Consider the following 56519-nt stretch of genomic DNA (forward strand, 5'->3'; position numbering starts at 1 on the left):
CCGCCCCGACCCCCGGCCCCGGCCGCCAGGCGGTCACCGCCTACGCCCCGGGCGCGCTGCTGGCCCTGTACACCGACGGCCTGGTGGAACGGCGGCGCGAGGACATCGACACCGGCCTCGCCCGCCTCGCCGACTCCCTCACCCGGCACCGGGAGGCGGACCCTGAGGACCTCGCGGACGCCGTCCTGCTGGAGCTGCTGCCGTCCGGGGGCGCGACCGACGACACCGCCCTGGTCATCGTGCGGCTGTGAGAACCGACGGGCTGCGGCGCGGTTCGCGACGTCGCCGCGCGCGGGTTCCGGCCGAACCGGGCCCCGCCTAGACTTGCGTCCCAGACACGCCGGTTGACCTGCTGGAACACGGCGGTTGAGCCGATCCGCCGGATTGAGGAGCCACCCGTTGTTCTACTACCTCCTGAAATACGTGGTGCTGGGACCGCTGCTGCGCATGGTGTTCCGGCCCCGCATCGAGGGACTCGAACATGTGCCGGCGGCCGGAGCCGCGATCATCGCGGGCAACCACCTGTCGTTCTCCGACCACTTCCTGATGCCGGCGATCCTCAAGCGGCGCATCACGTTCCTCGCCAAGGCCGAGTACTTCACGGGCCCCGGCCTCAAGGGCCGGCTGACGGCGGCCTTCTTCCGCAGCGCGGGGCAGATCCCGGTCGACCGCTCCGGCAAGGACGCGGGCCAGGCCGCCATCCGTGAGGGTCTCGGCGTCCTGAGCAAGGACGAGCTGCTCGGCATCTACCCGGAGGGCACCCGCTCGCACGACGGCCGCCTCTACAAGGGCAAGGTCGGTGTCGCGGTGATGGCCCTGCGGGCCGAGGTGCCCGTCGTGCCCTGCGCGATGATCGGCACCTTCGAGGCCCAGCCGCCCGGCAAGAAGATCCCGAAGATCCACCCCGTGACGATCCGCTTCGGCGAGCCCCTCGACTTCTCCCGCTACGCCGGCATGGAGGGTGAGAAGGCGATCCTGCGCGCGATCACCGACGAGATCATGTACGCGATCCTGGCGCTGTCGGGGCAGGAGTACGTCGACCGGTACGCGGCCGAGGTCAAGGCGGAGGAAGCGGCGGCTGCGAAGGAGAGGGCACGCAGGTTCCCCCGGTTGCCGAGGCGTTGACGCCGGACGGACGAGGGGCAGGACGGTACGACAGCGCAGTGGTACGGGTGAGGGGCGGCCGGGTCGATCCGGCCGCCCCTCACCGTCGTGTCAGCCGCTGCTCACGGCTTGGGCGTGGCGTGCGGGGCGCAGGTCACGTCCGCGGTGTCCAGCCCGCCCGTGAGGAGGTAGGTGTCCACGCGGGTGTTGACGCAGGAGTTGGCCAGGCCGGTGACGCCGTGGGAGCCCGCGTCCTTCTCGGTGATCAGGCGTGAGCCCTTGAAGCGCTCGTGGAGTTCGACGGCGCCCCCGTAGGGCGTGGCGGCGTCCCGCTCGGCCTGCACGATGAGCACGGGAGGCAGGTTCTTGTGGCTCTTGACGTTCACCGGGGTCTGCTGCTTGACCGGCCAGGTGGCGCACGGCAGGTTCATCCAGGCGTTGGCCCAGGTCATGAACGGGTGGTCCTTGTGCAGACGCGTGTTGTCGCGGTCCCACTTGGTCCAGCTGGTGGGCCACTTGGCGTCGGCGCACTCGACGGCCGTGTAGACGGCGTTGCCGTTCTCGGCGCTGGCGTTGCCCGCCGTGTCCGACAGGTCGGGGGCGGCGGCGTCGACGAGGGCCTGGGTGTCCCCGGCGACGTACTTGCTGAAGACGGTGGCGACCGGGACCCACGAGGAGTCGTAGTAGGGGGCGCTCTGGAAGAAGGAGACCAGCTCGGCGGGGCCGACGACGCCGCCGAGGGGGCTCTTCTTGGCGGTGGCGCGCAGGTCGAGCCACTTGGCCTGGACGGCGGCGCGGGTGGTGCCGAGGTGGAAGGTCGCGTCGTTGGCGGCGACCCAGTCCTGCCAGTCCTTCCAACGGCCCTCGAAGGCGACGTCCTGGTCGAGGTTGGCCTGGTACCAGATCTTCTCGCGCGAGGGGTTCACCACGCTGTCGACGACCATGCGGCGCACGTGCCCCGGGAACAGGGTGCCGTAGACGGCGCCGAGGTAGGTGCCGTAGGAGACGCCGAGGAAGTTCAGCTTCTTCTCGCCGAGGGCGGCGCGGATGACGTCGAGGTCGCGCGCGGTGTTCGGCGTGGTCATGTACGGCAGCATGTCGCCGCTGCGCTCGTAGCAGCCCTCGGCGTACTCGCGGGCGAGCCCCCGCTGGGCGCGCTTGTCGGCCTCGCTGTCCGGGACCGGGTCTGCCTTGGGCGCCTTGACGAACTCCTGCGGGTCCACGCAGGAGATGGGCGCCGAGTGGCCGACACCGCGCGGGTCGAAGCCCACGAAGTCGTAGGCCTTGGCGATGTTGGCCCAGACGGGGGCCTTGGTGGTGACCCGGCGCGGGAAGCGCAGACCGGAGCCGCCGGGGCCGCCCGGGTTGTAGACGAGGGCGCCCTGGCGCTCCTCCTCGGTCCCCGTGTTGCCGATGCGGTCGACGGCGATCCGGATCTGCCTGCCGTCGGGCTTGGCGTAGTCGAGCGGCACGGTCACATAGCCGCACTGGATGGGCTTCTCCAGCCCCCAGTCGGCCGGACAGTCCTGCCAGTCGATGCCGGCCTTCGCGGCCCGCTCCGCGGCGATCGCGGCGCCGCGCATCTCGCGGTCCCGGCCCGACCGGTCACCGGTCGCGCTGGCGGTCGGTGCCATGACGGCGCCGGCGACCAGCGTCGCGGCGACGAGTGCGCCGGCCGAGCCGAGCGCCGCCGTCCGCCTGGTCGGTCGTATGCCCTTCAAGTGGACCCTCCCCGTATGTCGGTTCGTCAGTTCTCGGTTCCAGAACGTCGGTACGGGGATACTCGCCGCTGTGAGGTCTCTGAGGACAGGTGTCGTCGACCTTCTTTGCCAATCCGATAACCGGACAGTCACGTCCCGCTCACCGGATGAACGGTGGGCCAGGTATGGGTCAGGTCAGGGACTCGAGAGCCTCGTCCAGAACGCGCCGCAGTCGCAGACCGTCCGGTGCGACCGCGGTGACCAGGGCCGCGGGCCCGGCCAGCGGCACGAGCGTGGCGCTCTCGCCCAGCATCCGGGCGGTGACGGGTTCGGCGGCGAACTCCGGCCCTACGACGACGATCTGCCCCACGGCACGATGTCCCGCGAGGACGGCGGGCCCGTCCCAGCCGCCGGGGGCCCCGGCCCGCAGCCGAGTTCCTGGTCGAGGACCGCGCGCCCGCCGACCCGGATGACGAGCCGGCTGGTGAGGCGGCCGGGTTCCTCGCCCACCCGGCCGAGCACCTGCTCCTCGCGCAGGACCAGCCGGGCGCCGGGGGCGAGGTCGGCACGGGTGGTGACGTACAGGTCGCTGCCCCGCGCGGAGATCAACTGCTCGGGAAGCCAGTGCAGTTCGCCGCCGTCGGCGACATCGAGCCGCACGGCGTAGTGGGCCTCGTCCTTGACCTGGCCGGGCAGGGCGATGGTGGCGGCGGCCGAGCCGACGCGCAGCCGGGCGCCGCTCCCGACGTCGGCCTCGACGGCGAAGCGGTCGCCGCCGAGGGGCCCGCTCATCGCGCCGACCAGCATGACGCGGGCCTCGCCGGCGTCACCGCGGGTCCGCCGCAGCGCGAGCGGCCCGTCGCTCTCCAGCACGGGCAGGGCGGTGCCCCCGCGGCCGTCCTCGCGGGCCCGGATCCGCGCGGTGGCGTGCACACCGCTCATGTCACGCCGTCCACGCGGCGAGCTGTTCCCGCACCCACACGGCGACCTCCCGGACCCCGTCCTCACTTCTCAACGACTGGAACACGACGGGCAGTTCGGCCCGCTGTGCCTTGGCGTCGGCGGCCATCCGGGCCAGGTCGGAGCCGACGTACGGCGCGAGGTCCGTCTTGTTGACGACGAGGAGGTCGGCCGTGGTGACGCCGGGCCCGCCCTTGCGGGGGATGTCGTCCCCGCCGGCGACGTCGATGACGAAGATCTGCGCGTCCACGAGCCCTTTGGAGAAGGTGGCGGTCAGGTTGTCCCCACCGGACTCGACGAGCACGAGATCCAGCGGCCCGACCTCGTCCTCCAGGTCCTCCACCGCTTCGAGGTTGGCGGAGATGTCGTCCCGGATGGCGGTGTGCGGGCAGGCCCCCGTCTCGACGGCCGTGATCCGCTCGGGCGGCAGCACGGCCTCCCGCAACAGGAATTCGGCGTCCTCACGGGTGTAGATGTCGTTGGTGACGACGGCCAACGAGAACTCGTCGCGCAAGGCCCGGCAGAGCGCGGCGACGGTGGCGGTCTTCCCTGACCCCACGGGCCCCCCGAGCCCCACCCGAAGTGCCCGACGAGCCCCGTCGGCGCGACGAGCGTCGGCACTGACGGCGGAGGGCCCGTGAGGGGAATGGTCAAGATGCATGACGGCTCCTTCTGTAACCAGCTGGACATTTCCAGCCTGTCCGGCGTTCGGGGACGAGACCGTTCAGGCCGACGGGGCGTCCCGTACCCGGGGGCGCACCCCCCCGGGTACGGGACGGGAGGGGGCGGCGGGGGCGAGACCCTCAGGACGCGAACAACCGCACACCCCACCCCGCATGCGCCTCCGCCCCGATCTCCAACAACGGCGCGGACGCCGAAGGCAGCACACCGGCCCCCTCCCCCGGCACCCGCAGCCCGGCGACGACCGCCCGATCGACGACCCGGTCCACCTCCGGAGCGACCCGCGCCAGCACAGCGGTGGCCTCGAACGGATCAAGACTCAGCAGCCGCACCACCGCGGACGCCGACCCGCTCACACTCTCGTACGCCGCGCAGTACGCCGCGTCCGCAGCACCGAGCCCGGCCGCACGGGCCGTCAGTCCGAGCACCACCGGCTGATGCGCCCCCTTGGGGAACTCCCGTGCGAGAGAGTCCAGTTCGGCATCCGGCCAGGTTGCCCGTGCCGCCCGCATCAGCTGCCGTCCGAGCCGGCGCGGCGGCCACCCGCAGCGGCGGGGGAGGGCGTCCGGCGCGTCGGCGGCGGCGTCCGAGTTCGACGGGGTCGGCGCGGCCGCCGCGGCAGCGGCCAGCGCCGCCGCCACGAGTCCGGCCGTGTGCAGCCGGCCCCGGCAGAAGGCCTCCAGGCTCGCCGCGTCGGTGATCCGCCCCGCCTTGACGGCCTCCTCCGCCCCGCCGGAGTGTGCGTGCCCACCGGCGGGGAAGCGGCCGTCGGCCAGGACGAGAAGCGCCGCCCCGCTCATCGGAGACTCACCGGCAGGGTCGTCAAGAAGCTCGTCGGGCAGATCGTGCGGCAGCTCGTCGGAAGACTCTTCGGGCGGCTCATCAGAAGAGGAAGTAGCGCTGGGCCATGGGCAGTTCGGCCGCCGGTGTCGCCTCGACCAGCTCGCCGTCGATGCGCACGGCGAAGCTGTCGGGGTCGACCTCGACCCGCGGGCGGGCGTCGTTCTCCCGCATGTCGGCCTTGGTCACGCCCCGCGTGGAGTCGATGGCGAGGAACTTCTTGCCGAGCTGGAGGCGTTCCGGCAGCCCGTCCTCGATCGCCAGCGGTGCGACGAAGTTGAAGGAGTTGGCGGCCGGCGACCGCCCGATCGCCCCGAACATGGGACGCGGCAGGATCGGCTGCGGGGTGGGGATGGACGCGTTGGCGTCACCCATCTGCGCGTACGCGATCTGCCCGCCCTTGATGACGAGGTGCGGCTTGACGCCGAAGAACGCCGGTTCCCACAGGACGAGGTCGGCCAGCTTGCCGGTCTCGACGGAGCCGATCTCCCGCGCCAGGCCCTGCGCCAGCGCGGGGTTGATCGTGTACTTGGCGATGTAACGGCGTACCCGGTGGTTGTCGGCGTGGCCGTCGCCGGGCAGTGCGCCCCGGCGTCGCTTCATCACATGCGCCGTCTGCCAGGTCCGCAGGATCACCTCGCCGACCCGGCCCATCGCCTGGGCGTCGGAGGAGATGATCGAGATGGCGCCGAGGTCGTGGAGGATGTCCTCCGCGCCGATCGTGGAGGGCCGGATCCGGGACTCGGCGAAGGCGAGGTCCTCCGGCACCGCCGGGTTCAGGTGGTGGCACACCATCAGCATGTCGAGGTGTTCCTCGGCGGTGTTGACGGTGTACGGCCGGGTCGGGTTCGTCGAACTCGGCAGCACGTGCGGCTGGGAGACGACGGTCATGATGTCCGGCGCATGCCCGCCGCCCGCACCCTCGGTGTGGTAGGCGTGGATGCCGCGCCCGGCGATCGCCGCGAGCGTGTCGCCCACGAACCCGGCCTCGTTCAGCGTGTCCGTGTGGATGGCGACCTGGATGCCGGTGCGGTCGGCGACCGTGAGGGAGGCGTCGATGACGGCCGGGGTGGAGCCCCAGTCCTCGTGCAGTTTGAGACCCAGCGCGCCACCCCTGATCTGGGAGAGCATCGCCTCGTGGGAGACGGTGTTGCCCTTGCCGAGGAAGCCGATGTTGAGCGGGTACTGCTCCATCGACTCCAACATGCGGGCGAGGTGCCAGGGGCCCGGCGTGACGGTCGTCGCCTTCGAGCCCTCGGCCGGCCCGGTACCGCCGCCGACCAGGGTGGTCACGCCCGAGGACAGCGCCTCGTCGGCGATCTGGGGGCAGATGAAGTGGACGTGCGCGTCGACCGCGCCGGCCGTGAGGATCCGTCCGTTGCCCGCGATGACCTCGGTCTCCGGCCCGAGCACCAGGTCGGGGTGGACACCGTCCATGGTGTCCGGGTTGCCGGCCTTGCCGATACCGGTGATGCGGCCGTCGCGGATGCCGACGTCGGCCTTGACGACGCCCCAGTGGTCGATGACGACGGCACCGGTGATCACGGTGTCCGGCGTGCCCTCCGCGCGGTGGCACGGGCCTGGCCCATCGACTCGCGGATGACCTTGCCACCGCCGAACACGGCCTCGTCCCCGGCGAGACCGGGTCCGCCGCAACGGTCCTCCTCGATCTCGACGAGCAGATCGGTGTCGGCGAGCCGGATGCGGTCCCCGGTGGTCGGGCCGAACAGGTCGGCGTACGCGGCACGCGAGATCTCAGGCATCGAGGGCACCTCCGGTCTCCCCGCGCAGTCCGGGCACGATCCGGGCGCCGGCGAGCGGTACGAGTTCGACGTCGACGGGGATCCCGGGCTCGAAGCGCACGGCGGTGCCGGCGGCGACGTTCAGCCGCTTGCCACGCGCGGCGGCGCGGTCGAACTCCAGGCCGGGGTTGGCCTCGGCGAAGTGGTAGTGGGAGCCGACCTGGACGGGCCGGTCGGCGGCGTTGAGGACGGTGAGCCGGGTGACCTCACGGCCCGCGTTGTAGACGATCGGGTCCGAGGCGAACAGGAACTCTCCGGGAATCATGGAGGCCCCCTCAGACGATCGGGTCGTGGACGGTGACGAGCTTGGTGCCGTCCGGGAAGGTCGCCTCGACCTGGACGTCGTGGATCATCTCGGGGATGCCCTCCATGACGTCGTCGCGGGTGAGCAGCTTGCGGCCGGAGGCCATCAGCTCGGCGACGGTACGGCCGTCCCGCGCGCCCTCGAGGATGTGCGCCGTGACGAGGGCGACGGCCTCGGGGTGGTTGAGCTTGAGCCCACGGGCCCGGCGCTTCTCGGCGACGTCGGCCGCCACGTGGATCAGCAGCCTCTCCTGCTCGTGCGGGGTCAGTTGCACGTCCCACCTCACATCCTCGCTCCGGACCGTGCGGGGCCCGGTTGCCGCGGCCATCCGGCAAAGTGCCTGGTGGCGTGGAGGGGCAGGCTAGTTGGACCGCGTTTCGACGACGTTAACCAAGCTGTGATCCCGCAGGCGGCTCGGCCGGCACGCTCATCAGGGCGCGCAGGCCGTCGCGCAGGATGTCGACGGGGGCCGGGCCGAAGAGGGCCTGCTGGGCGATGAAGCCCGTCACGGCGGCGATCATCGTGCGGGCGACGTGGTCCGGGGCGATGTCCGCGCGCATCCGGCCGGACTTCTGGTAGCCCTCGACGATGCGCCCCCAGGCCGCGCGCACCGAGTCGTACCCCTCGCGCAGGACGGCCGCCAGTTGCGCGTTGCGGGGGATCTCCGACCACGCCTGCACGACCAGGCGGGGGAAGGCGGGCACACCGTCGACGGTCAGGGACTCCCGGGTGGCGAGGGTGCGGCCGAGGACCGAGGCCACCAGAAGGTCGGGGGGCGGCGGCGGGCTCTGCCGGGCGGCCTCGTCGAATGCCGCGCGGACCTCGCCGAGCACTTCGGAGACGATCGCGGCGATCAGTTCCTCCTTGCCGCTGAAGTAGCGGTACACCGCTCCGGCCGAGAGGTCGGCCTCCTTGAGCACGTCCTGCATGGACGTGGCGTGGAAGCCGTTGCGGGCGAAGCAGAGCGCGGCGGCGTCGAGGATCTGCCGACGGCGGGCGTCGAGGTGGGCCTGGGATACGCGTGCCATGGTCCCCAACTTAAAACGAACGTTCCTTCTTGACAAGCGGCGCTGACGCGGCGCACGGTGGTGTTCTCACCAAAACGAACGATCCTTCTTTTTGACTCTTCCCGACGGCTCCCCCGGAGGAACCCATGTCCGCCGCTTCCGCCCCCGGTCCCACCAGTCCCCCCGCCCGGCGCGTCATCGCGGTCGTCGTCCTCGTCCCGCTCCTCGCCGGGCTGGCCCTGTGGGCGTTCGCGTGGCCCGCCGCGCGCACCGCGCCCCGCGACCTGCCGCTCGGCGTGGCCGGCCCGCCCGCCGCCACGGCGGGCATCGAGGAGAGGCTGTCGCGGCAGGAGGGCGCCTTCGAGATCCACCGCTACGCCGACGCGGCCGCCGCCCGCGCCGCCGTCGAGGACCGGACCGTATACGGCGCCGTGGTCGTGACCGCCCGGGGCCCCGAACTGCTGACGGCCTCGGCCGCGAGCCCGGTCGTCGCCCAGTTGTTGCAGCAGGCGGTGACTGGGCAGGCCGCCGCCGACGAGGGTCAGGTGCGGATCGTGGACGTCGTCGCCGCACCGGCCGCGGATCCGCGCGGCGCCGCGCTCAACGCGAGCGTGCTGCCGCTGGCGATCGCCGGTATCGCGGCGGGCGCGGCGGTGACCCTGCTCGGGCTCCGCGGGGTCCGCGCCGCGCTCGCGCTCGTCGGGGCGGCGGCCCTGGTGGGCGTGGTCGCCGCGGCGCTCGCGGACAGTTGGCTCGGCGTGCTCACCGGCGACTGGTGGGCGGAGGCGGCGACCCTCGTCCTGTCGACGCTGGCGGTGGGCGCGTCCGTGGCCGGGTGCGCGGCCCTTCTCGGCCCGGCGGGCATCGGGGCGATGGCGTTCCTGGTGATGTTCCTCGGCAACCCCTTCTCCGGGGCTGCCTCGGCGCCGCAGATGCTGCCCGAGCCGGCCGGGGCGATCGGCCAGTGGCTGCCGCCGGGCGCGGGGAGCACGCTGCTGCGCTCCGTGGCCTTCTTCGACGGCGCGGCGGCGACCGGACCGGCCCTGACCCTGACCTGGTGGGCGGCGCTGGGCCTCGGGGCGGTCATGCTGGGCGACGCCCTCAAGAAGCGGCGGCAGGGAGCCGAACCGGCCTCGGATCCCCAGCCCGCGCTGGTGGGCTGACCCGCGCCCCTCCCGGCCCCAGCGCGCCAGGGGCCGACCGTGCGCCTCCACCGTGACGGACGGGGGGCGCACGGCCTTTTGGCACGGCCTTTTGGCGCGGCCTTTCGGCGCCCTGGAGAGCGGCTAGGAGGGATCGGGCCCGCGGTGTTCCGCCGCGATCCCGAACCGCTGCCGTTCGCGGGAAGCGGACGCCACCTCGCGGACGGCCGGGACGGAGCCGACCACCTGCTCCCCGGCCGAGACCTCCAGCGCGTCCAGCGCGTCGAGTCGCTCCAGGTCGGGGGCGGAGACGAGGGCCACGAGGGGCTTGCCGTGGCGCGTCACGACGACGCGCTCGCCGCCGTACACCACCCGGTTGATCAGGTCGGCGAGTTCAGCCCTGGCTTGCGTCACCGGAATCTCGTAGGCCATGACCCCATTCTAACGTCACGTACGTCCTGTACATTTTTCACAGACGCTGAAGAAGGGGCCTCCCATGACCCGACCGTCCGCCCGCCCGGGTCCGCCCGGGTCCGCCCGACGCACGAGCACGGGACACCCCACCCCGGACCCCTGCGCGAAGCTCCTGGAGGAGCGGATCGCCCTCCGGCTCAGGCACCGGGAGCACCGCGTCCCGGGCCAAGACGTCTCCCCGTACGTCACGGTCGGTGCGCCCGGCGCGGTCCCGCTCGCGGCGGACACACCGGGCAGGCGGTCCGCTCCGCCGGGCGCCCGGGCGGTGCTCCGCGGGGCCGCGCCGCCCGAGCCGGTCGAGGGCCTGACGAGCGACCTGGCCGGCCGGGCGCAGGAGCCGGCCCTGACCCGGTCCCGGTCCCGGTCCCGGTCCCGGTCCCGCCTGGAGGAGACGCTCGTACGGCGCACCGGGCGCGATCCCGGGCAGGTGAGCGCCGGCATCGCGCGGGACCTGGTCCTCGACGCAGGGGAGGCCGTGGAGTACGGCCCGGTGGACCGCGTCGTGCCTCGCGGGCGCGGGGTCACCGGCGGCGCACCGGACGCGGGGTGAGCCGGCGATGCTTCCCGACCTGCCGCCGCTGCCCGCGCTGACCCACGCCGAAGCCGAGCTGATCGACCGTTACCTGGAGGTGGTCGACCTGGTCGGCCGTATCAACCCCGCCCGGCACGGCGACACCTACGGCGGACTGCGGGCCGCCCAGGCGCTGGTGAGCCGGGCGACCGCACTGCGGGACGCGCTGACGCTGATGCATCAGCGGGGCGAGAGCGAACTGCACGCGCCGACACTCGCGCGGGCGCTGCGCGTGCTCGACGGGGAGCGCCGCACGGCGCGCGTCACGGTGCCGCCGCTCTCCGACAGTTGACCCTCGTCCGTCCGGTCCGGGCGGTCGGCGCCGCGGGCGCGACGTCCGGACCACGACTCAAACGGACCGAATGGCGTACCCCTGTTCGGAGTACGGGTGGCTGCCTTTTCCGACCCCCAGAAGTTGCGCGGAGCGGGGAGGAAATGGGCGGAATCCAGGGTTCCTGTGCTGGTCGGAGGCCTTGTGGCACCTTGACACCTGATCGAACATCAGGGTGTCCACCCGAACGGGTGAGTGGTGAGTAACCCCACAAATCCCCGGTTCCGTTGGGATTTTCGGACATCGGTGAGCCAAGATCCCTGACTGACGACAAGCCCCCGCCACAAGCGGCGGGGCGGTCCGGGCGGACGCCGAGTCCTGCCGCCGCCCGGATGCCCGAGTCGACAGAAGTGCATCGGCAGGAGTGGAGGACCCGAGCAAGACGGGTCGCCGGACCGGATCGTCCCCGAAGGGGGAGGCGCCGGGCCGAGCAGCCCTTGGGGTGAAGCCGCATCAGCGGCCGGGCAACTTCGCCAGCCCGAATCCGACAGGTCATCCTTCACAGGCGGCTGACGAAGGGTTGCGCATGACTGCGCTCAATCGTGTCCCGTCGCTCATGGCCCGGGCCGGTACGGCCTCGGCGTTCGCCATCGCCGCCGTGGGCGGCTCGATCGTGGTTCCAGGTGTCGCCTCCGACGCGGCGGCCGCCACGCCGGCGACGAAGGCACTTCAGATCGCGGCCTCCAAGAAGGGCTCCCCGTACCGGTACGGGGCCGCCGGACCGACCAGGTTCGACTGCTCCGGGCTGACGCTGTACTCGTTCAAGAAGGCGGGCAAGAAGCTGCCGCGCACCGCCGCCCAGCAGTACAACAAGACGCGCCACATCTCCGCCGGCAGCCGCAAGGCCGGGGACCTGGTGTTCTTCCACTCGGGGTCGAACGTCTACCACGTCGGGATCTACGCCGGTAAGGGCAAGATCTGGCACTCCCCGAAGACCGGGGACGTGGTGCGGCTCCAGAAGATCTGGACCAAGAGCGTCTGGTACGGCCGGGTCAAGTGACCTCCCGGGGCGGTGGCGGCGTCCTGACGCGCCGCCACCGCCCCGGGATCCACTCGTGGCCCCCTACGAGCACTCCGTGGGTCCGGTCCGCTCCTGGGGCCCCTCAGGGCTCCTGGGGCCCCTCAGGGCTCCTGGGGCCCCACCACCGTCACCGGCTCCACGCGCCCGGCGGGACCGGACGGCTCCGCGGGGAGGGTCCAGGGCAGCTCGATGAAGACGGTCTTGCCGCCCTCGCGCGTGGGGCGGACCCGGAGCCGACCGCCGCACTCGGCGGTCAGCCATCTGATGATCACCATGCCTCGGCCGTTGTCCTGCTGGACGGCGGCCGGCAGTCGTTGGGGGAAGCGCGGGTGGCTGTCGGTGACGCCGATGTGCAGCCGCTCGTCACGGTCGAGGACGAGGTCCACCGTGAAGGTGGGTGACTGCCCGAAGGTGTGCTGAACGGCGTTGGTGGCGAGTTCGGAGACGATCAGCCGGATGGTGTCGGCCAGCTCGGCGGCGGCCGGGAGGCCCCACTGCGCGAGGGTGTCGAGCACGTGGTTGCGGGCCGTGGACACCGAGGCGGGATCGCTCGGCAGAGTGACGGATGCTTCCAGGTGGTCTGCCATGGCGACGTCGTCCCCTTCCCACGGGACCGGAGCCCGACGCGGCGCGGATGGTTCGAGTACGGTCCCGGACTGGTGCTTCGTCGCCAGAGTGCCATCACCACGCCGGTCACGGGTGGCGATCCACCAAGATGTGCATATATCTGTCGCTCGATGCGGTGAACTCTGCTACGCCGGAGCGCATTTGGGCGGCCTGGAAGGAGTAGGGAGGATCCCATGCAGCACGGTCCCGCGGTGCGCCGCCGGAAACTGGGCGCCGAACTCCGGGCGTTGCGGTCCCGCGCGGGGCTCACCAGTGGCCAGGCGGCCCGGCTCGTGGGCTGGCACCAGTCGAAGGTGAGCCGGATCGAGACCGGCACCAGCAGTACGAAACCGGCCGATGTGCGGTTACTCCTCGATGCCTACGGTGTGGACGACTCCCAACTGCGCGAACTGATGCTGGCGTTGGCCGGCTCGGTCGAGGGGGACGGCCGGGAGCACTGGTGGCACGCCTATCGCGGGGTCCTGCCGCCCACCTACCGGGACTTCATCAGCCTGGAGTCGCAGGCGAGCGCGATGCGCACCCTGGAGACGACCGTCGTGCCGGGCCTGTTGCAGACCCCCGCGTACGCCCGAGCGGTGACCCGGGCCGCGGTGGAGGGCCTGGACGAGGACCGGCTGGACACGCTGGTGGAGGTGCGGCTGGCCAGGCAGGACGTGCTGCGGGCCCGGCCGCCGCTGGAGATGGACGCGGTGCTCGACGAGGCGGTGCTGCGGCGGGAGGTGGGCGGTCCCGAGGTCATGGCCCAGCAGTTGGAGCGGCTGGTGGAGGCGGCGCGGCTGCCCCAGGTCAGGCTCCAGGTACTGCCGTTCAGCGCCGGAGCCCACATCGGCGTCACCGGCCCTTTCGTAATCTTCTCATTTTCGAGCACTTCTGATCTGGATGTGGTCGTTCTCGACCACTTGACGAGTAGCCTCTATCTCGAACGGAAAGAAGACCTCCAGGCCTACACCGAGGCCTTCAACGCCCTTCGGGCACACGCTCTTTCGCCCGGGGACTCACTGGATTACCTCGCCGCGACAGGTGACGGCGCGTAAGGAGGCACCATGACCGCACTGCCTCGGAACGTTCCTTCCAGCACCGATCCGCCCGGTCTCCCTGACCCGCCGGGTCTGCGGTGGCTGCGCAGCAGCTACAGCACGGGAGCCAACAACTGCGTCGAGACGGCCCGCCCGGACCTCGGACCGTGGGCCGGTCTGCTCGCCGTACGCGACTCCAAGGACCCGGCCCGACCCGCCCTGCTCTTCTCCCCCGAGAGCTGGACGCACTTCACGGCCGCGTTCCGCTGACCCCTGCCGGACGACCAGCCACCGTCTCCGGGCGCACGGCCGTGTCACGCCGACTCATGGTCGTGTCGCGCCGATGACCCGTACAGCGCCTTCGATCTGTCCCTCGCCGAGGTCCGCGCGGGCGGTCAGCCTCAGGCGTGAGATGCCGTCGGGCACGGAAGGAGGACGGAAGCAGCCCACGGCCAGCCCTGCCGACCGGCAGTCCGCCGCCCAGCGCACGGCCCCCTCCGGGGACGGAGCCCGCACGGAGACGACCGCGGCGTCCGGACGCACCGCTTCCAGACCTGCGGCCGTCAGGCGTGCGTGCAGTTCCCCCGCGACGGCACGCGCGCGTGCCGCGCGTTCCGGCTCGCGGCGCAGCAGCGTCAGGGCCGCCAGGGCCGCGCCCGCCGCCGCCGGGGCGAGGCCCGTGTCGAAGATGAACGTCCGGGCCGCGTTGACCAGGTGGTCGATCACGCGCGCGGGGCCGAGCACGGCGCCGCCCTGGCTGCCCAGCGACTTGGACAGCGTGACCGTGACCACCACGTCCTCGGCGCCCGCCAGTCCCGCCGCGTGCGGGGCGCCGCGGCCTCCGTCGCCGAGGACGCCGAGGCCGTGGGCGTCGTCGACGACCAGCCCGGCGCCGTACTCCCGGCAGGCCCGGGCGAGGGCGGCCAGTGGGGCCGCGTCCCCGTCGACGGAGAAGACCGTGTCGGAGACCGCCACGGCCGCGCCCCCGTCCCACGTGTCCAGCGCCTTGCGCACGGCGTCCGGGTCGGCGTGCGTGACGACCTGCGTCGTCCCGCGGGCCAGCCGGCAGCCGTCGATGAGCGAGGCGTGGTTGCCCGCGTCGGAGACGATCAGGGAGCCGTGCGGGGCCAGCGCGGTGACCGCGGCGAGGTTGGCGGCGTAACCGGAGGAGAAGACCAGGGCCGCCTCGAACCCGCAGAAGTCGGCCAGCTCCCGCTCCAGCTCGGCGTGGAGTTCGGTGGTGCCGGTGACGAGCCGGGAGCCGGTGGCGCCTGCGCCCCAGGTCCGCGCGGCCCGCGCCGCGCCCTCGGTGACCTCGGGGTGCCGGGCCAGGCCCAGGTAGTCGTTGCTCGCGAGGTCCAGGAGCGGCGAGTCGGCCGGACGGGGGCGCAGGGTCCGTACGAGTCCGGCGCTCCGGCGCAGCTGCGCCTGCTCGTCGATCCAGCCGAACGCCATGGCTCGTCCTCCGGGAAATTTGTAGGCAGTGGACAGACACTAGCCGCACGGCGCGTATCCCATGGTGTGGCAATACCCACACCTCGAATGGCCTCTGTTGTACGAACTCTCCCTGGCCCGGAAACGGTCGGTAGGACAGGATCGGTTCTCATGGACCTGCTGAACACGCTGGTGGACAAGGGGCTTCGGCGCGAGCTGCCGACCCGCGAAGAGGCGTTGGCCGTCCTGGCCACGTCCGACGACGACCTGCTCGACGTGGTGGCCGCGGCCGGAAAGGTGCGCCGCCACTGGTTCGGGCGACGAGTGAAACTCAACTACCTCGTCAACCTGAAGTCGGGCCTGTGCCCGGAGGACTGCTCCTACTGCTCCCAGCGACTCGGCTCCACCGCCGGGATCCTGAAGTACACCTGGCTCAAGCCCGACGAGGCCTCGCGGGCCGCCGCCGCTGGACTGGCCGGGGGCGCCAAGCGCGTCTGTCTGGTGGCGTCCGGGCGCGGCCCGACCGACCGGGACGTCGACCGGGTCTCCGAGACCATCAAGGCGATCAAGGACCAGAACGAGAGCGTCGAGGTGTGCGCCTGCCTGGGCCTGCTCTCCGACGGCCAGGCGGAGCGGCTGCGCGAGGCGGGCGCGGACGCCTACAACCACAACCTGAACACGTCCGAGGAGACGTACGCGGACATCACGACCACCCACACGTACGCCGACCGGGTGGACACGGTACGCAAGGCGCACGCGGCGGGGCTGTCCGCGTGCTCGGGGCTGATCGCCGGCATGGGCGAGTCGGACGAGGACCTGGTCGACGTCGTCTACTCGCTGCGCCGACTGGACCCGGACTCCGTCCCGGTGAACTTCCTGATCCCGGTCGAGGGCACCCCGCTGGCCAAGGAGTGGAACCTCACCCCGCAGCGCTGCCTGCGGATCCTGGCCATGGTGCGGTTCGTCTGCCCGGACGTGGAGGTGCGCATCGCGGGCGGCCGTGAGGTCCACCTGCGCTCGATGCAGCCGCTCGCCCTGAACCTGGCCAACTCCATCTTCCTCGGCGACTACCTCACCACCGAGGGCCAGGCCGGTCAGGCCGACCTCGACATGATCGCGGACGCCGGGTTCGAGGTGGAGGGCGCGGGCGAGGTGACCCTGCCGGAGCACCGGGCGAGTGCGGGCTGCGGGTCCCACGAGGCCGCCGGTGGCTGCGGTTCCCACGACAGCGGCGGCGCCTGTGGTTCGCACGGGAGCGGCGGCGTCTGCGGGTCGGTTCCCGCCCCGCAGCCGAACGAGGCCCGTACGGACCTGGTCGCCGTCCGTCGCCGGGGCGCCGGTACGGACCTCGCTCCCAATGCCTGAGGGGGCCGTGTCCGAGCTGCTGGACCTGGACCGGCGGCACGTGTGGCACCCGTACGGTCCGATGCCGGGCCGGGTGGACCCGCTCGTCGTGGAGTCGGCGAGCGGGGTGCGGCTGCGGCTCGCGGACGGCTCGGAGCTGGTCGACGGCATGTCGTCCTGGTGGTCCGCGATCCACGGCTACAACCACCCGGTGCTCAACGAGGCGGCGCGGGCCCAGCTCGGGCGGATGAGTCATGTGATGTTCGGCGGGCTCACCCACGAGCCCGCCGTACGGCTGGCGAAGCTGCTTGTCGACATGTCGCCCGATGGACTGGAGCATGTGTTCCTCACCGACTCGGGGTCGGTGTCGGTCGAGGTCGCGGTCAAGATGTGCCTCCAGTACTGGCGCTCGCTGGGCCGCCCTCGCAAGCAGCGGCTGCTGACCTGGCGCGGTGGCTATCACGGCGACACCTGGCAGCCGATGTCCGTCTGCGACCCCGAGGGCGGGATGCACGACCTGTGGACCGGGGTCCTGCCCCGGCAGGTCTTCGTCGGCCCGCCCCCCGCGGAGTACGACGAGACGTACGCGCGTGAGCTGCGCGCGGCGATCGGGCGGCACGCCGACGAACTGGCCGCGGTGATCGTGGAGCCGGTGGTGCAGGGTGCGGGCGGGATGCGGTTCCACTCCCCCGCGTATCTGACGGTGCTGCGCGAGGCGTGCGACGCGCACGACGTGCTGCTGGTCCTCGACGAGATCGCGACCGGTTTCGGGCGGACGGGCGCGCTGTTCGCCGCGGATCATGCCGGGGTGACCCCGGATGTGATGTGCGTCGGCAAGGCACTGACCGGCGGTTACCTGACCATGGCGGCGACGCTGTGCACGGAGCGGGTCGCCGACGGCATCTCGCGGGGCGAGGTGCCGGTGCTGGCCCACGGTCCGACGTTCATGGGCAACCCGCTGGCCGCGGCGGTCGCCTGCGCCTCGATCGAGCTGCTCCTCGGGCAGGACTGGCTCGCCGAGGTCCGCCGGATCGAGGCGGGACTGCGGCAGGGGCTCGCTCCGGCCGCCGACCTGCCGGGCGTGAAGGACGTACGTGTGTTCGGCGCCATCGGCGTCGTCCAGCTCGACCACGCCGTGGACATGAAGGCCGCCACGGAGGCCGCCGTGCGCGAGGGCGTCTGGCTGCGGCCGTTCCGCGACCTCGTCTACACGATGCCGCCGTTCGTCACCGGCGACGAGGACGTGGCGCGTATCGCGCGTGCGGTGTGTGCGGCGGTACGGGAGGGATGAACATGCCGATCCTGATGATCACGGGGACGGGCACGGAGGTCGGCAAGACCGTCACGACCGCGGCCGTCGCCGCCTCCGCGCTCGCGGCGGGCCGCTCGGTGGCCGTGCTCAAGGCCGCGCAGACCGGTGTACGGCCGGACGAGCGCGGTGACGCGGACGAGGTCGCGCGGCTGGCGGGCGCTGTCACCACCGCCGAACTCGCCCGCTACCCCGAGCCGTTGGCGCCGGCGACGGCGGCGCTGCGGGCGGGGATGGTGCCCGTGCGCCCGCGTGAGGTCGCCGACGCGGCGGCCAAGCTGGCCGCCGAGCACGATCTGGTCCTCGTCGAGGGGGCCGGCGGGCTCCTGGTGCGGTTCGACGAGGCGGGCGGCACGCTGGCCGACGCCGCGGAGCTGCTGCGGGCGCCGGTGCTCGTGGTGGCCTCGGCGGGTCTGGGCACGCTCAACACGACCGACCTGACGGCCCGTGAACTGCGCTCGCGCGGACTCGAGTTGCTGGGTGTCGTGATCGGGTCCTGGCCCGACTCCCCCGATCTGGCGATGCGGTGCAACGTCACCGACCTGCCCGACATCGCGGGGGCTCCGCTGCTCGGCGCGCTGCCCGCCGGTTCGGGGTCGCTTCCGCCGGCCGAGTTCCGTACGGCCGCGCCCGGTTGGCTCGCGTCACGGCTGGACGGGACGTGGGAGGCGGAGACGTTCCGGCGCCGGACGGAGCCCGAGAGGTGGAGGTGGTCCCCGAAGCCGTAGGAGCGCCGGGGCGTTTCGTCGGGTCGCGGACCCGGCGAGCCCGGCGCTGGGGCCTGTCGTTCGGATCGGGCCACAGGACATCGACGGTGCTGTTCACCGCGGTGAGCGGGGCCTGGCGCGATCCGAACGACAGGCCCTACTCCCCGCCCTCGGCCAGCAGTCGGACGAGTTCGATGCGGGAACGGATGCCCAGGCGGTTGAAGACACCGCGCAGGTGGTGGTCGATGGTGCGGGGGCTGAGGGCCAGGCGGGCGGCGATCTCTCGGTTCGTCGCGCCCTCGGCGGCCATGAGGGCGACCCGTAGCTGCTGGGCGGTCAGGCTCGCCCGGGGGGCGTCCCGGGCGCGCGGCCGGTGGCGGCGGGGGCGCCGAGGGCGCGGAGTTCGGCGCGGGCCCGGTCGGCGCAGTGCGGGGCACCGAAGGACTCGAAGGCCTCCAAGGCGCTGTGCAGCCGCTCGCGGGCCTCGGTCCGGCGGCGCAGCCTGCGCAGGGCGCCGCCGAACAGCAGCTCGGTGCGGGCGCGTTCGACGGCGCGCGTGCCCTGCGCGTGCAGACCGAGGGCGATGCGGTAGTGCTCGACGGCGTCGGCGCCCGAGGTGAGCAGTGCCCGGCAGCGGGCGCTGAGGGCCAGGTCGTCGGGGCTGCGGACGGCGCGTGCCCAGCGGTCGTACTCGGCGTGCGCGACGCGGGCCACGCGGGTGTCGCCGGTGTGGACCGCGGCCTCCACGTAGTGCGGGGTGGCCAGGTGGCGGATCGCCCGGTGCCCGTGGCCGGGGCCGGCTCCGGCGAGGGCACGCAGCCGGGCCGCGGCGGCGTCGTGGCGGCCGTGGCCGAGGTCGAGGAGGGCGAGCGCCCACTGGGCGAGGGCGGCGGGCAGACCGAGGCCGTGCGCGAGGGCGTACGAGCGGGCGGCCGCGGCCCGTTCACGGCACAGGTCGACGTCGCCGGCGAGGGCCGCGAACATCGCGAGGGCGGCCTGGAGGTGACAGGCCCCGCTGTCCTGGCCGGTGGCCCGGGCCTGGTGCAGCGCGTCCAGGACGGTGGCCTCGGCGGCGCGGGGGCGGCCGGTCCAGAAGTCGGCGTAGGCGCGGAACTCCGCCGCCTGGGAGACGGGCGGCACGAGTCCGCGCGCGCGGGCCGCGGCGGCCGACCGGTGGGTGGCGGTGGCGGCGCGGGGATGGTCCCCCAGCATCAGGGCGGCGATCCCGGCGTGCAGCAGGAGGGTGGGGTCGCCACCGGGACCGCACCGTCCGGCGGTCGCCCCCAGCAGGTCCCGGGCGTCCGCGTACCGTCCTTCGACGGCCGCCGCGAGTCCGCCGAGCACCCCCGGCGGCTCGATCCCGAGGCGTCCGGCGAGGCGTACGGCCTCGCGGCAGCGGTGCAGGTCGCCGGTGTAGACGGCGGCTTCGGTGGCGCGGGCGAGGAGGTGTCCGGCGCGCTCCTCGGACCGCGCCGAGGGTCTCGCGCCCGCCGCCTGGGCCGCGCCCGCCGTCAGCGCGTCGAAGGCCTCCCCGGCGTGTCCGGTGCGCAGGGCGAGCACGCCGTGCAGGGGCTCGGCATGGGTGCGGGCCGCCAGGACGCGGGCCCGGTCGCCGTCGCCCGTGTCCCAGGCGTCGACGGCGGCCCGCGCCAGCAGCCCGGAGCGGTCGCGGGGGTCCGGGGTGAGGGCGGCGGCGCGTTCGGTCAGGGCGCCCGACAGCGCAGGGTCGCCGGCGTCGCGGGCCCGGGTCGCCGCCGCCGCCAGTTCCGCCGCGAGCCGTCCGCTGGGGCCGAGGGCGCCCGCGCCCCGGTGCCAGGACCGGCGGGCCGTCTCGCCCGAGCCGTGCAGGACGCGGGCGAGCAGCCGGTGGACGTCGCGCCGGTCGGCCGGGCCCGCCGACTCGTAGGCGGCGATGCGGGTCCAGGGGTCGGCGAAGCGCACTCCGCCGGCCGCGGCGTGGGCGAGTCCGGCCGTCTCGGCGGACTCCAGGCAGCGGGTGTCGAGGCGGGCGGCGGCGACGGCGCGCAGGAAGGCATGGGTGGCGACCGGGTACTGGTCGGCGGCGGCGAGCAGGAGCAGCAGCCGGGTGTCGTCGGGCAGGGTCCGCAGCGCGCGGCGCCGGGAGCGCAGCAACTCGGGTGCGAGGTCGGCGGGTTCGACGGGCAGCGGGTCCAGGCCGGCGGCCTGCCGTTCGGTGAGCCGCGCCGCGAGACCGGCGGCGGCGCGCGGGTCGCCGTACACCAGGCGCAGGACCCTGACCCGGACGCGCTCGGGGAGCGCCGAGGCCGGGCGCGGCCACGCGTCGGCGAGCGACGGTGGCGAAGTGCCCGCGAGAGGTGGGGGGTTCACCGGAATCACCACGGAAATGACGTTACCGATGGGTTACTTGAACCGTAAAGACCGGCGATTACACCGATGCGGCGCGCGTAGACCCCGCCGGACACTCCTGACAACCCCACCCGTTTCAGGAGGCATCATGCAGCGCGGCAGGCGTCGCATCGCCGCGGTCCTCTCGGCCGTGGTCACTTCGCTCCTTCTGGCACTCTCCTTCTCCGCTCCCCCCGCACACGCGGCGACGCGCGATCCGGTCGTCCTCGTCCACGGCATCAGCAGTTCCGCGAGCAGTTGGGACGACTGGGTCGCGAACTTCAGGGCGGACGGCTACACGGCCGTCGAGCTGGACGCGTGGTCGTACAGCTGGTCCCAGTCGAACGTCACCACCGCCCGGCAACTGGCGACCGAGATCCAGAACGTGCTGGCGCGCACCGGCGCGAGCAAGGTGGACCTCGTGGTGCACTCCATGGGCGCGCTCAGCTCCCGCTACTACCTCAAGAACCTCGGCGGTACGGCGTACGTGGACGACTTCGTCTCCGTCGCCGGCACCAACCACGGCACGTCGACCGCCTCGCTGTGCGCGTGGCTGTACACCTCGTGCGCGGAGATGCAGCCCGGCAGCTCGTTCCTCACCGCGCTGAACTCCGGCGACGAGACGCCGGGCAGCGTGACGTACGCGAGCTACTGGTCGAACTGCGACGAGGCGATCAATCCGGATTCCTCGGCGCTGCTGAGCGGGGCGACCAACGTCGGCGTCGGGTGTGTGTCGCACACGGACACCAACAACGACCCCGGCATCTACGAGCAGGTGCACGCGTTCGTCCAGTGACACCGGTGTGCGGCGGCGGGAGTGCGACGGGCCCGTACGGGGGAGGATCCCGGTAGGCCCGTCCTGCCCGGGAGGTCGCCATGCCACTACGGTCCACCGGCTCCGGCAAGGTGGCCGGTGACCCCGTCCACCACCCGCTGTTCGCGCGCTGCTACGCCCGGGTGAGCGTGGCCGCGGAGACCCGCGGGGGCCTGGCCGCACTGCGCGGCCGGCTGGTCGCGGGGCTCTCCGGCCGCGTGATCGAGATCGGCGCGGGCAACGGCCTGAACTTCGCGCACTACCCGCGAACGGTCTCCGAGGTCGTCGCGATCGAGCCGGAGCGGCTGCTGCGCACGCTGGCGGTGCAGGCCGCCCTGCGGGCCGAGGTGCCGGTGGATGTCGCGCCGGGCGCGGCCGAGGCCCTGCCGGTCAAGAGCGAGGCATTCGACGCCGTGGTGCTCTCGCTGGTCCTGTGCAGCGTGCGGGACCTGCCGCGGGCCCTCTCCGAGGTACGGCGCGTGCTGCGGCCCGGTGGCGAGGTGCGGTTCCTGGAGCACGGTACGGGCGGCGGCCCGGCGATGGCCTTCACCCAGCGCGCCCTGGACCGGACGGTGTGGCCGCTCGTCAGCGGCGGCTGCCACCTCTCCCGCGACCCGGTGGGCGCCCTGCGCGAGGCCGGGTTCGAACTCGGTCCGTACCGGAGGCTGCTGGTACCGGAGAAGGGCCCGGTCCTGCCGTCGTCGTACTGCAGGCTGGGCACGGCCTGGCGGCCGGTCACCGACGGGACGCGCGGTTAGGGGCTGTCGGCGAGGCGGTTCACTCGCTCCACCGGCGCAGTTCCCGCGTGATGTCGTGCACCGACGCCTCGCCGGTCTTGACCAGCCGGGCCAGGTCGCGGACCTGCTCGGGGGAGGTCACGACCTTCGCTCCGCTCGCCACCAGGTAGGCGTAGGCGACGGCGCAGGCGAAGAGGGCGTTCGAGCGCTCGAGCGCCGGGACGTGCAGCAGGAGCTGGAGGAGTGAGGCCGCGCGGGCGTGCGGCGAGTCGTACACGAGGACGTCGAAGATCCGGGCGTCATGGCGTGCCACCGCCGCCACCAGTGCTCCCCAGTCGGTGACCTGGGGGTCTCCGGGTGTCTTCTGTTCGGCGATCATCAGGAGCCATGCGAGGTCGATCGTGAGGTCGCTCAAGGGGTCAGCGGCGACCTTCGTGGGTGCCGCCCTCGCCTGCGGCGCCGAACTCCTCCGCGAAGACGTTCTCGTACTGCTTCATGAAGTCGGCGGCGGCCTCGACGAAGGTGTGACCCGCCTCGCCGGCGTCCTGCCTGACCAGTTCCTCGATGTAGCGGTTCACGCTCATGCCGCGCGCGGTGGCGCGTTCGCGGGCGGCCTTGGCCGTGCCCTCGTCCACGCGGACGTTCAGCTGGGTCTTCGCCATACCTCGAAGCTAGCGCCGAACCGCTAGCATGGGCAAGGGCGGACTCGCGCCGAAAAGGGATACCGGGTGTGCGCCCGGTCACACTACGCTCGGCCGGGACAACGACACGGCACGTCCACGCGAGCGAGGAGGCAGCCTTGTCCACACCTGCTGCGCAGCACGCCCCCGGTCTGGCCTCCGCCGAGGACCTGGCGGCCCGCGCCCGGGGTCTGACGAAGGCGTACGGCTCGGGTGAGACGACGGTGCTCGCCCTGGACTCGGTGGACGTGGACATCGTCCGCGGTCGCTTCACCGCGGTCATGGGGCCGTCGGGCTCCGGGAAGTCCACCCTGATGCACTGCCTGGCCGGACTCGACACCGTCTCCGCCGGACAGGTGTGGCTGGGCGACACCGAGATCACGGGGCTGAAGGAGCGCGAGCTGACCCGGCTCCGGCGGGACCGGATCGGGTTCATGTTCCAGTCGTTCAATCTCATCCCGACGCTCAACGCGGTCGAGAACATCACCCTGCCGATGGACATCGCCGGCCAGAAGCCGGACCAGAGGTGGCTGGACCAGGTGATCGACACACTCGGCCTGCGCGACCGCCTCGAGCACCGGCCGTCCCAGCTCTCCGGCGGGCAGCAGCAGCGCGTGGCGTGTGCCCGCGCGCTCGCCTCCCGCCCGGAGCTGATCTTCGCCGACGAGCCGACCGGCAACCTGGACTCGCGCGCCGGTCTGGAGGTCCTCGCGTTCCTGCGCCAGGCGGTGGACGACCTGGGCCAGACCGTCGTCATGGTCACCCACGACCCCGGCGCCGCCACCCACTCCGACCTCGTGCTCTTCCTCGCCGACGGGCGGCTGGTGGACGAGATGGAACGACCCACGGCAGCAGCGGTGCTGGAGCGCATGAAGCGCTTCGACCTGATCCGCGCCCAGGCGGGCGCGGCCCCCGAGGAGGACTGAGCAGGTGCTGAGGGCGACACTGAGGAGCTTCCTCGCGCACAAGGGGCGGCTGCTGCTCTCGGCCCTCGCCGTCGTGCTGTCGGTGGCGTTCGTCGCGGGCAGCCTGATCTTCTCAGACACGGTCGCTCGCACCTTCGACCGCCTGTTCGCGTCCACCTCGGCCGACGTGACCGTGGAACCGCGGGACGACCTCGAGGCCTCGGTGCCGACCGGCGCCGTCCAGACCGTGCCCACCTCCCTCACCGGCCGGGTGGCCGCCGTCGACGGGGTCGCCTCGGCACACGCCGACGTGAGCGTGGAGAACATCACCGTCGTCGACAGCGCGAACAGGTCCGTCGGACCGACCACCGGCGCGCCCACCATCGCCACCGACTGGTACGTCACCGACCGCAGCCCGGTGGAACTGACCTCCGGACGCGTCCCGCGCGGCGCGGGCGAGGCCGTCCTCGACGCCGACACCGCCGACAGGAAGGACGTGCGGACCGGTGACACGCTGACCGTGCTGGCCCAGCCGGGCTCGTTCCGGGTCGAGGTCGTCGGCATCGCCACCTTCAAGACCACCAACCCCGGCAGCGCCCTCGTCTTCCTCGACCCCGAGATCGCCGCGACCCGGCTGCTGGGCTCCGCGGACCTGGCCACGAGCATCTCCGTGGAGGCGGCGAACGGGGTGACCGACGAGGAGCTGAAGCCCCGGGTGGCCGCCGCGCTCGGCTCCGGGCCCTACGACGTGCGCACCGCCGACGAACAGGCCACGTCGGCGGCGGAGGACCTCGGCGGCTTCCTCGACGTCATCAAGTACGTGATGCTCGGATTCGCCGGGATCGCCGTGCTGGTGGGCGTCTTCCTGATCGTCAACACGTTCTCGATGCTGATCGCGCAGCGCACCCGGGAGCTCGGCCTGCTGCGCGCCCTGGGCGCCGACCGCCGCCAGGTGCGGCGCTCGGTCCTCACCGAGGCCGTGCTGCTCGGCCTGGTCGGCTCGACCGTGGGCCTCGCGGCCGGCATCGGCATGGCGGCGGGCCTGATCCGCCTCATGAGCGCCTTCGGTATGAACCTCGACACCGCCGAGATGGTCATCGGCTGGGTCACCCCCGTCTCGGCGTACGTGGTCGGCGTCGGCGTCACCTTCGTGGCCGCCTACCTCCCGGCCCGCCGCGCGGCCACGGTGTCTCCGATGGCGGCCCTGGCGGACGCGGACGTGGCCGGGGTGGGACGGCCACTGAAGGTGCGCGCGGTGGTCGGGGCCGCACTCGGCACCCTGGGCGTGGCCGCCCTGGTGGGCTGCGCGACCGCGTCGGAGACGGCGTCCGCCGCCTCCCTGCTGGGTCTCGGTGTCGTCCTCACCCTGATCGCGACGGTCGTCGCGGGCCCGCTGCTCGTCCGCCCGGTGATCCGGGTGCTCGGCGGGGCCTTCCCGGCGCTGTTCGGGTCGATCGGCCGGATGAGCCAGCGCAACGCCCTGCGCAACCCGCGCCGCACCGGCGCGACCGCCGCCGCGCTGATGGTGGGGCTCGCGCTGGTGGGCGGCATGTCGGTGGCGAGCGCCTCGATGTCGAAGTCCTTCGACCAGCAGATCGACGACACCCTCGGCGCCGACTTCGTCATCCAGAACACCAACCTCATCCCCTTCTCCCGGGAGGTCACCGACCGGGTCCGCGACACCGACGGCGTGGGCCTCGTCGTACGGCAGCGGTTCGCGCCGGTCGCCGTACGGCTGCCCGACGGCCGGCGGATCAGGACCACGGCCGCCGGATACGACAGCCAGGTCGACGAGGTCGCCCATGTGACGTACGCGCGCGGGAACACGGCCGCCGCGCTGGCCGACGGGGCGATCGCCATGGACGTCGACTTCGCCGAGGAGCACGGCGTACGGGTCGGCAGTGTGCTCCCCGTCCAGTTCCCCGGTGAGCGGACCGCGTCGTTCCGGGTGGGTGCGCTCACGACCAGGACGCCGCCGAGGGCTTCGGCATGCAGGGCGGCCTGTTCTTCGGCATCGGGACCGTCGAGAAGTACGTGCCGGGCGGGCAGGACTCCGCGCTGTACGTCAACGCGGCCGCCGGCACGGACGCGGACCGGCTCAGGTCCCGGCTGGAACGGACCCTCGACCCCTACCCGCAGGTGCAGGCGCGCGACCAGGCCGACTACAAGGACCTGGTGCACGACCAGATCGCCGTGCTGCTGTACCTCGTGTACGCGCTGCTCGGCCTGGCGATCGTGATCGCGGTGCTCGGCGTGGTCAACACCCTCGCCCTGTCGGTCGTCGAGCGGACCCGGGAGATCGGCCTGCTGCGAGCGATCGGGCTGTCCCGGCGGCAGTTGCGCCGGATGATCCGGCTGGAGTCGGTGGTGATCGCGGTGTTCGGCGCGGTCCTGGGGCTGGCGCTGGGGCTGGTGTGGGGGGTGTGCACCCAGCAGGTGCTGGCCCTGCAGGGCATGAAGGCACTGGCGATCCCGTGGACCACGATCGTCGCGGTCGTCGTCGGCTCGGCGGTGGTCGGTGTGGTGGCGGCGCTGCTGCCGGCGCTGCGGGCCTCGCGGATGAACGTGCTGGCGGCCATCGCGCACGAGTGAGGGAAGCGCGGCGGAGACCCGGGGGGCGCCGCCCGGTCAGGGCCGGGGGGTGCCGCCACGTCGTGTGCGTGGCCGGTCCCCGACCGGCGCCGCGGCCGCCCGGGGTGGAGATGGCGGGGCGGACGCGGCGGTCGTCCGGATGATGGAATCCCGCGCCGCGGTGTGCCGAGCGTGGTGGGATCGGCCCATGTCTGATCTGCGCATACGGGCCGCGACGCCCGACGACCTGGACACCGTGCTGGCCTTCTGGAAGACGGCCGCCGAAGGCACGAGCATCAGCGACGACCGGGAGGGCGTGGAGCGGCTCGTCGCCCGCGACCCGGGCGCGCTGATCCTGGCGGAGCGCGGCGGCGAGCTGGTGGGCACGGTGATCGCCGGGTTCGACGGCTGGCGCTGCCACCTCTACCGACTGGCGGCGCATCCGGCGTACCGCCGCCAGGGCATCGGCTCGGCGCTGCTCGCCGCCGCGGAGGAACGGTTCGTCGGGCTCGGTGGTCGGCGCGCCGACGCCATGGTGCTGACGCGCAACGAGACCGCCCACCATGCCTGGCGGGCGGCGGGGTACACGCCGGAGGAGAAGTGGCGGCGCTGGGTGAAGCCGCTCACCGGCTGAACCGGGAGCGGGTCTGTCGCCCTTTGCCGATCCTTTACCATTGGGGGGCCTACGGACCATACGGTCCCTCTCACCCGTACTGTTCCGTCATCGGTTCACCGACTTCACGAAAGGTGTGAGCGTCCGCCCATGGGCGAGCCTCCCAGTATCCGACATCGCGCGATCCACCCTGCCCTGTCCGATCATGGGACGGAGGTGAACCGGTGATGGAACTGCTCCTGCTGTTGGTGGCGATCCTGCTGTCGCTCGCGTGCGGTGCCTTCGTCGCCGCGGAGTTCTCGCTGACCACGGTCGAACGCGGCGAACTGGAGCGGGCCGTGGAGCGCGGCGAGCGCGGCGCGGCCGGCGCCCTCAAGGCCGTCCGCAATCTCACCTTCCAGCTCTCCGGCGCCCAGCTCGGCATCACCGTCACCAACCTGGTCGTCGGCATGCTCGCCGAACCCTCGATCGCCAAGCTGATCTCCGGCCCGCTGAGGTCCCTGGGTCTGTCGGACGCGGCGGCGAGTTCGACCGCCCTGGTGCTGGGCACGGCACTGTCCACGGTGTTCCTGATGGTCGTCGGCGAACTGGTGCCGAAGAACTGGGCCATCTCCGCCCCGCTGGTCATGGCCAAGCGGGTGGGCAACGCGCAGCGCTGGTTCAGCGCCGCCTTCCGGCCCTTCATCAGTCACCTCAACAACACCGCCAACCTGGTGGTACGCCGGTTCGGCCTGGAGCCCGCCGAGGAGCTGGCCTCCGCCCGCGGCCCCCAGGAGCTGGCGGCGCTGGCCCGGCACTCGGCCCGGCAGGGCGCCCTGGAGGCGGACACCGCCGAGCTGTTCGTGCGCACGCTGAACCTGGCCGACCTCACCGCGGAGAACGTGATGACCCCGCGCGTGCAGGTGATCGCCCTCGACGCCCAGGCGACCTGCGAGGACGTGGCGAACGCGACCCGGGCGACGGGCCTGTCCCGCTTCCCGGTGTACCGCGGCGGCCTGGACACCGTCGTCGGCACCGCGCACATCAAGGACGTCCTGGCCGTGCCGGCGGAGCACCGCGCGCGCGTGCCCGTCGCCGAGCTGATGCGCGAACCCCTGCTGGTCCCCGAGTCCCTGACCGTGGACCGCCTCCTCGACCGGCTCTCCGGCAAGCGGACGATGGCCGTGGTCATCGACGAGTACGGCGGTACGGCGGGCGTGGCGACACTGGAGGACATCGTCGAGGAGGTCGTCGGCGAGGTCCGTGACGAGCACGACCCGCACGAGACTCCCGACCTGGCCCGCGCGGGCACCGACGACGAGGGCCGCCAGACGTACTCGGCCGACGGCGCCGCCCGCACCGACCAGCTCGCACGCGTGGGACTGAACGCCCCCGAGGGCCCCTACGAGACCCTCGCCGGTCTCGTCGCCACCGAGCTGGGCCGTATCCCGGCCGTCGGCGACAGCGTGGACGTGGCCGGCTGGCGCATGGACGTCGTCGACGCCTCCGGGCGCCGGGCCGCGCGCGTCCTGCTGCACGCCCCGCTCGTCAAGAACCCCGTGGAAGGAGCCGACCGGTGACCGCCGTCCAACTGCTCATCGGCCTGGCGACCCTGGTCGTCAACGCCTTCTTCGTCGGCGCGGAGTTCGCGCTGATCTCGGTACGCCGCTCCCAGATCGAGCCGTACGCCGAGCAGGGCGACCGGCGCGGCAAGAGCGTGCTGTGGGGTCTGGAGCACGTGTCGGCGCTGCTGGCGGCCGCCCAGCTCGGCATCACCCTGTGCACCCTGGTCCTCGGTGTGGTCGCCGAACCGGCGATCGAGCACCTGCTGGAGCCGGCGTTCCACGCGATCGGCGTCCCCGAGGGCGCGGGCCATGTGGTGTCGTTCGTGATCGCGCTCAGCCTGGCGACGTATCTGCACATGCTGCTCGGCGAGATGGTGCCGAAGAACATCGCGCTCGCCGAGCCGGTGCGCAGCGCGCTGCTGCTGGGCCCGCCGCTGGTCGCGCTGTCCCGCGCGCTGCGGCCGGTGATCTTCACCATCAACGCCTTCGCCAACGGTCTGCTGAAGCTGTTGCGGGTCGAGACGAAGGACGAGGTCACGGCCACGTTCTCGGACGCGGAACTGGCGCAGATCGTGCGGGACGCCGGCGAGGCGGGCCTGCTCGACGACCGCGCCCAGGAGCGGCTGCACGACGCCCTGGAGCTGGGCCGGCGCCCGGTGCGGGATGTCGTCCTGCCACTGGAACGCGTCGTCTACGCGCGCGTGGGCGTCACCCCGGAGGAGCTGGAACGGTTGGGCGCCGAGTCCGGTTTCTCCCGCTTCCCCGTGGTGGACGAGGGGCGCCGGATCGTCGGCTACCTGCATGTGAAGGACGCGCTGGACGCCTCGCCGCGGGACGAGCCGTTCCGGGTGCGGGACCTGCGGCCCATCGCCCGGGTGCGGGAGACGACTCCGCTGGACGACGTGCTCACCGCGATGCGCGGCAGCCGCACCCATCTGGCGGCCGCGCTCGGCTCCGACGGGCGGCTCGCCGGGCTGGTCACCATGGAGGACGTGCTGCGGGAGCTGTTCGGGCAGCGGGCCTGAGACCGGCGGCGGGGGGGTGACCGACCGCTGGGTATGGCGGGCGGGTTAGCATCTCTGACGCCATGCAGACGAACACCACTCCCCCTTACTCCAGCCTGGTCGCGGTCGGCGACTCCTTCACCGAGGGCATGTCGGACCTGCTGCCCGACGGCACCTACCGCGGCTGGGCGGACCTCCTCGCGGGCCGGATGGCCGCGCACACCCCCGGCTTCCGCTACGCCAACCTGGCGGTGCGCGGCAAGCTGATCGGCCAGATCGTCGAGGAGCAGGTGCCGGTCGCGGCCACCATGGGCGCCGACGTCATCACCCTGGTCGGCGGCCTGAACGACACCCTGCGCCCCAAGTGCGACATGGTCCGGGTGCGCGACCTGCTGACGGAGGCCGTGGAGCGGCTCGCCCCCTCCTGCAAGCAGCTCGTGTTGATGCGCAGCCCCGGCCGGCAGGGCCCCGTCCTCGCACGGTTCCGGCCGCGCATGGAGGAGCTGTTCGCCTGCGTCGACGGCCTCGCCGCCCGGCACGGCGCGCTGGTCGTCGACCTGTACGGCGCCCCGTCCCTGGGCGACCCGCGGATGTGGGACGTGGACCGGCTGCACCTGACGGCCGAGGGGCACCGCCGGATCGCCGAGGCCGTCTGGCAGGGTCTCGGTTACGACCCCGAGGACACCGGCTGGCACGAGCCGATGCCCGCGACCGTGCCGCCCGCCTGGGTCGCCCGCCGGGTGGCCGACGCCCGGTTCGCCCGGCGGTATCTGCTGCCCTGGATAGCCCGCCGCCTCACCGGCCGCTCCTCGGGCGACGGCCTCCCCCCGAAGCGCCCCGACCTGCTGCCGTACGAGGGACCGCGGCGGTAGCCGGGCGTGACCCGGGTCTCCCGCGGCGGTAGCCGTGCGTGACCCGGGTCTCGTAGGTTCCGCCGAACAGGGCCATGGCGCTGGCCTGCACGAATCGCCAGTAGAATCCGTACCCGTGACTTCCGCTCCCGCCAAGCCCCGCATCCCCAATGTTCTCGCCGGACGCTACGCCTCCGCCGAGCTGGCCACGCTCTGGTCGCCCGAGCAGAAGGTGAAGCTGGAGCGTCAGCTCTGGCTCGCCGTGCTGCGGGCCCAGAAGGACCTCGGGATCGAGGTGCCGGAGTCGGCGATCGCCGACTACGAGCGTGTTCTCGACCAGGTCGACCTGGCCTCCATCGCCGAGCGCGAGAAGGTCACCCGGCACGATGTGAAGGCGCGGATCGAGGAGTTCAACGACCTCGCCGGGCACGAGCAGGTCCACAAGGGCATGACGTCCCGCGACCTCACGGAGAACGTCGAGCAGCTCCAGATGCGGCTGTCCCTGGAGCTGGTCCGCGACCGTACGGTGGCGGTGCTGGCCCGGCTGGGCAAGCTGGCCGGCGAGCACGCCGAGCTGGTCATGGCCGGCCGCTCGCACAACGTGGCCGCGCAGGCCACCACCCTGGGCAAGCGGTTCGCGACCGCGGCCGACGAGCTGCTCGTGGCGTACGGCCGGGTCGAGGAGCTGCTCGGCCGCTACCCGCTGCGCGGCATCAAGGGGCCGGTCGGCACCGCCCAGGACATGCTCGACCTGCTCGGCGGCGACGCTGCCAAGCTCGCGGAGCTGGAGCAGCGGATCGCCACGCACCTCGGCTTCTCGCAGGCGTTCACCTCGGTCGGCCAGGTCTACCCGCGCTCGCTGGACTACGAGGTCGTGACCTCGCTGGTGCAGCTGGCGGCGGCGCCGTCCTCGCTCGCCAGGACGATCCGGCTGATGGCCGGGCACGAGCTGGTGACCGAGGGCTTCAAGCCGGGCCAGGTCGGCTCCTCCGCGATGCCGCACAAGATGAACACGCGGTCCTGCGAGCGGGTCAACGGCCTGATGGTCGTCCTGCGTGGTTATGCCTCGATGACCGGTGAGCTGGCGGGCGACCAGTGGAACGAGGGCGATGTGTCCTGCTCGGTGGTGCGCCGGGTCGCGCTGCCGGACGCGTTCTTCGCGCTCGACGGTCTGCTGGAGACGTTCCTGACGGTGCTCGACGAGTTCGGTGCCTTCCCGGCCGTCGTCGCCCGTGAGCTGGACCGCTACCTGCCGTTCCTCGCCACCACCAAGGTCCTGATGGGCGCGGTGCGGGCGGGCGTCGGCCGGGAGCTGGCGCACGAGGCGATCAAGGAGAACGCCGTGGCCTGCGCGCTGGCGATGCGCGAGCAGGGCGCCGAGCGCAACGAACTGCTGGACAAGCTCGCCGCCGACGGGCGCATCCCGCTGGACCGCGCGCAGCTCGACGCCCTGATGGCCGACAAGCTGTCCTTCACGGGCGCCGCAGCCGACCAGGTGGCCATCGTCGTCGGCCGCATCGAGGAGATCGTGAAGCAGCGGCCGGAGGCCGCCGGTTACACCCCGGGGGCGATCCTCTGACCCGCTTCACCCAGGCGGAACTGGAGGCCGCCCGCGACCGTCTCGTGCCGGACGTCGTCGCGGGCGGCCTCCGCGTGCTGTTCTGCGGCATCAATCCGGGCCTGATGACTGCGGCGACCGGCCACCACTTCGCGCGGCCGGGCAACCGCTTCTGGCCGGTGCTGCACCTGTCCGGTTTCACCCCCCGGCTGCTGAAGCCGGAGGAGCAGGGGGAGCTGCCGTCCTACGGCCTCGGCATCACCAACGTGGTGGCGCGGGCGAGTGCGCGGGCCGATGAGCTGACGGCCGAGGAGTACCGCGAGGGTGGCCGGCTGCTCCGGGAGAAGGTGGTCCGGCTGAGGCCCCGCTGGCTGGCGGTGGTGGGCGTGACCGCCTACCGGGTGGCGTTCGACGAACGTACGGCCCGGGTGGGCCCGCAGGAGCGGCTGATCGGGGACACCCGCGTGTGGGTGCTGCCGAATCCGAGTGGGCTCAACGCGCATTGGACGGCGGCGACGATGGCGGAGGAGTTCGCTCGGCTGCGGGTGGCGGCCGAGGACTGACGCCGGGCCGCTGTGCGGTGCGGTCAGGGCGGGTCGGTGTCGGTGACGAGCAGGAGGAGCCGGACCTCGTCGTCCTGGTCGAGGTCGGCCACGCCGAGGGCGGCCCAGCGGCCCTGCTCGGGCAGCTCCCAGAGGTGGACGTCCCCCACGAGCAGGCTGAGCCGGGCCCACGGCTCGGGTATCTCCTCGTGCGCGGTGCGCAGCCGGACCGTCTGGAGACCGACGCGGTACGGCTCTCCCCAACGCTCGGTCAGTTTCCCCGCCAGGGCCTCCATGTCGTCGCGGAACCGCTCGACCTCGGCGAGGCGCAGCGCCGGGTCCGCCACCCGCAGGCCGTGGCTCGCCGCTAAGGGCGCGAGATGGAACCCCGGACCGCCCTCGCCGACGTCCGACGTGCTGTCCTGCGCGGGAAACCCCCGGGAGGACAGCACGTCCGCGAGAGCGAGGTACTTCTCCATGTCCATGAGATCCAGTAAACCCGCCGCCACTGACAATTGGCGCCGCGTCAGGGAGCGGGCCCGTTCAGGCGTCCCGGCGCCGTATCCGCCACGCTCCCGCCGCGAGGGCCGCTGCCGTCCACAGGGCGGTCACCGTCAGGCCGGTCCACGGCCCCAGCGAGCCGTCCCACGTTCCGTGCAGGGCGACTTGGCCCGCCCGGTCCGGTAGGAAGTCGGCGACGGAGCCGGACATGTCGCCGACCACGAAGGACACGATCAGCAGGAACGGGATGAGGATGCCGAGCGTGGCCGCCCCGCTGCGCAGAACGGCCGTCAGACCGGCGGCGAGGAGGGCCATCAGCGTGAGGTAGAGCCCGCAGCCGACGGACGCGCGCAGTCCTTCGGCCGTGCCGAACCCCTCGGCCCGCCCGCCGAGCGCCGCACGGCCCACGGCCCAGGTCAGCAGGCCGGTGACCAGGCCGACGACGAGGACGGGCAGGGCGATCGCCGTGGCCTTCGCGGCGAACCAGCGGCCGCGGCGCGGCACCGCGGCCAGGGACACGCGCAGTGCGCCGCCCTGGAACTCGGCCGCCATCGCCGTCGTCCCGAAGGCCACCGCCGCGACCTGGCCGAAGCTGACGCCGAAGAAGGCGGAGAACAGCGGGTCGGCGTCCGCGCCGTCCGTGTCGGCCACGGCGAGCAGGGAGAAGGCGACGGTGGCGAGGAGGATCCCGCACAAGGTGGCGGCCTGTGACCGCAGCGAACTGATCTTGATCCACTCGGCGTGGAGTGCGGGCGAGAATCCCATGTCAGGCCTCCTGGGGAGCGGCCGCGAACTCGGCTTCGGCGGTGGTCAGGTCGAGGTAGGCCTGCTCCAGCGTGCCTTCCTCGGCGGTCAGTTCGAGCAGTGGGAGGCCGGCCTCGGACGCGAGGCGGCCGATGTCGTCCACGCGCGCGTGGTCCACCGTCCAGTGCCCGTCGTCGTGGGCCACCGCCTCGTGACCGTGTCGGGCGAGAGCCTTCTCCAGGGCGGCGGGGTCGGAGGTGCGGACCCGGACGCGGGGCCGTACGCGCGCGTCGATGAAGTCCCGCATGGGGGTGTCGGCCAGCAGTCGGCCCCGGCCGAGGACGACGAGCTGGTCGGCGAAGGAGGCCGTCTCGTTCATGAGGTGGCTGGAGACCAGGACGGTGCGTCCCTCGCCCGCGAGGCGGCGCAGCAGCCCGCGGATCCAGACGATGCCCTCGGGGTCGAGGCCGTTCGAGGGCTCGTCGAGCAGCACCACCTCGGGGTCGCCGAGCAGGGCGGCGGCGATGCCCAGCCGCTGCCGCATGCCGAGCGAGTACGTCTTCACGCGGCGGCGCGCGGCCGGCGCGAGCCCGGTCTCCTCGAGCACCTCGTCGACCCGGCGGACGGGGATGCGGTTGCTCGCGGCGAGGGCCCGCAGATGGTCGCGGCCGGTGCGGGAGCCGTGCGGGGCCTGCGCGTCGAGCAACGCCCCGACGTGGCGCAGGGGTTCGGCAGCGTGGCGTAGGGGCGGCCGCCGACCGTGGCGCTGCCCGAGGTGGGCCGGTCGAGGCCGAGGACGAGGCGCAGCGTGGTGGACTTGCCGGCGCCGTTGGGGCCGAGGAAGCCGGTGACGCGGCCGGGCAGGACACGGAAGGTGAGCCGGTCCACGGCCCGCCGGGGGCCGAACTCCTTGGTGAGGTCACGGACGTCGATGCTGGTCATGGGACCACGGTGGCCGCCGGACCCGGTGGCGGGCCTCCCCCGCCGGTGGGGTCCGTCTCCCCCGCCCGGGGGAGACCGGTTGTCGGTGGTGCCTGTCACGATGGCCGCATGGGCCGATTCCTGCGCCCGCTGCTGCGGGGGACGACGTACACGCGACTGGTGCACCTGTGGGTGCCGATGCTGGTCGTGAGCGTCTGGCTGTTCATCGACATGTCGAAGCCGTGGGTTCCCGCGGTGGCCCTGATCCCGCTCGGGCTGATCCCCGCGGTGCGCACGGGTGAGGGGGTGCAGGCGCAGTTGCTGCTGTCTCCGGGCGTGCGGGATCCGGGGTTCTCCGTGGCTCCGGCGACGGCCTGGCGGGACCGGCTGCGCACGGTGCTGTGGCTGGAAGCGCGGATGGCACTCGGGGTCGTGACCAGCATCGCCTGTGTGTGGCTGCCGATCCTCGCCTACCTGCTGGCCGGCCTCGCGGGCGGGCGCGTGCCCCACGACGTCCCGGTGCTCGCCGATGCGACGCCGCACTGGTGGTACGCCCTGCTGGTGCCGCTGCCCCTCCTCGCCTGGTACGGAATCGTCGTCGGGCTCGGCGAGGCGGTCACCGCGCTCGCGCGACGGCTGCTCGGTCCCTCGGCGGGCGAGCGGCTCGCGGCCCTGGAGGAGCGCACCGAGCAGCTGCTGGAGCGCAACCGCATCGCCCACGAGCTGCACGACTCCATCGGGCACGCCCTGACGGTGGCCGTGGTGCAGGCGGGCGCGGCGCGGGCGGCGGGCGACCCGGCGTTCACCGATCGGGCGCTCGCCGCGATCGAGGAGACCGGCCGGACCGCGCTGGAGGACCTGGAGCGCGTCCTGGGGGTGCTGCGTGAGGCGGAGCGGCCGGTGAGCGGCCGGCCGACGCTGGCCGAGGCGGACCGGCTGCTGGAGTCGGCTCGCGCGTCGGGCGCGAAGGTGGACGCCGAGCTGGCCGGGGCGCTGGAGAGCGTGCCGGGTCCGGTGTCCCGCGAGGGCTACCGCATCCTCCAGGAGGCCCTGACCAACGCGCTGCGGCACGCGGGATCCGTTCCGGTCCTGGTCAGGATCGAGGTCGCCGCGGGCGTGCTCAGCCTGGAGGTCCGCAATCCGCTGACCGCGCACATGTCCGCCCCGGTCCGGGGCAGCGGACTGCGGGGCATCCACGAGCGGGCCGCGCTGCTCGGCGGGCGGGCGTCGACCGGCCCGGACCAGGGCGACTGGCAGGTGCGTGCGGAGCTGCCGCTGCGCTGATCTACGCTGACCCGATGCCGATCACCGTGCTCCTCGTCGACGACGAACCGCTGGTGCGCGCCGGGCTGCGGGCCGTGCTGGAGACGCAGCCCGACATCGAGGTCGTCGGGGAGGCCGCGGACGGGGCCGCGGTGATCCCGCTGGTGCGCCGGCTGCGGCCCGACGTGGTCGCCATGGACGTACGGATGCCGTTGATGGACGGGATCGAGGCCACGCGCGCGGTGCTGCGGACGGTCGACGGGCCGCCGCGGATCCTCGTCGTGACGACCTTCGAGAACGACGAGTACGTGTACGAGGCGCTGCGCGCGGGCGCGGACGGGTTCCTCCTGAAGCGGGCCCGGCCCGCCGAGATCGTGCACGCCGTACGGCTGGTGGCCGAGGGCGAGTCGCTCCTGTTCCCGGCGTCGGTCCGGCGGTTGGCCGCCTCGTACGGCGACGGGCCGGGGAACCGGGCGGCGCGCGACCTGCTGGAGCGGGCGCGGCTGACCGAGCGGGAGGCCGAGGTGCTGCGGCTGATGGCCCGTGGACTGTCCAACGCGGAGATAGCCGCGCGGCTGGTCGTCGGCACGGAGACCGTCAAGTCGCATGTGAGCGGGGTGCTGGCGAAGCTGGGGGCCCGCGATCGCACGCAGGCGGTGATCACGGCGTACGAGTCGGGGTTCGTCTCGGCGGGCCGGACCGGCACGTGAAGCCGGCCGGTGCGCGGTCCGCGCTCGCCGGGGTGCCCCGCGCCGAGTACGATCCGCCCCACACGCGCGAGAGCTGGGAGGACGGACGTTGGGGCGGCTGACCGGCGGGGATCCCTCGCTGCTGCGAAGGATCAATTCCGCGGTGGTGCTGCACGCTCTGCGTGCCACCGACTGCGCGACGCTCACGGAGATCACCCGGGTGACCGGGCTGTCCCGGCCGACCGTCGAGGGGGTCGTCGAGGACCTGATAGCGGCCGGACTCGTCGTCGAGAAGGCCGCCGAGGAGGGGGCCGCCCGGCGGCAGGGGCGTCCGGCACGCCGGTTCCGGTTCCGGGCCGAGGCCGGTCATCTGCTGGGCCTGGAGATCGGGGCGCACCGGGTGGCCGTCCTGCTGGCCGACCTGGACGGGCGGGTGCTCGGCGCGCAGGCCAAGGACGTCGACGAGACGGCGCCCGCCGACGAGCGGCTCGAACGGCTGCGGACAGCGGTCGCCGAGCTGCTGCGGCGGGCCGGGGTCCCCCGCAGTTCCCTGCGGGCCGTCGGCGTCGGCGCGCCGGGCATCGTGGAGGCGGACGGGACCGTACGGCTGGGCACCGCGCTGCCCGAGTGGACGGGGCTGCGGCTGGGCGAGCGGCTCAGCCGTTCCTTCAAGTGCCCGGTGCTGGTGGAGAACGACGCCAACGCCGCGGCCGTGGCCGAGCACTGGAAGGGCTCCGCCACCGAGTCCGACGACGTCGTGTTCGTGCTGGCGGGGCTGAGCCCGGGCGCGGGTTCGCTGATCGGCGGGCGGCTGCACCGCGGGTACGGCGGGGCGGCCGGGGAGATCGGCGCGCTGCACCTGCTGGGGCGCGGGGTGACTCCGGAAACGCTGCTGTCCACGACGGACGAGCCGCTGCATCCGCTGGACGAGCAGGCGGTCGCCGAGGTGTTCACGCAGGCACGCAAGGGCGACCGGCGGGCGCGGGCTGCCGTGGATCGCTTCATCCAGCGCCTGGTGCACGACGTGGCCGCGCTGGTCCTTGCCCTCGACCCCGAGCTGGTCGTGATCGGCGGCTGGGCGGCGGGCCTGGACGGTGTCCTGGAGCCGCTGCGGCGGGAGTTGGCGCGCTACTGTCTGCGCCCGCCGAAGGTGGCCCTGTCCCTGCTCGGTGAGGCGGCCGTGGCGACCGGGGCCCTGCGCCTGGCGCTCGACCACGTCGAGGAGCAGCTCTTCGCGGTGGAGGGCACGGTGACGGGCCGCGCGTGAGGCGCGCACCGCGGCCGGGGAACGCGGGCGCGCCCCGGAATGTCTCCGGGGCGCGTTCGTGCGTGCGGTCGGTGGCCGGTGCAGGCCGTTCAGGGAGCCTGCCGTGCGGTCACCGGGCGGTCAGGACGCCTGGCGTTCCGGGCCGTGGTGGATCTCCACGTTGCCCGAGGCGCCGAAGGTCAGGCGGCAGGTGTCCGCCCGGTAGGTGGCCAGGGAGAGTGCCGCGGTGCGGCCCCGCGTGAAGAAGCGGGTGGTGACGACGAGGACGGGCGCGCCGGGCAGCCGGTCGAGTTCCCTCGCGTCGTCGGCGCGGGCCGAGCCCAGCTCCACCGCGCGGTCCTGGCCCTCCAGCTCCAGTCGCTCGAGTTCGCGCAGTACCGCACGCGCGCGTGCCGTACCGGACGGGGTGTCGATCGCGGTCAGGTCGGGTACCGACGACCGCGGGACGTAGAGCAGTTCGGCGGCGACGGGCTGGCCGTGGGAGACCCGCGAGCGGCGCACGATGTGCACGGCCTCGTCGCGGTCGGTGCCGAGCGCGTCGGCGACGGCCGGCGGCGGGGCGCGACCGCGCAGTCGACGGGCTGCCAGGCGTCCTCGGACGCGCCGGGCCAGGCCTGCTGTTCGGCGCCGACGTCGACGCCCACCCGGGGCGGCGCGACGGTCGTGCCGACGCCGCGGCGGCGCTGGAGCCGCCCTTCCAGTTCGAGCTGCTCCAGGGCCTGCCGGAGCGTGGCGCGGGCGACGCCGAAGCGCGCGGCCAGGTCCCGCTCGTTGGGCAGGATCTCGCCCACGGTGAACTCCGAGTCCAGTGCCTCGCTGAGCACGGTCCTCAGATGCCAGTACTTCGGTTCCGGTACCGATTCCAGTTGCGTGGTCCCCACCCTGTCCTCCGCAATCGCCGTGGTACGGCGGCGTTTTCGCGCCCTTGTTTATTAAAGGTTGTTGTACTTCTCTGCGACCATAGGACGGCCCCCACCCTTGGTCAAGACCAATCCTCGAACCCCGGCGGAGCGGACAGGCGTCCGACAGCGAAGGGTTCACGGGACGTTCGTACTCGCCGCCTCCGGTGGCACCACGGCGAAGCCCCCGTCGCGCCGTCGACGGGGGCTTCGGGGCCGGAGGGACCTACGCGGCCAGCGCGCGCAGCTTGTCGGGGTTGCGGACGACGTAGACGGTCCGGATGTGGCCGTCGGCGACGTCGAGCTGGAGGACGCTGTCCGGTGTGCCCCCGGACAGGAGCAGGAGGGCGGGGCCGCCGTTGAGTTCGAGGACGCGGACGGACAGGTCGGGCACGCTCCTGCGGGTCACGCCGACGAGGAAGCGGCCCACGTGGTCGGCGCTCTCCAGGACCCGCAGCGGCGCCTTCGACCTGCCGCCGCTGTCGCCGACGAGCCGCACGTCGGGCGCGAGCAGGTCCAGCAGCCCTTCGAGGTCGCCCTCCGCCGCGGCGGCGAGGAACCGTTCGGTCAGTTCGCGGCGCTGGACGGGGTCGACGTCGTAGCGGGGCCGGCGTTCGTCGACGTGCCGGCGGGCGCGGCCGGCGAGCTGGCGGACCGCGGACTCGGACCGGTCGAGGACGGCCGCGATGTCGGCGTGCGGGTAGCCGAAGGCCTCCCGCAGCACGAACACCGCGCGTTCCAGTGGGGACAGCGACTCCAGCACGACGAGGACGGCGAGGGAGACGGAGTCGGCGAGGACGGCGCGTTCGGCGGTGTCCTGGACGGTGTCGCCGAAGTCGGTGACGTACGGCTCGGGCAGCCAGGGGCCGACGTAGGCCTCGTTGCGGGCCTTGATGCGGGCCAGCCGGTCCAGGGCGAGGTGGGTGACGACGCGGACCAGGTAGGCGCGGGGTTCGCGGACGTCGCCCCGGTCGGCGGCGGCCCAGCGCAGCCAGGCGTCCTGGACCACGTCCTCCGCGTCGGCGACGCGTCCGAGCATGCGGTAGGCGACGCCCAGCAGCAGCGAGCGGTGCTCCTCGAAGACGTCGGTGATGGTGTCTGCGGTCACCCCGCCATCCCATCCCGGGGCCCGGGGCCGTGTCCAGACGGCGGGCCGACCGGGGGCTACCCGTCGGTAGCAATTGCTGACAAGCTGTCTGCGCGACCGGCCGCCGGCCCGCCCCGCCGCCGTCGGCCCGTACCGCGTCCGCCTGTTCAGACGAGGAGCACTCCGATGTCCGCCACCGTCTCGTTCCCGGTCCCCACCCCCGACGGGCCACGGCCCGTCACCGTCTCCTACGCGCGCGTGGGCCGCGGTGAGCCGCTGCTCCTGCTGCACGGCATCGGGCATCACCGGCAGGCCTGGGACCCCGTGGTGGACATCCTGGCCACCGAGCGCGACGTGATCACGGTGGACCTGCCCGGCTTCGGCGCCTCCCCGTCCCTGCCCGACGGGCTGAACTACGACCTGGCCACGACGACCGCGGTGTTCTCCGCCTTCTGCGAGGCCCTGGAGCTGGACCGCCCCCACGTCGGGGGCAACTCGCTGGGCGGTCTGCTGGCCCTGGAACTGGGCCGGGAAAAGCACGTACGGTCCGTCACCGCCCTGTCCCCGGCCGGTTTCTGGTCGGAGACCGAGCGGCGCTACGCCTTCGGGGTGCTCCTGACGATGCGGCGGCTCTCCCAGCGGATGCCGCCGCCGCTGGTGGAGCGGCTGTCACGGTCGGCGGCCGGCCGGACCGCCCTCACCAGCACCATCTACGCCCGGCCGACGCGCCGTTCACCCGAGGCCGTGGTCGCCGAGACGCTGGCGCTGGCCGGGGCCACCGGGTTCGACCAGACCCTTCGGTCCGGCGGCTCCGTCCGGTTCACCGACGACATCCCGGGCATCCCGGTCACGGTCGCCTGGGGCAGCCGCGACATGATCCTGCTGCGCCGCCAGGGCGTCCGCGCCAAGCAGATCATCCCCCGCGCACGTCTGGTGCGGCTGCCCGGCTGCGGGCACTGCCCGATGAACGACGACCCCGCGCTCGTCGCGCGCGTGCTGCTCGACGGCAGCCGCTGAGACACCCCGGGAGCGGCTCAACACCCCCGCGCCCAGAGCGACTCCGGCACCGACGAGGGCGCTGCCGGCGGCCTGCGCCGGGCCGTAGGAGCCCGTTCCGACGAGCGGGGCGGTGCAGGCGGCGGCGACCGGGATGAGACCGGAGAACAGCGTGGCGCGCTCCGCGCCGATCCGCTGCATGCCCATGTACCAGCACACGAAGCCGATGACGGTGACGACGACCGCCTGCCACAGCAGCGCGGCCGTCTCACCGGCGTCCGGCCGGCGCAGCCACCCGCCGCCGTCCAGGACCAGCCCCACCGCCGTGGACTCGACGGCGGCCAGCCCGCACACGGTGGCCGACAGCAGCCGCGGGCCCAGGGGCCGCAGCACGGGCACGGCCAGTACCGCGAACCCGACCTCGCCGCCCAGCGCGCACACCGAGTAGGCGAGGCCCGCGCCGTCCGTCCGGCCCCAGCCCTGCACGGTGAGCGCGCCGACCGCGACCAGTGACGCGCCGTAGAGGACCGTACGGCGCGGGCGGCGCCCCTCCAGGAGCGGCACGAGGACCGCGACGACAACGGGCGCGCAGCCCACCAGGACGCCCGGGACGGCCGGTTCGGCGGAGCGTTCGGCGGCCAGGACGGCCAGGTTGAAGCCGACCATGCCGACGGCCGCGAGCAGGGCCAGACGGGCCCACTGGCGGGAGGTGAGTGCGCGCAGGCGGGGCAGGGCGCCCGCACCGGCCAGCGGCACGAGCAGCAGGCACGCGAGGCCGTAACGCAGGGCCTGGCCGCCCGCGTACGGGTAGGCGCCCAGGACGCTGTTGGCGGTGAAGGACGCTCCGACGAGGACGCAGGCGAGCGCGGCGAGGAGGGAGCCGCGGGTGGTGGTGACGTTCATGACCGTGACGCTAGGAAGCACGGCGGCCCGGTTTAAGGTCCACTTCCATGACGTCATCGGGGACCAATTCCGGCGCGAACGCCGTATCCGCCGCGTGGGAGGTGCTGTTGCCCGCCGCCTCCGCCGCTCCCCGCGCGCGTGGCCGCACCCTCCAGGCGGCCCTGCGCGAGGCGGTCCGCTCGGGGCGGCTCGGCGCAGGGCACCCGGCTGCCGTCGAGCCGGGACCTCGCGGCCGACCTCGGGGTGTCGCGTGGGCTGGTCACCGAGGCGTACGAGCAGTTGACGGCCGAGGGGTACCTGCGCAGCGGGCGCGGGGCCGGGACCTGGGTGGGCGGGGCCGTGCGCGCCGCGCCGCCCCGCGCGCGTGACCTCGCACCGCGCTCACCCGGCGCGCGCGCCGACTTCGTGGCGGGGACGCCGGATCTGTCGCTGTTCCCGCGGGCCGCCTGGTCCGCGGCGCAGCGCGGGGTGCTGGCCGAGCTGCCCCACCACGAGCTGGGCTATCCCGACCCGCGCGGGCTGCCCCGGCTGCGCACCGCGCTGGCCGCGCTGCTGGCCCGGCGGCGGGGTGTGGTCGCCGACCCGGACCGGCTCGTGGTCGTCTCCGGCGTGGCCCAGGCGACGGCCCTGATCGGTCTGGTGCTCCACGCGCGCGGGATCGACGCCGTCGGCGTGGAGGACCCCGGCAGCCCGCAGCACAGCGCCCTGTACGCGGCGTCGGGCGTCACCGCCGTACCTCTCCCCCTCGACGAGGAGGGGCTCGCCCTCGGACCGCTGGAGGCCTCGGGCGTACGGTCCGTGGTGACGACGCCTGCGCACCAGTTCCCCACGGGCATCGCCTACTCGGCGCGGCGGCGCACCCGGCTGCTCGACTGGGCGCGGTCCGTGGACGGTTTCGTGCTGGAGGACGACTACGACGGCGACTTCCGCTACGACCGTGCTCCCGTGGGCGCGTTGCAGGGCCTGGACCCGGAACGGGTGGCGTACACGGGGTCGGTGAGCAAGTCCCTCGCTCCGGGGCTGCGGCTCGGCTGGCTGCTCGTGCCCGAGGCGCTGGCCGACGAGGTCGTCGAGCGCAAGCGGACCCTGGACCTGGGCCACCCGGCCCTGGACCAGGCACTGTTCGCCCGTTTCGTGGAGCGCGGCGACTACGACCGTCAGCTGCGCCGCTGCCAACGTGCCTACCGCGACCGGCGCGACGCCCTCGTGGCGGCGCTCGGGGAGCACTTCCCCGGCACCCGCGTGACCGGGATCGCCGCCGGACTCCACGTCATCGCGGCGCTCCCGGGCCGCTACGGCCCCGAGGCCGGGTTCGCCGAACGGGCGTCGGCGGCGGGCGTGGCCGTCCGCACCCTGCCGGAGTACAGCCACGCGGACAGCACCGCCGGGCCCGAGGTGCGGCTGGTCCTCGGGTACGCGCACCTGTCCCCGGCACGGCTCCGGGAAGGCGTGCGCCTCCTGGCTGAGGCCGTGCGGGCGGGGTGACGGCGGGGGCCCGCGAGGTGGCGCTCCGGTCGTCGGCTCGTCAGTCCGCGGCGGGGCGGGCTGTACGGGCGAGGCCGCGAGGTGGCACATCCCGTCGATCGACCGCGGGAGGGCGGGGCCGGGCGGGCGGAGGCCGCGAGGTGGCACCTCCGGTTCGTCGACCAGGGCGCGGCCGGAACCACGAGGGCAGCGACCACCACGCCCCACCCCCGGTTGGTCGACCGGACCGGGGCACGGCGGGGCCCTCGTGGTGGCGCGTCCAGTTGTTCATCCGTGGTTTGCGTGTGCGCTGCGGGGTGCCAGTAGTTGTGACGGTGCACACCGGCAGGTTCCCGTTCCAGGAGGCCCACCCATGTCACATCGTCCACTGCCCGGGCGCCGCAGCGTCCTGCGTGGCTCGCTCGCCGCGTCCGCCGCTCTGACCCTGCCCGTCGGACTCGGCGCGGCGCCCGCCCTCGCCCTGTCGGGGCGGCCCGGCGCGGGGTGGGGCGTACAGACCGGGGACGTGACCGCGGACTCCGGGCTGCTGTGGGTCCGCTCCGACCGGCCGGCACGGATGATCGTCGAGACGTCGGCGACGGAGTCGTTCCGCAATCCGCGCCGCTGGCGCGGTCCGCTGCTCGGTGCCGGTACGGACTTCACCGGCACCACCCGGCTGCACGGGCTGCCGTCCGGCCAGGAGATCCACTACCGCGTGCTGCTGGCCGACCCTGAGGACCCGCGCCGTACCGGCGAGCCGGTGACCGGCTCCTTCCGTACCGTGTCCTCACGGCGGCGCGACGGCGTCCGATTCGTCTGGTCGGGCGACCTGGCCGGACAGGGCTGGGGCATCAACCCGGAGCTGGGCGGTTACCGGATCTACGACGCGATGGCCGCGCTCGACCCGGACTTCTTCCTGTGCAGCGGGGACAACATCTACGCGGACGGCCCGATCAGTGAGACCGTCGCGCTGCCCGGCGGGCGGACCTGGCGGAACGTCACCACCGAGGAGAAGGCGAAGGTGGCCGAGACGCTGGCGGAGTTCCGCGGCAACTTCCGCTACAACCTGCTGGACGAGAACCTGCGGGCCTTCAACGCGCGCGTGCCCTCCATCATCCAGTGGGACGACCACGAGGTCACCAACAACTGGTACCCGGGCGAGATCCTCACCGACGCGCGGTACACCGAGAAGAGCGTCGACGTGCTGGCCGCCCGCGCCCGGCAGGCGTTCTCGGAGTACTTCCCGATCTCGACGCTGCGCCGCCCGCACGGCCGGGTCCACCGGGTGCAGCACCACGGCCCGCTGCTGGACGTGTTCGTCCTGGACATGCGCACCTACCGGAACGCCAACTCCCCCGACGACCAGAGCACCGACGCCCAGGGAATCCTCGGCGAGGAGCAGTTGGCGTGGCTCAAGCGGGAGCTGTCCCGCTCCCGGGCGGTGTGGAAGGTGATCGCCTCCGACATGCCGCTCGGTCTCGTCGTCCCGGACACCGGCGACGGCAAGCCGAACATCGAGGCGGTCGCCCAGGGCGACCCGGGCGCGCCACTCGGCCGTGAACTCCAGATCGCCGAACTGCTGCGGTTCGTCAAGCACCGCCGGATCACCGGCACGGTGTGGCTGACGGCCGACGTGCACTACACCTCGGCCCAGCACTACGACCCGTCGCGGGCCGCGTTCAAGGACTTCGCCCCGTTCTGGGAGTTCGTCTCCGGGCCGCTCAACGCGGGCGCCTTCCCGGCGAACACGCTGGACGGCACCTTCGGCCCGGACCGGGTCTTCGTCAAGGCCCCCACCACCGCCAACGTCTCCCCGGCCGACGGTTACCAGTTCTTCGGCGAGGTCGACATCGACGGCGACAGCGGGGAGCTGACCGTGCGGCTGCGCGAGCAGGACGGCACCGTGCTGTTCACCAAGGCGCTCCAGCCCGGCCGGGTCGGTCAGTGATCTCCCGGGCCTGAACTCCCTTATTCTGTAAGGGCTCCGCGCACCGGCGTCATCCCCCGGTGCGCGGCGCTCCCGGCCGTGCCGAGGCCCGAGGAACGTAGAAGAATCAATAAAAAGGACATATGCATCCTTTACCCATCAGTCACAAGCCGTTCGTGATCACGCAACACCGTTCCTTCACAGTGGCGGCATGACTCGAGACATGTCTGATGTGACGCGGGCGAAGCACGGCCGCCCGGTGCACCACTGGCGGCGGGACGTCGTGGAGCTCGCCGCCCTGTTCACAGCGGTGGCGGTGGCCGACATGGTCGCCAACCTCGTCGGGCACGGCCCGGACGGCCCACGACTGCTGGCCATCTCCGCGGCGGCCCTGGTCGCCACGGCCGGATTCCACGTCTGGTGGTCACGACGCCACGGCCACGCACCACCCACCGGTGATACCGATGCCCGGCCGCCCTCCACCGAGGCGCAGGCCGGGCCGTCCGGACTCCCCGACGGCGTCGCGCAGGGAAGCACCCTGTGGCGGATGCGGACGACGGTGAAGGACGCGCCGGGATCGCTGGCCGCGCTGTGCACGGCGCTGGCGGAGCACCGCGTCGACATCCTGAGCCTCCAGACGCACCCGCTGGGCGAGGACACCGTGGACGAGTTCCTGCTGCGGGCGCCCGGTTCGCTCGTGGCGGCCGGGATCAGCCGGGCCGTGGCGCTGGCGGGCGGCTCCCGCACCTGGATCGAGCGGGCCGACGCCCACGACCTGGTCGACGCCCCGACCCGGATCCTGGGGCTGGCCACCCGGACCGCGCTGGACGCCGCCGAACTGCCCCTGGCCCTGCGCCAGTTGCTCGGCCGCTGCACGATCCGCTCACTGCCCGCCGCGGTGCGCGGCGGAGGACGCGGACCGGACGGCGTGCCGGTGGAAGGGGTCCTGGAGGACACCGTGATGCGCCTGCGGGCGCCGGAAGGCGGAGTGATCACCGTGGAGCGGCCGTACCTGCCGTTCACCCCCACCGAGTTCGCGCGGGCGCGGGCCCTGGTGGAGCTGGACGCCCGGCTGGGCCCCCGCGTACCGCCGGGTCAGGACGTGCTGACGCTGCCGGAGGGCAACGCCATCACCGTGCGCCGGGCCGACCCCGCCGACCTGGAGGCGGCGAAGGCGATGCACGAGCGCTGCTCGTCGCGCACCCTGGGCATGCGCTACCACGGGCCGGTCGGTGACGCCGACCGCTATCTCAACCACCTGCTCAGCCCGCGCTTCGGCCGCACGCTCGCCGTGCAGACGCCCTCGGGACGCATCGTCGGCCTCGGCCACCTGCTGTGGGACGGCGACGAGACGGAGGTCGCGCTGCTCGTCGAGGACCAGTGGCAGCGGCGTGGCATCGGCGCCGAACTGCTCGGCCGGCTGGTCGCGATGGCCGTCGAGGCGGACTGCGCGAGCGTGTACGCGGTGACGCAGGCCTCCAACACCGGCATGGTCGCCGCCATGCGCGGCCTGGGTCTCCCCCTCGACTACCAGATCGAGGAGGGCACGCTCGTCATCACGGCCCGGCTGGACACGGCCGCGGCCGGCACGGCTCCGGCGTACGGGCGGCACGGGGAGCGGACCGTCCGCGACTGAGCCGTACGCCCGCCTCGTGGAGGCCACCGACCCCGAAGGGCCCGGCGACGCGCATGTCGCCGGGCCCTTCGGGCCGTCACGGGCAGCCGCACGTCACCTCACGGCGAGCGAGGCCCCGTTCAGCGCGCCGTCCAGATCCGCCCACAGGTCGTCGACGTCCTCGAGGCCCACCGACATCCGCAGCAGCCGGTCGCTCACCCCCGCGCCCCTGCGCTCCTCCGCGTCCACGATGCGGTGGCTGATGGACGCCGGGTGCTGGATGAGCGTGTCGACGCTGCCGAGGCTCACGGCCGGAGTGATCAGGCGTACGCCGGCGATCACCTCGTGCGGGTCGCCGTGCACCTCGAAGGCCACCATCGCGCCGCCGATCCGCGGATAGTGCACGCGAGCGACGCGCGGGTCGGCGGTCAGGCGGCGGACCAGTTCGGCGGCGGTCGCGGAGGCCGCGCGCACCCGGACCGGAAGCGTCGCGAGGCCCCTCAGCAGCAGGTAGCCGGCCAGCGGGTGCAGCACCCCGCCGGTGGCGAAACGTATCTGCCGCAGCCGTCCGGCCAACTCCTCGTCGCAGGCCACCACGCCCCCCAGGACGTCACCGTGGCCGCCGAGGTACTTCGTGGCACTGTGCAGCACCAGCCGCGCGCCCTGCTCGGCGGGGCGTTGCAGCACCGGCGTGGCGAAGGTGTTGTCGGCGAGCAGCGGCACCGAGCCGCAGGAGTGCGCGACCGCCCGCAGATCCACCTCGGCGAGGGTCGGGTTGGCGGGCGACTCGACCATGACGAGGCCCGTGTCCGGGCGCAGCGCGTCCGCGATGCCTGCCGGGTCGGTCCAGGTGACCTCGGAACCGAGCAGCCCGGCGGTCAGCAGGTGGTCGCTGCACCCGTACAGCGGACGGACCGCGACCACGTGCCGCAGGCCCAGTGAGGCGCGGGCCAGCAGCACCGCGCTCAGCGCGGCCATGCCACTGGCGAACGCGACCGCGCTCCCGGTGCCCTCCAGCCGGGCCACCGCGGTCTCGAAGCGGGCGACGGTCGGGTTGCCGAGCCGGCCGTAGACCGGCGGGCCCTCCGGTTCGGCGCCGGTCGCCGCGAACGCGTCGATGCGGGCGGCCTCCGCCCGACTGTCGTAGGAGGGATAGGTGGTGGACAGGTCGATCGGCGGGGCGTGCAGGCCCTGCCGGGCCAGGTCGTCCCGACCGGCGTGCACGGCCTCGGTGGCCAGTGCGCGGGGCGCTCCGGACATGCGTACGCCGTCGTACGCGTGCGTGCCCGCGGAATCGGACATGGGTACCCCGTCGTACGCGTGCGTGCCCGCAGAATCGGACATGCGTACGCCGTCGTACGCGTGCGTGCCCGCGGAATCCGGGTGCGCCTGTGTGCTCGCTGAGGTTGAGTCCATGGACGGCAGGGTGAACAACGGGCGGGTCCAGCGGGAGGAAGGCCGTGCTACGTTCGGCCGATGGCCGAATCCGTCGTACTCGACCCGGTGGACCTCCAACTGCTGCGGCTGCTCCAGAACGACGCCCGGACGACCTACCGCGATCTCGCCGCGCAGGTCGGGCTGGCGCCGTCGACCTGCCTGGACCGGGTGACGCGGCTGCGCCGCTCCGGCGTGATCCTCGGCAACCGGCTGCGGCTCGATCCGGCCAAGCTGGGGCGCGGACTCCAGGCGCTGCTGTCCGTGCAGGTGAGACCGCACCGGCGGGAGCTGGTCGGCCCCTTCGTGGAGCGCATCCGGGGACTGCCGGAGGCACTGACGGTCTTCCACCTGACCGGGCCCGACGACTACCTCGTCCACGTCGCCGTCGCCGACATGACCGACCTCCAGCGGCTGGTCCTGGACGAGTTCACGGCACACCGGGAGGTGGCCCGGGTGGAGACGCGGCTCATCTTCCAGCAGTGGGACTGCGGTCCGCTGCTGCCGCCGACCGCTTCGGGACAAACGCCGTGACGGGCGGCACCGCCCCGTACGAGGATGGTGCCCATGTCACAGACCAACAGCCCGCTGCCCCGTGAGGTCGCCGACGCCTACGTCGACGACCTCATCGCCCTCGACCCGGTGACCGGCACCTTCCTCGGTGTGCGCGAGAGTTCCAGCCGTCTGCCCGACTTCTCGCCGGCGGGCCAGGAAGCGCGCGCGCAGCTCGCGCGCGACACCCTCGCCAAGCTCGACGAGGCGGAACACGCGCCCGGCGCGGACAGTGACATCGAGCGCCGGTGCGCACGCCTGCTGCGCGAGCGCCTCACCGCCCAGCTCGCCGTCCACGACGCCGACGAGGGCCTGCGCGAGGTCAGCAACCTGACCTCGCCGGCCCATCACGTGCGCGAGGTGTTCACCGTGACGCCCACGGAGACCGACGCGGACTGGGCGGCGATCGCCGAGCGGCTGCGCGCGGTGCCGGCGGCGCTGGCGGGTTACCGGGAGTCCCTGGCACTCGGTCTGGAACGCGAGCTGTACGGACCTCCCCGCCCGGCCGCCACCTTCGTCGGACAGCTCACCGAATGGACGGACACCGACGGCTCGGGCCGCGGCTGGTTCGAGGACTTCGTCTCGGCCGGCCCCGAGGCGCTGCGCGCCGAACTGGACGCGGCGGCCCGGACCGCGAACGCCGCCCTCGCCGAGCTGCGGGACTGGATGCGGGACGTGTACGTGCCGGCCGTGGACGGCGCCCCGGACACCGTCGGACGGGAGCGCTACGCCCGCTGGTCGCGCTACTACAACGGCACCGACCTGGACCTCGACGAGGCGTACGCCTACGGCTGGGCCGAGTACCACCGGATCCTCGCCGAGATGCGGCAGGAGGCGGAGAAGATCCTGCCGGGCGCCGCGACACCGTGGGTGGCGCTCGCCCACCTCGACGAGCACGGCAAGCACATCGAGGGCGTCGACGCGGTCCGTGACTGGCTCCAGGGCCTCATGGACCAGGCGATCGACGCGCTGGACGGCACCCACTTCGAACTCGCCGAGCCGGTACGCGAGGTCGAGTCGCGCGTCGCGCCGCCCGGCGGCGCAGCGGCCCCCTACTACACGCCTCCGTCCGAGGACTTCTCCCGCCCCGGCCGCACCTGGCTGCCGACGATGGGCCTGACCCGCTTCCCGGTCTACGACCTCGTCTCCACCTGGTACCACGAGGGCGTCCCCGGACATCACCTCCAGCTCGCCCAGTGGACCTACGTGGCCAAGGACCTCTCCCGCTACCAGGCCACCCTGGGAGGGGTCAGCGCCAACGTGGAGGGCTGGGCGCTGTACGCGGAACGCCTGATGGACGAACTGGGCTTCCTCACGGACGCCGAGCAGCGGCTCGGCTACCTGGACGCTCAGATGCTGCGTGCCGTGCGCGTCATCATCGACATCGGCATGCACGCGGAGCTGGAGATCCCGGCCGACTCCCCGTACCGTCCGGGCGAGCGCTGGACGCCGGAGCTGGCCGAGGAGTTCTTCAACGCGCACAGCAGCCGCCCCGGGGACTACGTGGCGAGCGAGCTGACCCGCTATCTGAGCATCCCCGGCCAGGCGATCGGCTACAAGCTCGGCGAACGCGCCTGGCTGCTCGGCCGCGAGCGGGCCCGTGAGCGCCACGGCGACGCCTTCGACCTCAAGGCGTGGCACATGGCGGCCCTTTCGCAGGGATCGCTGGGACTGGACGACCTGGTGGACGAGCTGGCGCAGCTCTGACGAGCGGGCGGCGGGACGCGTCGTCGGTTTTCGGCGGTGTGCTGGTGGCTCGGGGGCGGTGTACCGGTGGCTCGGGGACGGGGAAGGGCGTGCCGGCCCGGTAAGGGGCGTGCCGGCTTCGGGGGCGTCCGGGGAGGGCTGAGCCGGCGGGCAGCTACCCCGGGGGACCCGGGGTGGCCTGGGGAGGCTGGCTCGGCTGGGGGTTACCCCGGGCAACCGGAGGGGAGCTGGCCCGGAGAAGGCTGACCCGACTGAGGGCTACCCCGGGAGGGTTAAGTCGGGGAGGACCAACCCGCGGGACCCGGAGGGGAGCTGGCCCGGGGAGGGCTGACCCGGGGACCCGGAGGGGAGCTAACCCGGGGAGGACTAACCCGTGGACCCGGAGGGCTGACCCGGGGACCCGCGGAGGTCTGCCCCAGGAACCCGGGAAGGGCTGGCCCAGGGAACCGGGAAGGGCTGACCCGGGGGACCCGGAAGGAAGCTGACCCGGGGCGCGGGCGGGCCGGGGCGGCGGCTCCGCTGGGATCGGCGTGGTCCTCGCTCGGCCCCGCCGCCCCTTCCCGTCCCTCACCCGGGGGCGCCGCCGCGCCCCCGGTGGGGCCGAAACAGCGCGCTCGCTGGTCAGCAACCGCATTCCGCCGTTTCCGCCGGCGAGGTGAGCGGGTCGGCGTCGCGCCGCTCGGAGCCCTGCCAGGTCTCGAACGCGAAGCCCTCGCGCGCCCAGTACTCGAAGCCGCCGAGCATCTCCTTGACCTGGTAGCCGAGTTCGGCGAGCGCGAGGGCGGCGCGGGTGGCGCCGTTGCAGCCGGGTCCCCAGCAGTACGTCACCACCGGCACGTCCTTGTCGAGGAGTTGGCCGGCCTGCTCGGCGATGAGCGCGGTCGGCAGGTGGACGGCGCCGGGGATGTGGCCCTGGTCCCAGGACTCGGTGGAGCGGGAGTCCAGGACGGCGAAGCCGGGGTCGCCGCCGGCCTCCAGCGCGGCGGCCACGTCGGAGACGTCGGCGTGGAAGACGAGCGAGGCCCGGAAGAAGGCGGCGGCGTCGGACGGGGCGGCGGGGGCGAACCGCAGGACGCGGTCGGCGGCGGGCGTGGTGACGTTCGGGGCGGCGGAGCTGGTGGCGGTCATCCGAGGGCCTCTCTGCGTGGTGGCGATGACCAGAAATCTACGGCCGCGGACGGCCCGACTGAAGGTGCGTTCCCCGGCATGGATCTTGCCGGGCCGGGGATTCCCCTGGTATTCCTCGGGGATGACCGTGTTTTCCCCGGACGCCACCGACTGGCGCATCCTCGAGGTTCTCCAGCGTGAGGGCCGGGCCAGTTTCGCCGATCTGGCGCGGGCCGTGTCGATGTCCGCCAGCGCGGTCACCGAGCGGGTGCGGCGGCTGGAGGAGGCGGGCGTCATCCAGGGGTACGCGGCGGTCGTGGCCCCGGAGCGGCTGGGCCTGTCGATCCTGGCGTTCGTGCGGCTGCGCTACCCCAACGGCAACTACAAGCCCTTCCACGACCTGGTGGCGGTGACGCCCGAGATCCTGGAGGCGCACCACGTCACGGGCGACGACTGCTTCGTCATCAAGGTCGCCGCCCGCTCCATGCGGCACCTGGAGGAGCTGACGGGCAAGATCGGCGCCCTGGGGTCGGTGACGACCAGCGTCGTCTACTCCTCGCCCCTGCCCCGGCGCCCGCTCGGTCACTGACCGCGCTGCCGCACCACCGAGCCGGACCGTCCCTTCACGATCTCCAACTGGGCGTGGATGCGCCGCCGCAGATCTGCGACATGGCTGACGATGCCCACGCTGCGGTCGCGTTCGCGCAGGGAGTCGAGGACGTCGAGGACCTCGTCGAGCGTCTGGTCGTCGAGGCTGCCGAACCCCTCGTCGATGAAGAGGGTGTCCAGCCGGACCCCGCCCGCCTCGTCGGTGACGACGTCCGCGAGACCGAGCGCGAGGGCGAGGGAGGCGAAGAAGGTCTCGCCGCCGGACAGCGTGGCCGTGTCCCGCTCGCGTCCGGTCCAGGCGTCGACCACGTGCAGCCCGAGCCCGCTGCGGCCGCGCCCGGCCCGGTCGTCGGAGTGCACGAGGGTGTAGCGCCCGGACGACATGCGCTGGAGGCGGACGGTCGCGGCGGCGGCCACCTGTTCCAGGCGAGCGGCCAGCACGTACGCCTCCAGGCGCATCTTGCGCTCGTTGTCCGCCGAGGTGCCCGCCGTGAGGCCGGCCATGCGGGCCACCCGGTCGTACTCCTCACGCAGCGGCGCGAGCCGCCGTACGGCGTCGGCCGCGCGCGCGGAGAGGCGGTCGAGTTCGGCGCAGCGGCGGGCGGCCTCGTCCTGGACGGAGGCGGCCCGGCGCAGCCGTTCGGCGGCCCGGCCGGCCTCCTGTTCGGCCGCGGCGAGGTCGACGGCGGGCCGCTGGGCGGCGGCCATGGTATCGGGCTCGGCGAGGACGGCCCGCACGGCGGCCTCCTCGGACTGCCAGGCGTCCAGGCGGTGTTGCAGTTCTCGGTGGGCCGCCTCGTCGAGGAGGGCGTCGGCGGCGGCCTGCGGGGTGTCGAAGCCGGCCCGGAAGGCGGCTCGTCGAGGCGTCCGTCGGCGGCCTTGAGGCGGCCGGCGCTCTCCTCGGCGGCGCGGGCGGCCTCCGCCGCGTCGGTGAGCCGGGCGGCCTGCCGCTCCAACTGCTCGGCGCGCGCGGACACGCTCCGGGCGCTGCCCCGCGCCTCGGCCAACTCCTCCTCCAGTGCGGCGCGTTCGCGCTCCAGCCGCTCACGGTGGCCCACCCGGGAGGCGGCCCTGACGGCGGCCTCCCGCTGGGCGGCGGTGCGGCGCTCGTGCTCCTGTTCGGCGCGCCGCAACTCCTCGCGCGCGGGGTGCAGCGCGGAGGCCTCCCGGCGGGCCAGGCCGTACGCGCTCTCCACCTCCTCCGCCTCGGCGGCGAGTCGGTCGGTGGGTGCGTCACCGGCCTCGGCACGGGCGGCGGCGAGGTTCTCCCGGACGCGTCCGAGGTCGCGCTCGGCTTCCTCGCGGTCCTGCTCCGCGCGCTGGTAGGCGGCGAGGGCCCGCTCCTCCGCCTCGCGGTCGACGTGTCCGGCGACCTTGCGGGCCGGGGCGGGGTGGTCGGTGCCGCCACAGACGGCACAGGGTTCGCCGTCGCGCAGGGTGGCGGCCAGCTCGGCGGCGATGCCGTTGAGCCGCTGCTCCTTGAGGTCGAGCCAGTGGTCGCGGGCCGCCAGCGCCCGCTCACCGGCGGCGAGGGCCTGCCGCTGGGCGTCGTCGCTGTCGCGGTCGAGCTGGTCGCGCAGCCGGGCCGCGGTCAGGCGACGCCGGGCGGGTTCGCGTTGCCCGGCGAGCTGTTCGGCGCGGGTCGCGGCCTCCTGCGCGGACTCGACCCGCTCCTGGAGCGCGGCACGGGCCGTCTCCCAGTCCGCGAGCCAGCCCTCTGTCTCCGCCAGTACATCCTCGTCGGCGCGTTCCTGCCGGTCCAGGTCGGTGCGCTCGGCGAGCAGTCCGGCCAGCCGTCGCTCACCGCGGCGGGCCGACTCCAGCCCGCCCAGCTCCTCCGCGGCCCGTCGGGCGGCGGTGGCCAGCCCGGCCGCGCCGGCGTCGGCGTACTCCTCCGGCAGCAGCCCGGCGGCGCGCGTGCCTCGGCGGCGGCGTCCTGCGGTGCTCCGCGTCGGCGGCCTCCCGCAGTTCCAGGGCCGGCGCCACCGCCTCCGCCTTGCGCGCCCGCTCCATCCTCGCCTGCGTCTCCCGGTGCGCCCCGGCCCGCTCCTCCAGCAGCCGGGCCCGCTCCCGCGCCTCGGCGAACCGCCGCTGCAACCGGCCGAGTTCGCGTACGTCGGCCAGCGCGCGCTCGGCGGCGGCCTGGGCGGACTCGGCGGCCAGGCGGCCGCACTCGGCGATCGTGAGCTGCTCACGGGCGGTGCCGCGGGCCACGGCGGCGGCGGTCAGCACGGCCTCGGCCAGGCCCGGTTCGCCCGGCGCCAGCTCGGGCAGCTCCATGGCGTCGCCGGCGGCCTGCTGCATGCGGTGCGCGTCGGCCAGGAGGGCCGTGTCGCCCTCGCGCACGCGTGCCTCGGCCGAACGCCGGCGCTCGGCGAGCCGCTTCTCGACCTCGGCGAAGCGCTGGGTGTCGAAGAGGCGGCCGAGCAGTCGGCCGCGCGCCTCGGCGTCGGCGCGCAGGAACCGCGCGAAGTCGCCCTGGGGCAGCAGCACGACCTGGCAGAACTGCTCGCGGCTCATGCCGAGCAGCTGGGTGATCTCCTCGCCGATCTCCTGGTGAGAGCGGCTGAGGTCCTTCCAGACCCCCGCGACGGCGTCGTACTCGCGCAGCCAGCTCTGGGCCTTGTCGACGGTGGTGCCGGGACGGCCGCGCTTCTTGGGGCGCTCCCAAGGCGGCTGCCGGGTGACCTCCAACCGCCTTTCCGCGACGGTGAGTTCGAGAGTGACCTCGGTACGGACGCCGGGAGCTGCGTGGTCGCTGCGCAGGGTCAGCCCCTGCGCGCTCTGCCGGGCGCCCGGGACGGAGCCGTAGAGCGCGTAGCACACGGCGTCCAGGACGGAGGTCTTGCCCGCGCCCGTGGGCCCGTGCAGCAGAAAGAGCCCGGCGGCGGACAGCTCGTCGAAGTCGACGCTCTGGCTACCGCCGAAGGGCCCGAAGGCGGTGAGATCGAGCCGGTGCAGCCTCATCGAGCGTCCCCCCGGTGGTCGTCGGTCAGAGGTCCCGGAACCGGGAGCGGATCGTGGGCAGACGCCCCTGGGACACGGAGCGGATTACGGTCGGCCGCCACCGAGACGCGGAGCGGATTGTGGTCGGACGCCACCGAGACGCAAAGCGGATTGTGGTCGGACGCCACCGAGACGGGATGAGGAACGTGGTCGGACACCACCGCGGCCCGGAACCCGTCGTCAGCACACGCCCCCAAGACGGAGAGCGCAACGTGACCTGACGCCTCCCCGGCCCGGAACCCGTTGTCAGCAGACACCCCCGCAACCAGGAGTGCGCCGGGGCCGCGCGAACCCGCGGCCGGGCAGCCCGGTCCCGGCGCCACCCCGACGGCCTTCCCCCGCCTCACCGCGGCACCTCCCGCACCGTGCCGTCCGCGCGCACCGCGTCGAAGGCGTCCCGCAGCACGTCCTGTTCGCGCGTGTCGGGGCCCGCACCGCGCACGTGTGCCACGAAGTCCTCGGCGATCTCCTGGTCGGTGCGGCCCGCGAGGCGCCGGGCGTAGGACACGTCCGGGTCGGCCGGGGTGCGCTCGGGGTCGAAGACGAGGCTGAGGGTGTGCGGGAAGCGTTCGGTGAGGCGGGCCATCGGGTCGGCCGGGCGCACGGCGTCGGTGAGGGTCGCCTCCACCCACGCCCCCTCGTACCGGTCGAGCCCCGGCTCGGCGAGCAGGTCCTCCAGTGTGCCGCGCAGCCGGGCCAGCTCGCGGGGGACGGGGCAGTCGATCCGCTCGGCGGCGACCCTTCCGTCGGCGTCGAGGTCGACGAGCCACATGGTCTTGCGGTGGTCGGCCTCCGAGAAGGAGTACGGCAGCGGCGAGCCGGAGTAGCGCACGCGCTCGGTGAGGGTCTGGCAGCCGTGCAAATGCCCGAGCGCCACGTAGTCGACGCCGTCGAAGACACCGGCGGGCACCGAGGCGACCCCGCCGACGGTGATGTCCCGCTCGCTCTCGCTGGGCCGGCCGCCGGTGACGAAGGCATGCGCGAGGACGACCGAGCGGGTCCCCCGCGGGCGCTCCGCCAGGTCGGCGCGCACCCGGTCCATGGCGGCGGCTAGCACGGCCTCGTGCCCGGCCTTCTCCACCCCGAACTCGTCCTTCACCAGGGCGGGTTCGAGATAGGGCAACCCGTAGAAGGCGACGTCGCCGAAGCCGTCCCGCAGGATCACCGGGGTGCCGGCCGCGGCCGGGTCGGTCCGCAGATGGACGCCCGCGCGGCCGATCAGTGCGGCACCCACGCCGAGCCGCCGCGCGGAGTCGTGGTTCCCGGAG

The 56519-nt window shown here is 73.5% G+C and carries 45 protein-coding genes, 10 pseudogenes and 1 riboswitch (1 of these 56 cut by a window edge); of the genes and pseudogenes, 31 read left to right on the top strand and 24 right to left on the bottom strand.

The annotated features are described in order from the left end of the window. A pseudogene (locus BM536_RS18225) lies at positions 1-251 on the top strand (SpoIIE family protein phosphatase); the annotation flags it as partial. Between the two features lie 148 nt (positions 252-399). After that, positions 400-1125: a lysophospholipid acyltransferase family protein gene (locus BM536_RS18230; protein WP_073496957.1), complete on the top strand. Its 726-nt coding sequence runs from the start codon at positions 400-402 to the stop codon at positions 1123-1125. A 101-nt stretch (positions 1126-1226) separates the two neighbouring features. On the opposite strand, the gene BM536_RS18235 is transcribed toward BM536_RS18230, so the two are convergent. From BM536_RS18235 to BM536_RS18270, 8 genes and pseudogenes are all read right to left on the bottom strand, one after another. Continuing rightward, positions 1227-2825 (bottom strand): alpha/beta hydrolase, encoded by a 1599-nt coding sequence (locus BM536_RS18235; RefSeq protein ID WP_073496955.1) that lies wholly within the window; start codon positions 2823-2825, stop codon positions 1227-1229. A 169-nt stretch (positions 2826-2994) separates the two neighbouring features. Then, positions 2995-3746 (bottom strand): annotated as a pseudogene (locus BM536_RS18240) (urease accessory protein UreD). 1 nt (position 3747) lies between these two features. After that, the gene (gene ureG, locus BM536_RS18245; protein WP_073496953.1) at positions 3748-4425 is read right to left on the bottom strand and encodes an urease accessory protein UreG; all 678 of its coding nucleotides are present in this window, start codon (positions 4423-4425) and stop codon (positions 3748-3750) included. 142 nt (positions 4426-4567) lie between these two features. After that, positions 4568-5245 (bottom strand): urease accessory protein UreF, encoded by a 678-nt coding sequence (locus BM536_RS18250; RefSeq protein WP_094103207.1) that lies wholly within the window; start codon positions 5243-5245, stop codon positions 4568-4570. 82 nt (positions 5246-5327) lie between these two features. After that, positions 5328-7048 (bottom strand): annotated as a pseudogene (locus BM536_RS18255) (urease subunit alpha). Continuing rightward, a complete protein-coding gene (locus BM536_RS18260) occupies positions 7041-7352 on the bottom strand; it encodes an urease subunit beta (protein WP_073496951.1) in 312 nt (103 codons plus the stop codon). Before BM536_RS18260 ends, BM536_RS18255 begins: the two are co-directional and overlap by 8 nt. Positions 7353-7362: 10 nt before the next feature. Continuing rightward, positions 7363-7665, bottom strand: a complete 303-nt coding sequence (locus BM536_RS18265) for an urease subunit gamma (RefSeq protein ID WP_073496949.1) — start codon at positions 7663-7665, stop codon at positions 7363-7365. A 112-nt stretch (positions 7666-7777) separates the two neighbouring features. After that, a complete protein-coding gene (locus BM536_RS18270; protein WP_094103208.1) occupies positions 7778-8419 on the bottom strand; it encodes a TetR/AcrR family transcriptional regulator in 642 nt (213 codons plus the stop codon). Positions 8420-8544: 125 nt separating this feature from the next. Here BM536_RS18270 and BM536_RS18275 point away from each other — a divergent pair, with 125 nt between their 5' ends. Further along, positions 8545-9561, top strand: a complete 1017-nt coding sequence (locus BM536_RS18275) for a hypothetical protein (RefSeq protein ID WP_094103209.1) — start codon at positions 8545-8547, stop codon at positions 9559-9561. A gap of 123 nt (positions 9562-9684) precedes the next feature. Here the strand turns inward: BM536_RS18275 and BM536_RS18280 are convergent, their stop codons facing one another. Next, positions 9685-9972, bottom strand: coding sequence for a type II toxin-antitoxin system Phd/YefM family antitoxin (locus BM536_RS18280; RefSeq protein WP_073496947.1), 288 nt, complete (start codon positions 9970-9972; stop codon positions 9685-9687). 64 nt (positions 9973-10036) lie between these two features. On the opposite strand from BM536_RS18280, the gene BM536_RS18285 reads away from it, so the two are divergent. From BM536_RS18285 to BM536_RS18295, 3 genes are all read left to right on the top strand, one after another. Continuing rightward, a complete protein-coding gene (locus tag BM536_RS18285; protein ID WP_094103210.1) occupies positions 10037-10564 on the top strand; it encodes an ATP-dependent Clp protease proteolytic subunit in 528 nt (175 codons plus the stop codon). A 7-nt stretch (positions 10565-10571) separates the two neighbouring features. Next, positions 10572-10877 (top strand): hypothetical protein, encoded by a 306-nt coding sequence (locus BM536_RS18290; protein WP_094103211.1) that lies wholly within the window; start codon positions 10572-10574, stop codon positions 10875-10877. 417 nt (positions 10878-11294) lie between these two features. After that, positions 11295-11439, top strand: a riboswitch (cyclic di-AMP (ydaO/yuaA leader). A gap of 3 nt (positions 11440-11442) precedes the next feature. Beyond that, positions 11443-11916, top strand: a complete 474-nt coding sequence (locus BM536_RS18295) for a C40 family peptidase (protein WP_094103212.1) — start codon at positions 11443-11445, stop codon at positions 11914-11916. Positions 11917-12038: 122 nt separating this feature from the next. Here BM536_RS18295 and BM536_RS18300 read toward each other — a convergent pair whose 3' ends face one another. Next, positions 12039-12524, bottom strand: coding sequence for an ATP-binding protein (locus tag BM536_RS18300; protein WP_073496941.1), 486 nt, complete (start codon positions 12522-12524; stop codon positions 12039-12041). Between the two features lie 213 nt (positions 12525-12737). Between BM536_RS18300 and BM536_RS18305 the strand changes: the two genes are divergently transcribed. Both BM536_RS18305 and BM536_RS18310 read left to right on the top strand, forming a co-directional pair. Then, positions 12738-13598 (top strand): helix-turn-helix domain-containing protein, encoded by an 861-nt coding sequence (locus BM536_RS18305; protein ID WP_073496939.1) that lies wholly within the window; start codon positions 12738-12740, stop codon positions 13596-13598. Positions 13599-13607: 9 nt separating this feature from the next. Beyond that, complete coding sequence (locus BM536_RS18310) at positions 13608-13850, top strand: DUF397 domain-containing protein (RefSeq protein ID WP_094103213.1); 243 nt, start codon at positions 13608-13610, stop codon at positions 13848-13850. Positions 13851-13904: 54 nt separating this feature from the next. Here the strand turns inward: BM536_RS18310 and BM536_RS18315 are convergent, their stop codons facing one another. Beyond that, the gene (locus BM536_RS18315) at positions 13905-15035 is read right to left on the bottom strand and encodes an 8-amino-7-oxononanoate synthase (protein ID WP_094103214.1); all 1131 of its coding nucleotides are present in this window, start codon (positions 15033-15035) and stop codon (positions 13905-13907) included. Positions 15036-15185: 150 nt separating this feature from the next. Here BM536_RS18315 and bioB point away from each other — a divergent pair, with 150 nt between their 5' ends. Genes bioB through bioD form a run of 3 tightly spaced genes read left to right on the top strand, consistent with a single transcriptional unit; the run spans position 15186 to position 18395 of the window. Next, positions 15186-16379 carry a biotin synthase BioB gene (gene bioB, locus BM536_RS18320; RefSeq protein WP_073496937.1) on the top strand — a complete coding sequence of 398 codons (1194 nt, stop codon included), beginning with the start codon at positions 15186-15188 and terminating at the stop codon, positions 16377-16379. After that, positions 16372-17649, top strand: coding sequence for an adenosylmethionine--8-amino-7-oxononanoate transaminase (locus tag BM536_RS18325; protein ID WP_094103215.1), 1278 nt, complete (start codon positions 16372-16374; stop codon positions 17647-17649). The genes bioB and BM536_RS18325 overlap by 8 nt, the downstream gene beginning before the upstream one ends. A 2-nt stretch (positions 17650-17651) precedes the next feature. Further along, on the top strand, positions 17652-18395 hold the full coding sequence (gene bioD, locus BM536_RS18330) for a dethiobiotin synthase (protein ID WP_073496935.1): 744 nt from the start codon (positions 17652-17654) through the stop codon (positions 18393-18395). A gap of 136 nt (positions 18396-18531) precedes the next feature. On the opposite strand, the pseudogene BM536_RS18335 reads toward bioD, so the two are convergent. Further along, positions 18532-20735 (bottom strand): annotated as a pseudogene (locus BM536_RS18335) (helix-turn-helix transcriptional regulator). Positions 20736-20850: 115 nt separating this feature from the next. On the opposite strand from BM536_RS18335, the gene BM536_RS18340 reads away from it, so the two are divergent. After that, entirely contained in the window at positions 20851-21537 is a 687-nt protein-coding gene (locus tag BM536_RS18340; protein ID WP_073494780.1) for an esterase/lipase family protein, read from the top strand. A gap of 80 nt (positions 21538-21617) precedes the next feature. Further along, positions 21618-22313 (top strand): class I SAM-dependent methyltransferase, encoded by a 696-nt coding sequence (locus BM536_RS18345; protein WP_073494782.1) that lies wholly within the window; start codon positions 21618-21620, stop codon positions 22311-22313. A gap of 19 nt (positions 22314-22332) precedes the next feature. Here the strand turns inward: BM536_RS18345 and BM536_RS18350 are convergent, their stop codons facing one another. After that, positions 22333-22707: a fic family toxin-antitoxin system, toxin component gene (locus BM536_RS18350; RefSeq protein ID WP_094103216.1), complete on the bottom strand. Its 375-nt coding sequence runs from the start codon at positions 22705-22707 to the stop codon at positions 22333-22335. A 4-nt stretch (positions 22708-22711) separates the two neighbouring features. Then, positions 22712-22954 (bottom strand): toxin-antitoxin system, antitoxin component, encoded by a 243-nt coding sequence (locus BM536_RS18355; protein ID WP_073494786.1) that lies wholly within the window; start codon positions 22952-22954, stop codon positions 22712-22714. Between the two features lie 137 nt (positions 22955-23091). Here BM536_RS18355 and BM536_RS18360 point away from each other — a divergent pair, with 137 nt between their 5' ends. The 8 genes and pseudogenes from BM536_RS18360 (at position 23092) to mug (ending at position 32581) form a co-directional block, all read left to right on the top strand. Continuing rightward, a complete protein-coding gene (locus BM536_RS18360) occupies positions 23092-23898 on the top strand; it encodes an ABC transporter ATP-binding protein (protein ID WP_073494788.1) in 807 nt (268 codons plus the stop codon). A gap of 4 nt (positions 23899-23902) precedes the next feature. Then, positions 23903-26469, top strand: a pseudogene (locus tag BM536_RS18365) (ABC transporter permease). A gap of 187 nt (positions 26470-26656) precedes the next feature. Next, positions 26657-27082, top strand: coding sequence for a GNAT family N-acetyltransferase (locus tag BM536_RS18370; protein WP_094103217.1), 426 nt, complete (start codon positions 26657-26659; stop codon positions 27080-27082). A 203-nt stretch (positions 27083-27285) separates the two neighbouring features. Continuing rightward, complete coding sequence (locus BM536_RS18375; protein WP_073494792.1) at positions 27286-28620, top strand: hemolysin family protein; 1335 nt, start codon at positions 27286-27288, stop codon at positions 28618-28620. Next, positions 28617-29630, top strand: a complete 1014-nt coding sequence (locus BM536_RS18380) for a hemolysin family protein (protein WP_073494794.1) — start codon at positions 28617-28619, stop codon at positions 29628-29630. Before BM536_RS18375 ends, BM536_RS18380 begins: the two co-directional genes overlap by 4 nt. Positions 29631-29692: 62 nt before the next feature. Next, a complete protein-coding gene (locus tag BM536_RS18385) occupies positions 29693-30481 on the top strand; it encodes an SGNH/GDSL hydrolase family protein (RefSeq protein ID WP_073494796.1) in 789 nt (262 codons plus the stop codon). Positions 30482-30596: 115 nt separating this feature from the next. Continuing rightward, complete coding sequence (gene purB / locus BM536_RS18390; protein ID WP_073494798.1) at positions 30597-32039, top strand: adenylosuccinate lyase; 1443 nt, start codon at positions 30597-30599, stop codon at positions 32037-32039. Positions 32040-32083: 44 nt separating this feature from the next. Then, entirely contained in the window at positions 32084-32581 is a 498-nt protein-coding gene (gene mug / locus BM536_RS18395; protein WP_281258584.1) for a G/U mismatch-specific DNA glycosylase, read from the top strand. Positions 32582-32604: 23 nt separating this feature from the next. On the opposite strand, the gene BM536_RS18400 is transcribed toward mug, so the two are convergent. The 3 genes and pseudogenes from BM536_RS18400 to BM536_RS18410 form a co-directional block, all read right to left on the bottom strand. Next, positions 32605-33045, bottom strand: a complete 441-nt coding sequence (locus BM536_RS18400) for a hypothetical protein (protein ID WP_073494802.1) — start codon at positions 33043-33045, stop codon at positions 32605-32607. Positions 33046-33103: 58 nt separating this feature from the next. Then, complete coding sequence (locus BM536_RS18405; protein WP_073494804.1) at positions 33104-33826, bottom strand: ABC transporter permease; 723 nt, start codon at positions 33824-33826, stop codon at positions 33104-33106. Position 33827: 1 nt separating this feature from the next. Then, positions 33828-34747 (bottom strand): annotated as a pseudogene (locus tag BM536_RS18410) (ABC transporter ATP-binding protein). Positions 34748-34855: 108 nt separating this feature from the next. On the opposite strand from BM536_RS18410, the gene BM536_RS18415 reads away from it, so the two are divergent. From BM536_RS18415 to BM536_RS18425, 3 genes are all read left to right on the top strand, one after another. Continuing rightward, positions 34856-36010, top strand: coding sequence for a sensor histidine kinase (locus BM536_RS18415; protein ID WP_073494806.1), 1155 nt, complete (start codon positions 34856-34858; stop codon positions 36008-36010). Between the two features lie 14 nt (positions 36011-36024). Then, the gene (locus tag BM536_RS18420; RefSeq protein WP_094103218.1) at positions 36025-36699 is read left to right on the top strand and encodes a response regulator; all 675 of its coding nucleotides are present in this window, start codon (positions 36025-36027) and stop codon (positions 36697-36699) included. A gap of 88 nt (positions 36700-36787) precedes the next feature. Further along, positions 36788-37945: an ROK family transcriptional regulator gene (locus tag BM536_RS18425; protein ID WP_094103219.1), complete on the top strand. Its 1158-nt coding sequence runs from the start codon at positions 36788-36790 to the stop codon at positions 37943-37945. A gap of 120 nt (positions 37946-38065) precedes the next feature. Here the strand turns inward: BM536_RS18425 and BM536_RS18430 are convergent. Together BM536_RS18430 and BM536_RS18435 are read right to left on the bottom strand one after the other, a co-directional pair. Next, positions 38066-38826: pseudogene (locus tag BM536_RS18430) on the bottom strand (GntR family transcriptional regulator). Between the two features lie 244 nt (positions 38827-39070). Continuing rightward, on the bottom strand, positions 39071-39952 hold the full coding sequence (locus BM536_RS18435; protein WP_073494810.1) for an RNA polymerase sigma-70 factor: 882 nt from the start codon (positions 39950-39952) through the stop codon (positions 39071-39073). A gap of 165 nt (positions 39953-40117) precedes the next feature. Here BM536_RS18435 and BM536_RS18440 point away from each other — a divergent pair, with 165 nt between their 5' ends. Next, complete coding sequence (locus BM536_RS18440) at positions 40118-40948, top strand: alpha/beta fold hydrolase (RefSeq protein ID WP_073494811.1); 831 nt, start codon at positions 40118-40120, stop codon at positions 40946-40948. Positions 40949-40993: 45 nt separating this feature from the next. Here BM536_RS18440 and BM536_RS18445 read toward each other — a convergent pair. Beyond that, a pseudogene (locus tag BM536_RS18445) lies at positions 40994-41887 on the bottom strand (DMT family transporter); the annotation flags it as partial. Between BM536_RS18445 and pdxR the strand changes: the two are divergent. From pdxR to BM536_RS18460, 3 genes and pseudogenes are all read left to right on the top strand, one after another. Next, positions 41878-43315: pseudogene (gene pdxR, locus BM536_RS18450) on the top strand (MocR-like pyridoxine biosynthesis transcription factor PdxR). The pseudogenes BM536_RS18445 and pdxR sit on opposite strands and share 10 nt — an antisense overlap. 352 nt (positions 43316-43667) lie before the next feature. Beyond that, positions 43668-45242 (top strand): alkaline phosphatase D family protein, encoded by a 1575-nt coding sequence (locus BM536_RS18455; protein ID WP_094103220.1) that lies wholly within the window; start codon positions 43668-43670, stop codon positions 45240-45242. 238 nt (positions 45243-45480) lie between these two features. After that, positions 45481-46857 carry a GNAT family N-acetyltransferase gene (locus BM536_RS18460; RefSeq protein ID WP_073494817.1) on the top strand — a complete coding sequence of 459 codons (1377 nt, stop codon included), beginning with the start codon at positions 45481-45483 and terminating at the stop codon, positions 46855-46857. A 93-nt stretch (positions 46858-46950) separates the two neighbouring features. Here BM536_RS18460 and BM536_RS18465 read toward each other — a convergent pair whose 3' ends face one another. Then, positions 46951-48138 (bottom strand): trans-sulfuration enzyme family protein, encoded by a 1188-nt coding sequence (locus BM536_RS18465; RefSeq protein ID WP_094103222.1) that lies wholly within the window; start codon positions 48136-48138, stop codon positions 46951-46953. A 174-nt stretch (positions 48139-48312) separates the two neighbouring features. Here BM536_RS18465 and BM536_RS18470 point away from each other — a divergent pair, with 174 nt between their 5' ends. Together BM536_RS18470 and BM536_RS18475 are read left to right on the top strand one after the other, a co-directional pair. After that, a complete protein-coding gene (locus BM536_RS18470; protein ID WP_073494813.1) occupies positions 48313-48804 on the top strand; it encodes an Lrp/AsnC family transcriptional regulator in 492 nt (163 codons plus the stop codon). Positions 48805-48837: 33 nt separating this feature from the next. Further along, positions 48838-50529 carry a DUF885 domain-containing protein gene (locus BM536_RS18475; protein WP_073494815.1) on the top strand — a complete coding sequence of 564 codons (1692 nt, stop codon included), beginning with the start codon at positions 48838-48840 and terminating at the stop codon, positions 50527-50529. A gap of 621 nt (positions 50530-51150) precedes the next feature. On the opposite strand, the gene BM536_RS18480 is transcribed toward BM536_RS18475, so the two are convergent. Beyond that, positions 51151-51657, bottom strand: coding sequence for a rhodanese-like domain-containing protein (locus tag BM536_RS18480; RefSeq protein ID WP_094103223.1), 507 nt, complete (start codon positions 51655-51657; stop codon positions 51151-51153). Positions 51658-51778: 121 nt separating this feature from the next. On the opposite strand from BM536_RS18480, the gene BM536_RS18485 reads away from it, so the two are divergent. Next, positions 51779-52225, top strand: a complete 447-nt coding sequence (locus BM536_RS18485) for an Lrp/AsnC family transcriptional regulator (protein ID WP_073498881.1) — start codon at positions 51779-51781, stop codon at positions 52223-52225. Here the strand turns inward: BM536_RS18485 and BM536_RS18490 are convergent. Next, positions 52219-55212 (bottom strand): annotated as a pseudogene (locus BM536_RS18490) (AAA family ATPase). The gene BM536_RS18485 and the pseudogene BM536_RS18490 sit on opposite strands and share 7 nt — an antisense overlap. Before the next feature lie 382 nt (positions 55213-55594). Further along, positions 55595-56519, bottom strand: the 3' portion of a protein-coding gene (locus BM536_RS18495) for an exonuclease SbcCD subunit D (protein WP_094103224.1). Its footprint extends 239 nt past the window's final position; the window shows 925 of its 1164 coding nt (coding positions 240-1164); the start codon falls outside the window, past its right edge — the gene reads right to left on this strand; its stop codon occupies positions 55595-55597.

The sequence above is a fragment of the Streptomyces phaeoluteigriseus genome (assembly GCF_001896135.2).
Classification (GTDB): domain Bacteria; phylum Actinomycetota; class Actinomycetes; order Streptomycetales; family Streptomycetaceae; genus Streptomyces; species Streptomyces phaeoluteigriseus.

Coding starts and splice junctions, on each gene's coding strand:
- ureG (WP_073496953.1), bottom strand. CDS start 4,425: ATGCATCTTGACCATTCCCCTCACGGGCCCTCCGCCGTCAGTGCCGAC.
- BM536_RS18250 (WP_094103207.1), bottom strand. CDS start 5,245: ATGAGCGGGGCGGCGCTTCTCGTCCTGGCCGACGGCCGCTTCCCCGCC.
- BM536_RS18260 (WP_073496951.1), bottom strand. CDS start 7,352: ATGATTCCCGGAGAGTTCCTGTTCGCCTCGGACCCGATCGTCTACAAC.
- BM536_RS18270 (WP_094103208.1), bottom strand. CDS start 8,419: ATGGCACGCGTATCCCAGGCCCACCTCGACGCCCGCCGTCGGCAGATC.
- BM536_RS18275 (WP_094103209.1), top strand. CDS start 8,545: ATGTCCGCCGCTTCCGCCCCCGGTCCCACCAGTCCCCCCGCCCGGCGC.
- BM536_RS18280 (WP_073496947.1), bottom strand. CDS start 9,972: ATGGCCTACGAGATTCCGGTGACGCAAGCCAGGGCTGAACTCGCCGAC.
- BM536_RS18285 (WP_094103210.1), top strand. CDS start 10,037: ATGACCCGACCGTCCGCCCGCCCGGGTCCGCCCGGGTCCGCCCGACGC.
- BM536_RS18290 (WP_094103211.1), top strand. CDS start 10,572: ATGCTTCCCGACCTGCCGCCGCTGCCCGCGCTGACCCACGCCGAAGCC.
- BM536_RS18295 (WP_094103212.1), top strand. CDS start 11,443: ATGACTGCGCTCAATCGTGTCCCGTCGCTCATGGCCCGGGCCGGTACG.
- BM536_RS18300 (WP_073496941.1), bottom strand. CDS start 12,524: ATGGCAGACCACCTGGAAGCATCCGTCACTCTGCCGAGCGATCCCGCC.
- BM536_RS18305 (WP_073496939.1), top strand. CDS start 12,738: ATGCAGCACGGTCCCGCGGTGCGCCGCCGGAAACTGGGCGCCGAACTC.
- BM536_RS18310 (WP_094103213.1), top strand. CDS start 13,608: ATGACCGCACTGCCTCGGAACGTTCCTTCCAGCACCGATCCGCCCGGT.
- BM536_RS18315 (WP_094103214.1), bottom strand. CDS start 15,035: ATGGCGTTCGGCTGGATCGACGAGCAGGCGCAGCTGCGCCGGAGCGCC.
- bioB (WP_073496937.1), top strand. CDS start 15,186: ATGGACCTGCTGAACACGCTGGTGGACAAGGGGCTTCGGCGCGAGCTG.
- BM536_RS18325 (WP_094103215.1), top strand. CDS start 16,372: ATGCCTGAGGGGGCCGTGTCCGAGCTGCTGGACCTGGACCGGCGGCAC.
- bioD (WP_073496935.1), top strand. CDS start 17,652: ATGCCGATCCTGATGATCACGGGGACGGGCACGGAGGTCGGCAAGACC.
- BM536_RS18340 (WP_073494780.1), top strand. CDS start 20,851: ATGCAGCGCGGCAGGCGTCGCATCGCCGCGGTCCTCTCGGCCGTGGTC.
- BM536_RS18345 (WP_073494782.1), top strand. CDS start 21,618: ATGCCACTACGGTCCACCGGCTCCGGCAAGGTGGCCGGTGACCCCGTC.
- BM536_RS18355 (WP_073494786.1), bottom strand. CDS start 22,954: ATGGCGAAGACCCAGCTGAACGTCCGCGTGGACGAGGGCACGGCCAAG.
- BM536_RS18370 (WP_094103217.1), top strand. CDS start 26,657: ATGTCTGATCTGCGCATACGGGCCGCGACGCCCGACGACCTGGACACC.
- BM536_RS18385 (WP_073494796.1), top strand. CDS start 29,693: ATGCAGACGAACACCACTCCCCCTTACTCCAGCCTGGTCGCGGTCGGC.
- BM536_RS18400 (WP_073494802.1), bottom strand. CDS start 33,045: ATGGACATGGAGAAGTACCTCGCTCTCGCGGACGTGCTGTCCTCCCGG.
- BM536_RS18405 (WP_073494804.1), bottom strand. CDS start 33,826: ATGGGATTCTCGCCCGCACTCCACGCCGAGTGGATCAAGATCAGTTCG.
- BM536_RS18415 (WP_073494806.1), top strand. CDS start 34,856: ATGGGCCGATTCCTGCGCCCGCTGCTGCGGGGGACGACGTACACGCGA.
- BM536_RS18420 (WP_094103218.1), top strand. CDS start 36,025: ATGCCGATCACCGTGCTCCTCGTCGACGACGAACCGCTGGTGCGCGCC.
- BM536_RS18440 (WP_073494811.1), top strand. CDS start 40,118: ATGTCCGCCACCGTCTCGTTCCCGGTCCCCACCCCCGACGGGCCACGG.
- BM536_RS18455 (WP_094103220.1), top strand. CDS start 43,668: ATGTCACATCGTCCACTGCCCGGGCGCCGCAGCGTCCTGCGTGGCTCG.
- BM536_RS18465 (WP_094103222.1), bottom strand. CDS start 48,138: ATGTCCGATTCCGCGGGCACGCACGCGTACGACGGCGTACGCATGTCC.
- BM536_RS18470 (WP_073494813.1), top strand. CDS start 48,313: ATGGCCGAATCCGTCGTACTCGACCCGGTGGACCTCCAACTGCTGCGG.
- BM536_RS18475 (WP_073494815.1), top strand. CDS start 48,838: ATGTCACAGACCAACAGCCCGCTGCCCCGTGAGGTCGCCGACGCCTAC.
- BM536_RS18480 (WP_094103223.1), bottom strand. CDS start 51,657: ATGACCGCCACCAGCTCCGCCGCCCCGAACGTCACCACGCCCGCCGCC.
- BM536_RS18485 (WP_073498881.1), top strand. CDS start 51,779: ATGACCGTGTTTTCCCCGGACGCCACCGACTGGCGCATCCTCGAGGTT.